The sequence below is a fragment of the Streptomyces wedmorensis genome (genome assembly GCF_000716445.1).
Classification (GTDB): Bacteria; Actinomycetota; Actinomycetes; order Streptomycetales; family Streptomycetaceae; genus Streptomyces; species Streptomyces wedmorensis.
Genome location: NZ_JNWK01000005.1, coordinates 173,015 through 230,191, shown reverse-complemented (window position 1 = coordinate 230,191; position 57,177 = coordinate 173,015). Strand labels below are relative to the sequence as shown.

General features: G+C 73.0%; 50 protein-coding genes and 1 pseudogene (2 of these 51 only partly in view). 25 read left to right on the top strand and 26 right to left on the bottom strand.

From position 1 onward, the window contains the following. Positions 1 to 1,058: the 5' portion of an MFS transporter gene (locus OO54_RS05480; protein ID WP_033201710.1), read on the bottom strand. It extends 172 nt beyond the left edge of the window; only the first 1,058 of its 1,230 coding nucleotides appear in the window; its start codon is at positions 1,056 to 1,058; its stop codon lies beyond the left edge, outside the window. Between the two features lie 114 nt (positions 1,059 to 1,172). Here OO54_RS05480 and OO54_RS05475 point away from each other — a divergent pair, with 114 nt between their 5' ends. The 3 genes and pseudogenes from OO54_RS05475 to OO54_RS47150 all read left to right on the top strand — a co-directional run bounded on the left by OO54_RS05475 (position 1,173) and on the right by OO54_RS47150 (position 3,466). After that, positions 1,173 to 2,399, top strand: coding sequence for an ROK family protein (locus tag OO54_RS05475; RefSeq protein WP_017241296.1), 1,227 nt, complete (start codon positions 1,173 to 1,175; stop codon positions 2,397 to 2,399). An 82-nt stretch (positions 2,400 to 2,481) separates the two neighbouring features. After that, positions 2,482 to 2,835: pseudogene (locus OO54_RS47155) on the top strand (LLM class flavin-dependent oxidoreductase); the annotation flags it as partial. Positions 2,836 to 2,887: 52 nt separating this feature from the next. Next, positions 2,888 to 3,466, top strand: coding sequence for an LLM class flavin-dependent oxidoreductase (locus tag OO54_RS47150; RefSeq protein WP_234439360.1), 579 nt, complete (start codon positions 2,888 to 2,890; stop codon positions 3,464 to 3,466). Between the two features lie 77 nt (positions 3,467 to 3,543). Here the strand turns inward: OO54_RS47150 and OO54_RS05465 are convergent, their stop codons facing one another. Then, positions 3,544 to 4,017, bottom strand: a complete 474-nt coding sequence (locus OO54_RS05465) for an SRPBCC family protein (protein ID WP_033201709.1) — start codon at positions 4,015 to 4,017, stop codon at positions 3,544 to 3,546. A 160-nt stretch (positions 4,018 to 4,177) separates the two neighbouring features. Between OO54_RS05465 and OO54_RS05460 the strand changes: the two genes are divergently transcribed. Further along, complete coding sequence (locus tag OO54_RS05460; RefSeq protein WP_033201887.1) at positions 4,178 to 4,948, top strand: SAM-dependent methyltransferase; 771 nt, start codon at positions 4,178 to 4,180, stop codon at positions 4,946 to 4,948. 45 nt (positions 4,949 to 4,993) lie between these two features. Here OO54_RS05460 and OO54_RS05455 read toward each other — a convergent pair whose 3' ends face one another. Together OO54_RS05455 and OO54_RS05450 are read right to left on the bottom strand one after the other, a co-directional pair. Then, on the bottom strand, positions 4,994 to 5,578 hold the full coding sequence (locus OO54_RS05455; RefSeq protein ID WP_033201708.1) for a DUF4865 family protein: 585 nt from the start codon (positions 5,576 to 5,578) through the stop codon (positions 4,994 to 4,996). A gap of 70 nt (positions 5,579 to 5,648) precedes the next feature. Beyond that, complete coding sequence (locus OO54_RS05450) at positions 5,649 to 6,239, bottom strand: TetR/AcrR family transcriptional regulator (protein WP_033201707.1); 591 nt, start codon at positions 6,237 to 6,239, stop codon at positions 5,649 to 5,651. 188 nt (positions 6,240 to 6,427) lie between these two features. Here OO54_RS05450 and OO54_RS05445 point away from each other — a divergent pair, with 188 nt between their 5' ends. From OO54_RS05445 to OO54_RS05435, 3 genes are all read left to right on the top strand, one after another. Continuing rightward, positions 6,428 to 6,715 carry an SHOCT domain-containing protein gene (locus OO54_RS05445; RefSeq protein ID WP_033201706.1) on the top strand — a complete coding sequence of 96 codons (288 nt, stop codon included), beginning with the start codon at positions 6,428 to 6,430 and terminating at the stop codon, positions 6,713 to 6,715. 108 nt (positions 6,716 to 6,823) lie between these two features. Further along, complete coding sequence (locus tag OO54_RS05440) at positions 6,824 to 7,552, top strand: helix-turn-helix domain-containing protein (protein WP_078905061.1); 729 nt, start codon at positions 6,824 to 6,826, stop codon at positions 7,550 to 7,552. A gap of 45 nt (positions 7,553 to 7,597) precedes the next feature. After that, a complete protein-coding gene (locus tag OO54_RS05435; protein ID WP_033201705.1) occupies positions 7,598 to 8,152 on the top strand; it encodes a dihydrofolate reductase family protein in 555 nt (184 codons plus the stop codon). Positions 8,153 to 8,171: 19 nt separating this feature from the next. Here the strand turns inward: OO54_RS05435 and OO54_RS05430 are convergent, their stop codons facing one another. Further along, a complete protein-coding gene (locus tag OO54_RS05430) occupies positions 8,172 to 8,762 on the bottom strand; it encodes an ATP-binding protein (protein WP_078905060.1) in 591 nt (196 codons plus the stop codon). A gap of 188 nt (positions 8,763 to 8,950) precedes the next feature. Further along, positions 8,951 to 9,265: a hypothetical protein gene (locus OO54_RS05425; protein WP_017241286.1), complete on the bottom strand. Its 315-nt coding sequence runs from the start codon at positions 9,263 to 9,265 to the stop codon at positions 8,951 to 8,953. 174 nt (positions 9,266 to 9,439) lie between these two features. Here OO54_RS05425 and cds1 point away from each other — a divergent pair, with 174 nt between their 5' ends. After that, complete coding sequence (cds1, locus tag OO54_RS05420; RefSeq protein WP_033201703.1) at positions 9,440 to 10,582, top strand: L-cysteine desulfhydrase Cds1; 1,143 nt, start codon at positions 9,440 to 9,442, stop codon at positions 10,580 to 10,582. Here cds1 and OO54_RS05415 read toward each other — a convergent pair. The 3 genes from OO54_RS05415 to OO54_RS05405 form a co-directional block, all read right to left on the bottom strand. Beyond that, positions 10,542 to 11,042 carry an SRPBCC family protein gene (locus OO54_RS05415; RefSeq protein ID WP_078905059.1) on the bottom strand — a complete coding sequence of 167 codons (501 nt, stop codon included), beginning with the start codon at positions 11,040 to 11,042 and terminating at the stop codon, positions 10,542 to 10,544. The genes cds1 and OO54_RS05415 overlap by 41 nt on opposite strands. A gap of 87 nt (positions 11,043 to 11,129) precedes the next feature. Then, positions 11,130 to 11,567 carry an SRPBCC family protein gene (locus OO54_RS05410; RefSeq protein WP_033201701.1) on the bottom strand — a complete coding sequence of 146 codons (438 nt, stop codon included), beginning with the start codon at positions 11,565 to 11,567 and terminating at the stop codon, positions 11,130 to 11,132. Further along, positions 11,564 to 12,391: a DeoR/GlpR family DNA-binding transcription regulator gene (locus OO54_RS05405; protein WP_033201700.1), complete on the bottom strand. Its 828-nt coding sequence runs from the start codon at positions 12,389 to 12,391 to the stop codon at positions 11,564 to 11,566. Before OO54_RS05405 ends, OO54_RS05410 begins: the two co-directional genes overlap by 4 nt. 134 nt (positions 12,392 to 12,525) lie before the next feature. On the opposite strand from OO54_RS05405, the gene OO54_RS05400 reads away from it, so the two are divergent. Beyond that, the gene (locus OO54_RS05400; RefSeq protein ID WP_033201699.1) at positions 12,526 to 14,931 is read left to right on the top strand and encodes a hypothetical protein; all 2,406 of its coding nucleotides are present in this window, start codon (positions 12,526 to 12,528) and stop codon (positions 14,929 to 14,931) included. On the opposite strand, the gene OO54_RS05395 is transcribed toward OO54_RS05400, so the two are convergent. The 10 genes from OO54_RS05395 to OO54_RS05350 all read right to left on the bottom strand — a co-directional run bounded on the left by OO54_RS05395 (position 14,901) and on the right by OO54_RS05350 (position 26,474). Then, positions 14,901 to 17,306 (bottom strand): right-handed parallel beta-helix repeat-containing protein, encoded by a 2,406-nt coding sequence (locus tag OO54_RS05395; protein ID WP_033201698.1) that lies wholly within the window; start codon positions 17,304 to 17,306, stop codon positions 14,901 to 14,903. The two genes, OO54_RS05400 and OO54_RS05395, sit on opposite strands and share 31 nt — an antisense overlap. Positions 17,307 to 17,502: 196 nt before the next feature. Next, a complete protein-coding gene (locus OO54_RS05390) occupies positions 17,503 to 18,111 on the bottom strand; it encodes an Rv1733c family protein (protein ID WP_033201697.1) in 609 nt (202 codons plus the stop codon). Between the two features lie 79 nt (positions 18,112 to 18,190). After that, a complete protein-coding gene (locus OO54_RS05385; protein WP_033201696.1) occupies positions 18,191 to 19,015 on the bottom strand; it encodes an MOSC domain-containing protein in 825 nt (274 codons plus the stop codon). Positions 19,016 to 19,068: 53 nt separating this feature from the next. After that, positions 19,069 to 19,563 (bottom strand): DUF6643 family protein, encoded by a 495-nt coding sequence (locus tag OO54_RS05380; RefSeq protein WP_033201695.1) that lies wholly within the window; start codon positions 19,561 to 19,563, stop codon positions 19,069 to 19,071. Positions 19,564 to 20,118: 555 nt separating this feature from the next. Further along, positions 20,119 to 20,949 (bottom strand): aldo/keto reductase, encoded by an 831-nt coding sequence (locus OO54_RS05375; protein WP_033201694.1) that lies wholly within the window; start codon positions 20,947 to 20,949, stop codon positions 20,119 to 20,121. Between the two features lie 52 nt (positions 20,950 to 21,001). Next, positions 21,002 to 21,424 (bottom strand): GlcG/HbpS family heme-binding protein, encoded by a 423-nt coding sequence (locus tag OO54_RS05370; protein WP_033201693.1) that lies wholly within the window; start codon positions 21,422 to 21,424, stop codon positions 21,002 to 21,004. Positions 21,425 to 21,486: 62 nt separating this feature from the next. Further along, positions 21,487 to 22,698 (bottom strand): MFS transporter, encoded by a 1,212-nt coding sequence (locus tag OO54_RS05365; protein ID WP_033201692.1) that lies wholly within the window; start codon positions 22,696 to 22,698, stop codon positions 21,487 to 21,489. A gap of 248 nt (positions 22,699 to 22,946) precedes the next feature. Further along, the gene (locus OO54_RS05360) at positions 22,947 to 23,927 is read right to left on the bottom strand and encodes an ATP-grasp domain-containing protein (protein WP_033201691.1); all 981 of its coding nucleotides are present in this window, start codon (positions 23,925 to 23,927) and stop codon (positions 22,947 to 22,949) included. After that, complete coding sequence (locus tag OO54_RS05355) at positions 23,924 to 25,222, bottom strand: MFS transporter (RefSeq protein ID WP_063738251.1); 1,299 nt, start codon at positions 25,220 to 25,222, stop codon at positions 23,924 to 23,926. The genes OO54_RS05360 and OO54_RS05355 overlap by 4 nt, the downstream gene beginning before the upstream one ends. Positions 25,223 to 25,571: 349 nt before the next feature. After that, a complete protein-coding gene (locus OO54_RS05350; RefSeq protein ID WP_078905058.1) occupies positions 25,572 to 26,474 on the bottom strand; it encodes an MBL fold metallo-hydrolase in 903 nt (300 codons plus the stop codon). 798 nt (positions 26,475 to 27,272) lie between these two features. Between OO54_RS05350 and OO54_RS05345 the strand changes: the two genes are divergently transcribed. Together OO54_RS05345 and OO54_RS05340 are read left to right on the top strand one after the other, a co-directional pair. Further along, the gene (locus tag OO54_RS05345) at positions 27,273 to 28,169 is read left to right on the top strand and encodes an AfsR/SARP family transcriptional regulator (RefSeq protein WP_051786729.1); all 897 of its coding nucleotides are present in this window, start codon (positions 27,273 to 27,275) and stop codon (positions 28,167 to 28,169) included. Further along, positions 28,166 to 29,455 (top strand): MFS transporter, encoded by a 1,290-nt coding sequence (locus OO54_RS05340; protein ID WP_051786728.1) that lies wholly within the window; start codon positions 28,166 to 28,168, stop codon positions 29,453 to 29,455. Before OO54_RS05345 ends, OO54_RS05340 begins: the two co-directional genes overlap by 4 nt. Before the next feature lie 93 nt (positions 29,456 to 29,548). On the opposite strand, the gene cs1 is transcribed toward OO54_RS05340, so the two are convergent. The 5 genes from cs1 to OO54_RS05315 are packed head-to-tail and all read right to left on the bottom strand — an operon-like array spanning position 29,549 to position 36,007. After that, a complete protein-coding gene (cs1, locus tag OO54_RS05335; protein WP_033201690.1) occupies positions 29,549 to 30,526 on the bottom strand; it encodes a clavaminate synthase Cs1 in 978 nt (325 codons plus the stop codon). Between the two features lies 1 nt (position 30,527). Next, the gene (gene speB / locus OO54_RS05330; RefSeq protein WP_051786752.1) at positions 30,528 to 31,430 is read right to left on the bottom strand and encodes an agmatinase; all 903 of its coding nucleotides are present in this window, start codon (positions 31,428 to 31,430) and stop codon (positions 30,528 to 30,530) included. A 53-nt stretch (positions 31,431 to 31,483) separates the two neighbouring features. Further along, complete coding sequence (locus tag OO54_RS05325) at positions 31,484 to 32,764, bottom strand: ATP-grasp domain-containing protein (protein WP_033201688.1); 1,281 nt, start codon at positions 32,762 to 32,764, stop codon at positions 31,484 to 31,486. Continuing rightward, positions 32,761 to 34,284, bottom strand: coding sequence for an asparagine synthase-related protein (locus OO54_RS05320; RefSeq protein ID WP_033201687.1), 1,524 nt, complete (start codon positions 34,282 to 34,284; stop codon positions 32,761 to 32,763). Before OO54_RS05320 ends, OO54_RS05325 begins: the two co-directional genes overlap by 4 nt. A gap of 1 nt (position 34,285) precedes the next feature. After that, entirely contained in the window at positions 34,286 to 36,007 is a 1,722-nt protein-coding gene (locus OO54_RS05315; RefSeq protein WP_033201686.1) for a thiamine pyrophosphate-binding protein, read from the bottom strand. Between the two features lie 135 nt (positions 36,008 to 36,142). Between OO54_RS05315 and OO54_RS05310 the strand changes: the two genes are divergently transcribed. The 4 genes from OO54_RS05310 to OO54_RS05295 all read left to right on the top strand — a co-directional run bounded on the left by OO54_RS05310 (position 36,143) and on the right by OO54_RS05295 (position 41,614). Next, positions 36,143 to 37,225, top strand: coding sequence for a GNAT family N-acetyltransferase (locus OO54_RS05310; protein WP_157856431.1), 1,083 nt, complete (start codon positions 36,143 to 36,145; stop codon positions 37,223 to 37,225). Then, complete coding sequence (locus OO54_RS05305; protein WP_051786726.1) at positions 37,225 to 38,853, top strand: ABC transporter substrate-binding protein; 1,629 nt, start codon at positions 37,225 to 37,227, stop codon at positions 38,851 to 38,853. Before OO54_RS05310 ends, OO54_RS05305 begins: the two co-directional genes overlap by 1 nt. After that, positions 38,850 to 39,902, top strand: coding sequence for a GNAT family N-acetyltransferase (locus OO54_RS05300; protein ID WP_033201685.1), 1,053 nt, complete (start codon positions 38,850 to 38,852; stop codon positions 39,900 to 39,902). Before OO54_RS05305 ends, OO54_RS05300 begins: the two co-directional genes overlap by 4 nt. An 80-nt stretch (positions 39,903 to 39,982) precedes the next feature. After that, positions 39,983 to 41,614: an ABC transporter substrate-binding protein gene (locus tag OO54_RS05295; RefSeq protein ID WP_033201684.1), complete on the top strand. Its 1,632-nt coding sequence runs from the start codon at positions 39,983 to 39,985 to the stop codon at positions 41,612 to 41,614. A gap of 98 nt (positions 41,615 to 41,712) precedes the next feature. Here OO54_RS05295 and OO54_RS05290 read toward each other — a convergent pair whose 3' ends face one another. Further along, positions 41,713 to 43,014, bottom strand: a complete 1,302-nt coding sequence (locus OO54_RS05290; protein ID WP_033201879.1) for a glycosyltransferase — start codon at positions 43,012 to 43,014, stop codon at positions 41,713 to 41,715. A gap of 58 nt (positions 43,015 to 43,072) precedes the next feature. Here OO54_RS05290 and OO54_RS05285 point away from each other — a divergent pair, with 58 nt between their 5' ends. The 6 genes from OO54_RS05285 (at position 43,073) to OO54_RS05260 (ending at position 49,562) form a co-directional block, all read left to right on the top strand. Next, the gene (locus OO54_RS05285; protein WP_033201683.1) at positions 43,073 to 43,867 is read left to right on the top strand and encodes a glutamate racemase; all 795 of its coding nucleotides are present in this window, start codon (positions 43,073 to 43,075) and stop codon (positions 43,865 to 43,867) included. Positions 43,868 to 43,928: 61 nt separating this feature from the next. Further along, positions 43,929 to 44,495 (top strand): hypothetical protein, encoded by a 567-nt coding sequence (locus tag OO54_RS05280; protein ID WP_033201682.1) that lies wholly within the window; start codon positions 43,929 to 43,931, stop codon positions 44,493 to 44,495. A gap of 85 nt (positions 44,496 to 44,580) precedes the next feature. After that, the gene (gene lnt, locus OO54_RS05275; protein WP_033201681.1) at positions 44,581 to 46,179 is read left to right on the top strand and encodes an apolipoprotein N-acyltransferase; all 1,599 of its coding nucleotides are present in this window, start codon (positions 44,581 to 44,583) and stop codon (positions 46,177 to 46,179) included. Between the two features lie 57 nt (positions 46,180 to 46,236). Next, a complete protein-coding gene (locus tag OO54_RS05270; RefSeq protein WP_033201680.1) occupies positions 46,237 to 46,719 on the top strand; it encodes an NUDIX hydrolase in 483 nt (160 codons plus the stop codon). Between the two features lie 55 nt (positions 46,720 to 46,774). Next, positions 46,775 to 47,602 (top strand): 3-hydroxybutyrate dehydrogenase, encoded by an 828-nt coding sequence (locus tag OO54_RS05265; RefSeq protein WP_033201679.1) that lies wholly within the window; start codon positions 46,775 to 46,777, stop codon positions 47,600 to 47,602. Positions 47,603 to 47,669: 67 nt separating this feature from the next. Then, a complete protein-coding gene (locus tag OO54_RS05260) occupies positions 47,670 to 49,562 on the top strand; it encodes a helix-turn-helix domain-containing protein (RefSeq protein WP_078905053.1) in 1,893 nt (630 codons plus the stop codon). A 56-nt stretch (positions 49,563 to 49,618) separates the two neighbouring features. Here the strand turns inward: OO54_RS05260 and OO54_RS05255 are convergent, their stop codons facing one another. Further along, a complete protein-coding gene (locus OO54_RS05255) occupies positions 49,619 to 50,986 on the bottom strand; it encodes an MFS transporter (protein ID WP_033201677.1) in 1,368 nt (455 codons plus the stop codon). A 557-nt stretch (positions 50,987 to 51,543) separates the two neighbouring features. Between OO54_RS05255 and OO54_RS05250 the strand changes: the two genes are divergently transcribed. From OO54_RS05250 to OO54_RS05235, 4 genes are all read left to right on the top strand, one after another. After that, a complete protein-coding gene (locus tag OO54_RS05250) occupies positions 51,544 to 51,714 on the top strand; it encodes a plantaricin C family lantibiotic (protein ID WP_017237622.1) in 171 nt (56 codons plus the stop codon). Between the two features lie 102 nt (positions 51,715 to 51,816). Then, the gene (locus OO54_RS05245) at positions 51,817 to 54,756 is read left to right on the top strand and encodes a type 2 lanthipeptide synthetase LanM family protein (RefSeq protein WP_033201676.1); all 2,940 of its coding nucleotides are present in this window, start codon (positions 51,817 to 51,819) and stop codon (positions 54,754 to 54,756) included. Further along, complete coding sequence (locus tag OO54_RS05240) at positions 54,756 to 56,897, top strand: peptidase domain-containing ABC transporter (RefSeq protein WP_033201675.1); 2,142 nt, start codon at positions 54,756 to 54,758, stop codon at positions 56,895 to 56,897. Before OO54_RS05245 ends, OO54_RS05240 begins: the two co-directional genes overlap by 1 nt. A 55-nt stretch (positions 56,898 to 56,952) precedes the next feature. Further along, positions 56,953 to 57,177, top strand: partial view of an ABC transporter ATP-binding protein gene (locus tag OO54_RS05235; RefSeq protein WP_033201674.1) — the 5' portion only. It continues 690 nt past the right edge of the window; only the first 225 of its 915 coding nucleotides appear in the window; it begins with the start codon at positions 56,953 to 56,955; its stop codon lies off the right edge, out of view.

The window sequence follows — 57,177 nt, the reverse complement described above, 5'->3', positions numbered from 1 at the left end:
GCCACGCCGCCGGGGCCGGCGAGCGCGCCCGCGCGGGCCACGGCTACGGGGAAGATGTTGGCGAGGCCGAGACCCGTGATCGCGAAGCCGAGGAGGGTGGCCCAGACGGTCGGCGCGAGGGCGCCGACGAGCATGCCGACGGCGGCGGTCGCCCCGCCCGCCACGAGGGTGCGGGTCTGGCCGAGCCGTTCGAGCAGTGCGGTGCCGGAGAGCCGTCCGGCGGTCATGGTCAGCGCGAAGACGGAGTAGCCGGCGGCCGCGACTCCGGGGTGGGCGTGGAGGTCCTGTTCGAGGTGGAGGGCGCCCCAGTCGGCGAGCGCCCCCTCGCCGTACGCCGTGCAGAGCGCGATCACGCCGAAGACGACGACCGCGCGGCGGGACGCGCGCGTGCGCGGGCCGGTCGGCTCGCGGTCGGAGGACGCGATGGCCTCGGGCAGGGTGGGCGAGGGGTGGCGCAGGAGTACGGGTCCGGCGGCCGCCGTCAGGGCCAGGCCGACGACGGTGAGTCCCAGGAGGTGGGTGGCGGGGGAGAGGCTGCCGGCGAGCAGCCCGCCGATGCCGGCGCCGAGCATGCCGCCGAGGCTGAACGCGGCGTGGAAGCTCGGCATCACCGGGCGGCGCAGGGCGGTCACCAGGTCGACGGCCGCGCTGTTCATGGCGACGTTGATCCCGCCGTACGCGGCGCCGAAGACCAGCAGGACGAGGCCGAGCGCGAGCGGTGAGCGGGTGAGCGCCGGCAGGGCGACGGAGAGGGAGAGGAGGACGGCGGTGGCGACGGTGACCGGGTGGGAGCCGTGGCGCCGGCAGAGCCGGCCCGTCAGGGTCATCGTGATCACGGCGCCCGCGGAGACGCCGAGCAGGGCGAGGCCGAGGTCGCCGGCCGAGGCGCCGGTCTGCTGCTTGACGGCGGGGATGCGGACCACCCAGCCGGCGAACAGGAAGCCGTCGAGGGCGAAGAAGAGGGTCAGGGCGGAGCGGAGGCGGGACAGGGAGTGGGTGGCGGTGTCTCCGCCGGGGCCCCCCGATACGGCCGTCCGTACTTTGTTTAGTAGCGGCACAAACTCAGGATAGGGGGCGGCCGCCCGTGGAATCAACCGCGCCGACGGCGCAGGGGCCGGGGTGCCATGGGGTGCGGGGCCCCGAGGCGGCCCGATCATGGGAGACTCGCCCCCATGAACGGCAAGGCGACGACGATCCGGACACGGCTGGACAGGGGGCGCAACGCGCTCGGCCCCGCGCTGGAGCTGGTGCACACCGGCAGGGCGCCGACACGGGCCGTCCTCACCGCTGAACTCGGCGTCACCCGGGCCACCGCCGGCGCGGTCGCCGCCGAGCTGGAGGCCCTCGGCCTCATCCGGGTCGACTCCAACCCGGGCGCCGCCGCCGGCTCCCAGGGGCGCCCCTCGCACCGGCTCGCCGTCGACGAGAAGGGCCCCGTCGCCCTCGCCGCCCAGGTCCACGCCGACGGCTTCCGCGCCGCCCTCGTGGGGCTCGGCGGCACGATCGTCGCCACCGCCCCCGGCTGCGTCACGGTCTCCGCCGACCCCGCCCAGGTCCTCGGGGCCGTCGTCGACGCGGGAGCCGCCCTGCTCCGGGAGAGCGGCCGCCGGTGCGTCGGCGCCGGACTCGCGGCCCCCTCGGCCGTGGCCGAACCCGAGGGCACCGCGCTCAACCCGCTCCACCTCGCCTGGCCGGCCGGGGCGCCCGTCCGGGAGATCTTCGCCGAGCGGGTGCGCGCCGCCGGCATCGAAGGCCCCGCCTTCACCGGCAACGACGTGAACCTCGCCGCCCTCGCCGAGCACCGTCACGGCGCGGGGCGCGGCGCCCGCGACCTGCTCTGCGTGGCCACCGGCCACCGGGGCGTCGGCGGCGCGCTCGTCCTCGACGGCCGCCTGCACACCGGCAGCTCGGGCCTCGCCCTGGAGGTCGGCCACCTGACGGTCAACCCGGAGGGGCGGCCCTGTCACTGCGGCAGCCGGGGCTGCCTCGACGTCGAGACCGACCCGCTCGCGTTCCTCACGGTCGCCGGCCGTGCCCCGGGCCCCGAGGTCTCCCTGCTCCAGCAGGCCCGCGACCTGCTGAGGACGAGCCGCGACGACCCGGGCGTCCGGGTCGCCGTGGGGGAGCTGATCGACCGCCTCGGCCTCGGCCTCGCCGGTCTGGTGAACATCCTCAACCCGGACCGGATCATCCTCGGCGGTCTGCACCGCGAGCTCCTCGACGCCGACCCCGAGCGCCTGCGCGCGGTCGTCGCCGACCGCAGCCTCTGGGGCCGCAGCGGCGGTGTGCCGATCCTGCCCTGCACCCTCGACCACAACAGCCTCGTCGGAGCCGCCGAACTGGCCTGGCAGCCGGTGCTCGACGACCCGCTGGCCGCGCTGGGGCGCGAGTCGGTCTGACCCGTGGCGGCCGTGCGCCGCCGAGGCTCAGCCGTGGCCCGTCGCCCCGGTCCCCGCTTGCGGTTCGCACCACGAACTAATAATGTTCGTGGTGCGAACTTCGTATGCGGGTTCGGCGACTTCGCCGGCTTCACGGGGAAGGACGGGGGCAATGACCGGACGACAAGTGGTCTTCGGCTTCGGCGCGCACAGCGGGATCGACGACGGTCCCGAGCTGGTGCGCAGGGTCCAGCAGGCGGACGCCGACGGGCTGGACCTGTTCTCGCTCTCCGACCACCCGTACCTCGGCGGCCGCCTGGACGCGTACGCCACCCTCGGCTTCCTGCTCGGCGGAACGCGGCGGATCTCGGGCTTCGCCAACGTCACCAACCTGCCCACCCGGCCCGCCCCGATGCTGGCCCGCACGGTGACCACGCTCTCGGCGCTCACCGGCGGCCGCGTCGTGCTCGGCATGGGCGCCGGCGGGCTTGTGGGACCGGATCGCCGACATGGGCGTGCCGAAACTGTCCCCGGGCGAGGCCGTGGAGGCGTTCGAAGAGGCGATCGTCCTGATCAAGGAGCTGTCGGGCGGCGGGGCGCCGGTCACGTACCGGGGTCGCCACTACCAGGTGAACCGGATCGAGCCCTCGCCCGTGGCCGCGCCTCCCGTGTGGACCGGGTCCAACGGCCGCAAGTCCCTCGCCGCCACCGGCCGGGTGGCCGACGGCTGGATCCCCGGCCACGCGGCGGACTGGCTGAGCGAGCGCTACCGCACCTCGCGGCCGGTCATCGACGAGGCGGCGGCGGCCGTCGGCCGCGACCCCCGGGAGATCCGTACGATCTACAACCTCCCCGGGCGGATCACCGAGCAGCCCCTGTCCGCCACCCGCGACGAGGACGGCCGCTGGATCGGCGGCTCCGTGGACCAGTGGGTCGAGGAGCTGACCGGCGCCGTCCTCGGGCACGACGCGTCGGGCTTCGTCCTCTTCGCCGAGGGCCATGGCGCGCAGGACATCGACGCCCTCGCCCGCTGGGGCCGCGAGATCGTCCCCGCCGTCCGCGAGGCGATCGCGAAGGAGGGCGGCTGACCGCGGCACCCCGGCCGTGACGCCCCGCCGGGCCGGTGATCACTCCCGTGGACCGGGGCGCCCGGTGGGGCCGACGGTCACTTCCCGCGATCCGGGCGGCCCTCGGCCACCGCGGCGAGCCGGTCCAGCGCCATGCGCGTGCCGGTCTCGTTGTCGGCCGCGGGAACGGCGTCGGGCACCCCCTCGTGGACGAGCCGCACCTCGGTGCCCTCCCCGTCCGGGATCAGCGTCGTCGTGAGGGTCATCGCGCCCCGCATCCGGGGGTCCGCGGACTCGAACTCGATGATCTCGACGACCCGTTCGTCCGGCACCAGCTCCACGAAGCGACCGTGGTAGGTGTCCGTGCGCGCGCCCGACTTCCCGGTGCCTTCGATCGTGTCGTAGTGCAGCGAGACCCGGAACTCGCCCCCTTCGCGCACGTCGAAGGAGTGCACCTCGCAGGTCATCCCGTACGGCACCCGCCACCGCGCGACCGTGTCGGCGTCGAGCAGCGAGCGATAGACGGCCGACGGCGGGGCGTCGACGTGGCGGGACGCGCGTGAGGTGTACACCCCTCCAGGCTAGGACGCGTGGAGCCCGACGGCAGGTGGACCGCCCGCAGGGGGGGCGGGTCGCCGCCCCTCGCCGGAAGGGGGGGCCGGGGGAACGCGGTGACGGCTGCCGCCGGAAATGGGTTGGCGGGGGCGGGCGTACGCCGTACCGTTCGGCCTCATGATCACCAACGAATCCGACCTCCCGCCGCGTCTCGGCAGCCTCACCTTCCACGGGCCGCTCTCCGAGGCCCGCGCCACCCGCATGATCGAGCGCCTCGCCGCAGCGGAACCCGCGGACGTGCTCGACATCGGCTGCGGCTGGGGCGAGTTGCTGCTGCGCGTCCTGGAGGCCGCCCCGGCGGCCAAGGGCGCCGGCCTCGACATCAACGCCGAGGACCTGGCCCGCGGGCGCGCCCTCGCCGAGGAGCGCGGGCTCGCGGACCGCGTGGCGTTCGTCGAGGAGTCGGCGCTCGGCACCGACCGGGGTCCGGTCGACGCGATCCTGTGCCTCGGGTCGAGCCACGCGCTGTGCGACCCCGAGCTGCCGCACGACCCCGCCGTCGCCCTGCGGGAACTGCGCCGTCTCGTACGGCCGGGCGGACGGGTCGTGCTGGGCGAGGGCTTCTGGGAGCGCGTTCCCACCGAGGCCGACCTGGCCGGGATGTGGCCCGGCGCCCGGGTCGAGGACCACTTCACCCTCGGCGGGCTCGTCGACCTCGCGATCGAGGCGGGCTTCCGGCCCGCGTGGATCGAGACGGCGAGCGCCGAGGAATGGGAGGAGTTCGAGTCCGGCTACCGGTACGACACCGAGGTCTGGCTCGCCGCACACCCCGACCACCCGCTCGCCGCCGAGACCCTCGAGCGCGTGGACCGTCAGCGTTCGACCTGGGTGAACGGCTACCGGGGCATCCTCGGCATCACCTACCTCACGCTCGTCGCCGTCGCCTGACCGCCGCCCGCGGGGCCCCGCTCCGGGGACCGACGGGTGCCCGCCTCACCACCGCCGCCCGGCTCCCAGCTCCGCGCGGTCCGGCGCGGAGAGGTGCAGCACCCGGAAGCGCTCGCCCTCGCCGGCGGGCGCTTCCGCGTCCGCCCACAGGGTGAGGGAGAGCAGCTCCCAGTGGCGCGGATCGACGGCGAGCGCGGAGGCCACCACCCCGTCCCGCCGGGACTCCCGCGCGTGCCGGGCGACCGCCTCCGTCACCGCCTCGCCCGGCGCGACCGCCTCCCCGAGCGGGATCCGGTGGCGCGTGGCCGCGTTCGGCACCGCCCCGGACGCCGGCCCCTCCTCGTACGACAGACCCGTCCAGTGCTGCACGACCGGCCGGCCGAAGTCGTTCACGATGCCCTGAAAACCCGGGCCCCAGAGGAACGAGTTCATGCCCTCGGGGGTGCGCCACAGGTAGAAGGGCGCGTACTGGTTCACGGGCGATCCGGCCTCCCGCTCCCGGATCAGGTACGCCTTGAGGCCGAGCCCGGGGAAGGCGTCGAGCAGGTGGCCCCTGGTCGCCACCCGCTTGCGGATGATCTCCATGTCGTAGTCGGCGGGCAGGGTGATCTCGTACTGCATCGCGTGCAAGGGACGGACTCCGCTTCTCTCGTGGTGAAGGGTGCGGGTTACGGGGATCAGGCGGGCCGGAGGACGGGGGTCAGCCCTGGGCGGCCCGAGGGGCGAGGAGCGCGAGGAGGCCCCGTACCGCGCTGTCGAAGGGCGCGCGCGAATCCGTCGCGCGGGCCAGCACATAGCCGCCCTGGAGGGTGGCGACCACGGTCGCCGCGATCTCGGCCGGATCGAGGGGGCAGTTCAACTCGCCCTCGTCCAGGCCCTCCTGGACGACCGCGGCGAGCCTGGCGCGCAGCCGGCCGAGCACCTCCTCGACCGGGGCGCGCAGTTCCGGCCGGGCGATCACCTCCGGGTCCATCGTCAGGCGCCCCACCGGGCAGCCGCGCAGGACGTCCCGCTCGTGGAGCAGATAGGCCTCGATCCGGTCGTACGCCGACCCCTCGCCGCCGAGCAGCGCCTCGGCCGCCGCGCCCATCTCCTCGGCGGTGCGCCGGATCGCCGCGAGGGCCAGATCGGGCTTCCCCGCGAAGTGGTGGTACATGCTTCCCTGGCCCGCGCCCGCCGCCTGCTGGACGGCCTTGGGGCTGGTGCCCACGTAGCCGCGCTCCCACAGCAGCTCGCGGGTCGCCTCGATCAGCCGCTCGGAGGTGCTCATGCTCATGCCCGCACTGTACATACCTGTAGGTACAGAAGGGGAGGAGACGGTCGCGCCGGTGCCCGCCACCGCTCCGCGCCCGCGCCACGCCCGCCGTACTCCCGTCGTCGTACGCGCGAAGCCGCTGCCCGTACGACGACCCGGACCCCTGCACGGAGGGACCCTCGAACCACGGACAACACCGCAGCACACCGAGGAGCTGAACCGTCATGAACACACTCGCCTACGCGGGACCCGGCCCGTGGATCCTCTTCGTCCCCCTCGTCTGGGCCGCCGTCGTCATCGGCGTCGTGACCGTCGCCCGCCGCGCGGGCCTGGGCCGGGGACGCGGCTTCCGGCACGGCCATGACGGCGGGCCCGACGAGCGCTCGCCGATCGCCCTGCTCGGCCACCGGTTCGCCGCCGGCGAGATCGACGAGGACGAGTACTGGCGCCGGCTGACCGTCCTGGAGGAGCAGTTCGGCCGCGCCGCGACCGACAAGGGGCGTCGGACGTGACCGGCGGGGGACTCCGGGCGTGACCGGGGGACCCGGGCGTCCTCGACGGCCCCGGAACTCCGGTGCGCCCGTGCCACACTGGCCGCGCGGGTGTCATCGAACAGGGGGATGATCCGGTTGGGGCTCGAGATCGAGAGCCGGCCGTCGGAGCTGCCGCACATCGAGCGGGTCTGGCGCAGCCGCAGCGACGACGTGGGGCGGATGACGTCCGTCGCGACCTCGCACTGGGAGCTGGTCTTCTGGGAGCACGAGGGGCGGACGCAGGCGGCGGTCCTCGGCCCGGAGCCCCGGGCGAGCCAGGCGCCCGTCCCGGAGGACGCCACGTTCTTCGGCATCAGCTTCGCCCTGGGCACCTCCATGCCGCACGTGCCGGTCGACCGGCTCGTGGGCGGCAGCGCGGAGATCCCGGACGTGACGCGGCGGTCCTTCTGGCTCAAGGGCTCCGCCTGGCACGTGCCCGACTACGACAACGCCGAGGCGTTCGTACGGCGCATGGTGCGCGAGGGCATCGTGGACCGTGACCCGATCGTGCCCGCCGTGCTCGGCGGCGCCGCCCCCGACGTCTCCGCGCGCACCCTCCAGCGGCGCTTCGTCGCGGCGACGGGCCTCACCCAGGGCGCCGTCCGGCAGATCCGCCGGGCCCGCGAGGCAGCGGTCCTCATCCAGGAGGGCGTCCCGGCCCAGGACGTGGTGCACCGGCTCGGCTACTTCGACCAGCCGCACCTGGCGCGGTCCCTGACCCGGTACATCGGCCGGACCGCCACCCAGCTCGGCGATCCGGCACGGACGGGCGCGCTGTCGCTTCTGTACAAGCCCTCGCCCCCGTCGCCCGCATAGTGTTCCTGACGTAGCGACAAGCCCCGCACTCGGCACGGAGGAATCATGCGCAAGGTCGTATCCGGTCTGTTCGTCTCGCTCGACGGTGTCGCCCAGTCGCCGAACGAGTGGCAGTTCGACTTCGACGAGGAGATGGGCGCCGCGCTGGCGCAGACGCTGGAGACGGCCGACACGATCCTGCTGGGCCGGGTGACGTTCACCGAGTGGGCCGGCTACTGGCCGACGGTCACCAGCGGGGAGGACGCCGGCTTCGCCCGGTGGATCAACGAGTCGCCGAAGTACGTCGTCTCCTCCACGCTGGACAGCGTGGACGACTGGGCCAACAGCACCCTGATCGGCGGGGACCTGACGGCAGCCGTCGAGAAGCTCAAGGCGGGCGAGGGCAAGGACATCACCGTCGCGGGCAGCCCGACCCTGGTGCGCTCGCTCCTCGAGCGGGACCTGCTGGACGAACTGGTCCTGCTGATCCATCCGGTGGTGGCCGGCGAGGGCCGCAAGAAGCTGTTCGCCGACGACTCCGCCCTCAAGAAGCTGGAACTCGTCAGCGCCCGCCCGACCAGCAGCGGCGTGATCATCGCGACCTACCGTCCGGTGCGCTGACCCGCCGCGCCCGGCCCGCTCAGCCCACCAGGACCGAGCGGGCCGTGAGCGGTGTCAGGACCGGGGCGATCGGCGTGCTGAGCGGCGCCCCGACCGGGAAGCGTCCGTAACCGGCGAGGGGGCCCTCGGTGGTGGCGTCGTGCACCGCGTGCGCGCGCGCCTCGACCGGGGCGGCGCACGGCGGTGCCGTGAGGGTGAACCACACGACCTTGCCGTCGGCCCCGCAGGGGCGCACGCCCCAACTCTCGCTGACGGCACCGACGATGGCGAGACCGCGGCCGGAGGTCGCGAGCCGCTCGAACGTGTCGAGGCCGTCCACCCCGTCGAACGGTTCCGGGGCGGCGGCCTCCGGTATGCGGGGGTCGTGGTCCCGGACCGAGACCGTCAGCCGGTCGAGCAGCAGCTCGACCTCGACGGTGCACCGCTTGTCCGGCTGCGCGTGCCGGTGGACGTTGCTCAGGAGCTCGGTGACACCGAGCACGGCATGGTCGACCAGGGCGTCGAGATGCCAGTGGCGCAAATGGGCGGAGACGATCCTGCGGACCTGACCGATCCGCGACGGCAGGGCCTGGAGCTCCACCGCGTAATACCTGCTCGGCTCGCTGATCACGGCTGCGACTCCCCGAAGTAGTCCGGAAGAAGACGAAGATCCCGATTTCTCATGCGGTACAGCAGGGCGGCGACCGGAACACGACGTCACCGCCGATGACTCATGGTGAATCGGGTTCCAGCGTGAACCAGCGGTGAGCGGCCCGCAACTCGCGGCCACCCGGTCCAGGTCAGGGGTGTGCGCGCGCCTCAGCGGCGCCCGGCGGCCCGTTCGAGCGCCGCCAGGAAGCGCCCGGACTCGGCCGTCTCCCCGCCGTGGTCGCCGTCCCGGTGCAGCGTCAGCCGGTACCGGGTGCCGTTCACGGTGGCCACCGCCTCGTCGGACTTCGCGAACCACGGCCGCCCCGCCCGGACCGCCCCCACCGGGGCGCTGTCGATCTCGCTGCCGTAACTCGTGAGGAGGGCGAGCCGCCCGTCCTCGATCCGCACCTCGCCCGCGCGGGTCAGCGAGCGGGGCCAGCGTGCGATCCGCACGCCCCGCGCCGTGAACTCGGGTTCCGCCATGCCGATCCGCCCCTTTCACCCTGTTGCCGCTACCAGTGTGCCGGGCCGTCCGCGAGCGCACCAGTAGCCCTCCCGCAAGGCATCCCTATGGATCCCCAAAGGGAACGTTTGCCCAGGTGAGAGGGGTATCGTCGGCAGTGGGGCACCTCTGGAAGCGACTGAGGAGAGACACGGATGAGCACCACGGAGAACAGCGCGGGAAGCAGAGTCACCGCCGCGGAGGTGACCGTCGACGTCGACCGCAGCGACCCGGCGTACCGGACCTGGCTCAAGGAGGCCGTCCGCAAGGTCCAGGCCGATGCCAACCGCTCCGCCGACACCCACCTGCTGCGCTTCCCGCTCCCCGAGAAGTGGGGCATCGACCTCTACCTCAAGGACGAGTCCACCCACCCCACCGGCAGCCTCAAGCACCGGCTCGCGCGCTCCCTCTTCCTCTACGGCCTCTGCAACGGCTGGATCCGGCCCGGCAAGCCCGTCATCGAGGCCTCCAGCGGCTCGACCGCCGTCTCCGAGGCGTACTTCGCCAAGCTCATCGGCGTCCCCTTCATCGCCGTCATGCCCCGCACCACCAGCCCGGAGAAGTGCCGGCTCATCGAGTTCCACGGCGGCCGGTGCCACTTCGTCGACGACTCGCGCACGATGTACGAGGAGGCCGCGGCCCTCGCCGAGCGCACCGGCGGCCACTACATGGACCAGTTCACGTACGCGGAGCGGGCCACCGACTGGCGCGGCAACAACAACATCGCAGAATCGATTTACCAGCAGCTGAGGCTGGAGCGCTACCCGGAGCCCGCCTGGATCGTGGCCACCGCCGGGACGGGCGGCACCTCGGCGACCATCGCCCGCTACGTCCACTACATGCAGCACGACACCCGGATCTGCGTCGCCGACCCCGAGAACTCCTGTTTCTTCGACGGCTGGACGCACAACGACCCGGACGCCACCGCCGACTGCGGCTCCCGCATCGAGGGCATCGGCCGCCCCCGCATGGAGCCCAGCTTCGTGCCCGGCGCCGTCGACCGCATGATGAAGGTGCCCGACGCGGCGAGCGTCGCCGCCGTCCGCGCCCTGGAAGGCGCGATCGGCCGCAAGGCGGGCGGTTCCACCGGCACCGGCCTGTGGAGCGCCCTCAAGATCGTCGCCGAGATGGTCGCGCAGGAGCGCACCGGCAGCGTCGTCACCCTGATCTGCGACGGCGGCGAACGCTACCTCGACAAGTACTACTCCGACGACTGGCTGGCCGCCCAGGGCCTCGACATCACCCCGTACACCGGCGCTATCGAGCGCTTCCTGGCGACGGGGTCCTGGCCGGAGTGAGCCGCCGGTCGAGCCGGCGCGCCGCGTCCCGGAAGGACAGCCCGACGCCCGGCCCGGCGGCGCGCAGCGCCAGACGGAACGCGGCCGGGCCGTCGAGGGCCATGGTCCAGCGCAGCCGGGTGCCCTTCCCGGCGGGGGAGAGGGACCACTCCTCCGCCATGGCCGTCACTCCGGGCGCGTTCGTCTCGTCGATCCGGTAGGCGTAGCGGACGTCGGGCTCGGCGGCGAGGATCGTCTCCTCGAAGGCGATCCCGCCGCGCAGCCGGACCGTCCGGCCCGCCCCGTCGCCCGTGGGGACGGCGGAGGTGACGGCGGTGAACCAGGCCGGCATGCTCCCCACCTCCAGGGCCAACGAACGGTAGACGGCCGGGGGCGGGGCGGCGAGGGCCGCCGTGAAGACCAGGCGGACGGGCGCGGACGCGGTGAAGTCGAGCTCCACCGGCCTCAGTCGGCGTGCCATGGACCGGACCTCCCAGGACGGAAAACGGAAGAGCACCCTAGCTGACGGAATGTCAGCGGCAAAGGGGAAGGCGGTGTGGCCGACGCCTCAGGCAGTCCGCAGCAGGGCGTCCAGGGCCCGGCCGAACAACACCCGCCCGGCCCGGCCCAGTACCGGATCGAAGAACCGCGGCACTCCCCGCACCGCCAGCTCCTCCGTCCACACCACCCGGCACCCGGCGGGCGCCTCCGCGACCTCGACCAGCGCCCAACCCAGGACGACGCGACCGGACTTCGCCAGCCGGCACGCCCCGGGCACGCCCGGGGCCGGCGGCTCCCAGCGCACGACCTCCATCGGGTCGTCGAAGGACAGCCGGCCGACGCCCGTCCGCGCGGCGAACCGCGTCCCCAACCCGTTCGGCCCCGGCGTCAGCACCCTCGTCCGGGTCAGCGGCACCTGGCGGCCGTGCGCCGGCCAGTCCGTCAGCCGGCGCCACACCTCCTCCGGCGCGAGGGGCACCGTCCGCTCGATCCGGAACAGGCTCACGCAGGTTCCTCGCCGGCCACCACGACGCCCGGCAGATGCTCCGCCACCTCGGCGCGCACCTCGGCGGGCAGGCCCCGGTCCGTGACCCAGGTGTCGACCTCGCCGAGGTCGCCGAACGAACTGAGGCCGACCGTGCCCCACTTGGTGTGGTCGGCGACGAGGACGACCCGGCGCGCCGAACGCATCAGACAGCGGTTGGTCTCCGCCTCCGCCAGGTTCGGCGTCGACAGACCCGCCTCCACCGACACGCCGTGCACGCCGAGGAACAACAGGTCGAAGTGGAGCGACCGGACCGCCCGGTCGGCGACGGGACCCACGAGGGCGTCGGAGGGCGTGCGCACGCCACCGGTCAGGACCACCGTCGCGGCCCCGCGCCGCGACTCGCCGCCGGCACCCGCCGACTGCGCCTCGTGGAAGACGTCCGCCACCCGCACGGAGTTCGTCACCACCGTCAGGTCCGGCACGTCGAGCAGGTGCCGGGCCAGGGCGAAGGTGGTCGTGCCACCGGACAGCGCGATCGCCGTGCCCGGGGCGACCAGGGCCGCCGCCGCCCGCGCGATGTCGTCCTTGGCGCTCGGTTCGAGCACCGACTTGGCCGCGAACCCCGGCTCGTGGGTGCTCGCCTCGACGACCGGCACGGCCCCGCCGTGCACCTTCGCCACCATGCCCTGACGCGCCAGGGCGTCCAGGTCGCGACGGATCGTCATGTCCGAGACGTTCAGCCGCCGGGTCAGCTCGTTGACCCGGACACCGCCGCGCCGCCGGACCTCGTCGAGGATCAGGGCGCGCCGCTGCTCCGCGAGGAGGTTCTGGTTGTCAGTCACCGCCGGGGCCGGTCCTTCCGCAGAAGACAAGAGGATGGGTGTCGGATTCGGTGAGAGACGGTGCGCAGTCGCACGACCGTCCGCGATCCTGTTGCCGACGTCGCATCTTCCCACTCCGAGAGGAAGTCGCCTCAGTGTCCCCTGCCACACCCGCCCCGGAGAGCGGGGGCGCGGCGCTCGAACTCCTCGTCCACGGAGTCGGCGGAGCCACCCCCGAGGACATGCTCGACGACCCCAGGACCGTACGGATCACCGGGGACCGGACCGCCGCCGTGTACCGGCGCGGCGTGGACCTCGACGCCGAGGACCACCCGGAGCGGTACGCGGCCCGCCCCGTCCCGGAGGCGTACTGCTGGTCCAACCTGACCTCGGGCGACGGCGCCCGCGCGCTCTGGCTGCTGCTCCTGCCGTTCATGGTGGCCAACCTGGCGCACTGGATGCGCCCTCCGGCCCGGAACAGACCCGGGCTCGTCCGGCTCTACGGCGTCCTCGTCCGGCTCGTCGCCCTCACCCTCACCGTGCTGCTCACCGCCGCGGCCTGCGAGGTCGCGCTCGACCTCACGGCGTGGCAGTGCGCGGGGACCGCCACCTGCGCCGACGCGCACTCCTGGCTCGGCTTCCTGTCCGCCGGGCGCGGCGGCTGGTGGTCCGTGCCGGGCCGGCGCCTGGTCCTCGCGGCCCTGGTGCCCGTCGTCCTCGTCGGCCTCCTCTGGTACCTCTCCAACCGGACCTGGAGCGCCTACGAGGCCCAGCGCCCGCCCACCGGCTACGACGCGCCCGTGCCGGAACCGCGGGCCGACACCGAGACCGCCGACAGCGGCGAGGGCGCGGAGACCGCGCCGACACCGGTCGAGCTCAGGCCCGCTCTCGGCCGCCCCGGCTTCTGGTACGGCCGCCGGCTCGTCGCCCGCCTCAGGGCCGCCCACACCGCCGCCGGCTTCCTGACCGTCGCGGCCGCTCTCGCCTCGGCCACCGCCCGCCATGACGCGGGGGCGCCGGGACCGCGCCCGTTCCTCGGCTGGGTCCTCCGGGCCGCCGTCGCCGTGCTCGCCGTCCTCGTCGTCTGGGTCGTCTGCCGCCGGGGGCGCAGCGAGAGCCGGCTCGACCTGCGCGTCGAGCACGCCGTGGTCTCCTGGCTGCCGGGCGTCTCCCTGGTCCTGCTCGTGCTGGCGGCCCTGCACACCGGCTGGTCCCGGCCCGGCTGGGCCTCCACCGGGACCCTTCCGGGCGACGCCGTGTTCGGCGCCCTCACCCTCGTCCAAGGCGGCCTGGTCGTCGCCCTCGGCGTGGTCGCCCTGCTCCTCCAGCGCCCCCGCCGCGACCCCCGGACCGCCCTGCGCGGACTCGGCGGCCCCGCCGTCGCCATGCTCGCCTGCGCGCTCGCCGGAGTGATGTCCGGCGGGGTGGCGCAGCGCGTCGCCGACTGGCTCGACGGCCCGGCCACCCCCGGCATGGGCGAAGGGCCCCGGATCGGGCCGCCCGTGCTCCTCAGCTGGCAGGCGTCCGTCATCCCCCTCCTGCTCCTGCTGCTGCTCGTCCCGGCGGCCCTCCTCGCCGTACGGACCGTGCTCACCGCCCGGCGGCTGCGGCAGGCGGTCGAGGACGACTACGCGGCGGCCGCCGAGCGCGACCCGGTCCGCACCGGACAGATCGCGTCCGGCCGGGCCCGCGCGGGGCTCACCGACTCCGCACCGGTCCTCGTCGGCGTCGTCTCGGGCGCCACCCTGCTCCTCGGGGCCGCCTCCGTCGCCGGCGCCTGGGCCAGCGGCAACGTACCCGGCCGGGCCTTCGACGGGGCACATCCCGCGATCGCCTCCCTCGCCTCCGCGACCCAGGCACTCGGCTCCTGGATGATCGGCTTCGGCTTCCTGCTCTTCGTCACCTGGGGCCGGCGCGCCTACCGGGACGCCTCGGCGCGCCGCACGATCGGCATCCTCTGGGACGTCGGCACCTTCTGGCCGCGCGCGGCCCACCCGTTCGCGCCGCCCTGCTACGCCGAACGGGCCGTCCCCGACCTCACCTGGCGGATGAGCTCCTGGACCGGGAGCACCGGCGGCCGCCTCGTGATCTCGGGCCACTCACAGGGCAGCGTGCTCGCCGCGGCCGCCGTCTGGCAGCTGCCGCCCGCCACCCGGGGCCGGGTCGCGCTGCTCACGTACGGGTCACCCCTGGAGCGGCTCTACGGACGCTGGTTCCCCGCCTACTTCGGCCCCGAGGCGCTCCGCGCCCTGCACCGCACGGTGCACTGCTGGAGCAACCTCCACCGCGCCACCGACCCCATCGGCGGCCCCGTCCGGGTGCCCGCCGAGGACGGCCGCCCCGCCGTCGACGCGGCGGTCCTCCTCGACCCGGTCGCCTACGGCCGCACCCGCCGCCATCCCCTGCCGGAACCGATCCTGGGGCACTCCGACTACCAGGCCGACCCGGCGTTCGCCGAGCGGCGCGCGGCGCTCCTCGACCGGCTGCCGCCCGCCCTGCCCCATCAGCGCGGGACGAACGAGGCGTCGGATCAGGGGAGTTCGGGCAGGTCGTCCGGGTAGAGCAGCGTCAGGTCGTCCGTGCTCGCGTCGGCGAGCGCGGCGACCCGGCCCGCGTGCCGCTCCACCATCGACTCGAACGTCTGCCGCGCCGTGCGGCCGTTGCCGAACGCCGGCCCCTTGGGCAGCTTCGTGAAGTACGCGAGCAGCGCCTCGTCCGTGCCCTCGGCGAGCCGGTACTCGTGCTCGTCCGCCTGCTGGCCCACGATCCGCAGGAGCTCGTCCGGGTCGTAGTCGCCGAAGGTGATCGTCCGTGAGAAACGGGACGCCACACCCGGGTTGACGGTGAGGAACCGCTCCATCTCCGCCGTGTACCCGGCGACGATGACCACCACCGCGTCCCGGTGGTCCTCCATCAGCTTCACCAGGGTGTCGATCGCCTCCCGGCCGAAGTCCCGCCCCGAGTCCTCGGGCGACAGCGCGTACGCCTCGTCGACGAACAGCACGCCGCCGCGCGCCCGGTCGAAGGCCTCCTGCGTACGGATCGCGGTCGAGCCGATGTGCTCGCCGACCAGGTCCACCCGGGAGACCTCCACCAGATGCCCGCGCTCCAGGACACCGAGCGAGTGGAGGATCGCGCCGTACAAGCGGGCCACCGTCGTCTTGCCCGTGCCCGGGTTCCCGGTGAAGACCAGATGGCGGCGGACCGAGGCCGCCTTGAGCCCCGCCTCCTGGCGCCTGCGCCCCACCTCGATCATGTTGGTGAGGGTCCGCACCTCCAGCTTGACGCTGTCCAGACCCACCAGGGCGTCCAGCTCCCCCAGCACGTCCTGCGACGAGCGCGCCTCCGGCGCGGGCTCCGCGGGTGCCGCGGCCGGCGGCTGAGCGCGCGGCACGGGCACCGTCCCGAGCAGCCCCGGCGACTGCGTGGCCGTCAGGACCGTGCCGCCGTCCGGTACGGAGGAACGGACCGCGCTCTCGTCGCTGGTGCACTCCTCGGCGCTGGCACCCTCCTCCGGGAACTCGTAACCGCCGCGCGCGCACCTTTCCGTACGGCACTTGCGCAGCACGGTCCGGCAGCCGTCCGTGACGTGGAAGCCGTATCCGCCGCTGCCCGTCACCCGGCAGCCGTGGAAGGAGCCCCGGCCCTCCGCCGACACGTAGAAACCGGCCTCGGCGGGCGAGGTGACCGTGCACCGGTCGATCGTGGGGTCGGCGCCCTTGGTGACGATGACCCCGGTCTGCACGGCGTCGATCGTGCAGCCGCTGAGGGTCCCGCCGCTGCCGTGGTCCCGGAACCAGGCACCCGTGGAGGCCTCCCGGATCCGGCAGTCGTCGAGCTGGGCGGTCGCCCCGTCGCTCACCGACACCGCCGTGTTCCGCACCTGCGACAGGTCGCTGTCGACGACGTCCACCCGCGACCCGCGGTCGAGGACGAACAGGGCGTCCGGCACGTCGTGCACCCGGCAGGCGTCCAGGACCGCGGTCGCCCCGTCGCTCACCCACACCGCCGGGTAGTCGCCCGTGCTGTCGTGGATCTCGCACTGGTTGGCGTCCACCCGGGTCCCCGGATCCCACACCGACAGGCCGTTGCGGCCGAAGCGGCGGACGGTCGAGCGGGTCAGCGTGAGGACCGAGCGGGACCGCAGGTCCACCGCGTTCTCCGGGACGTCGTGGATGTCGCAGTCCGAGAGCGTGAGCACCGCGTCGGTGTCGAGCGTGATGCCGTCCCCCGACGTGCGGTGCACCGAGGAGTCCGTGAGGTGGGCCGCGGCGCGGGCCGCGATCTGGAGGCCGGCGCCCTTGATCTCGTACACCTCGCAGCCGACGCCCTCCAGGCCGCTGCCCTCGCCGGTGACGGCGATCCCGGCCCCCGAGGCGTGGTGGATCCGGCAGCGCTCCAGGCGCGGATGGGCCCCGCCGCGCACCGAGACGCCCGCCTGCCCGGCGGAGACCACCTCGCACTCCTCGAACACCCCGCCCGCCCCGTCGAGCACGGCGATGCCGACGCCGGCCGGGTTGTCGATCGTGCAGCGCCGTGCCGTCGGCCGGGAGGCGCCCCGCACCTCGATCCCGGCGGCCGAGCGGGTCATGATCCGCAGATCGAGCAGTTCGGGCGTGCCGTCCTCGATCAGCAGCGCGGGCGCGGCCACGTCCTGCCCCTCGATGTGCAGGTCCTGCACCGTGACGGAGGCGCGCAGCGTCAGCGGCACCCCGTCCGGCGGCGCGATCCGCACCGAACCGACCCCGCCCTCGGGGCCGCGCAGTGTGACGGCCCGCCGCACCACGAGGTTCTCCCGGTACGTGCCGGGCGCGACGGTGAGGACGTCGCCGTCGCCCGCGGCCTCCAGGGCGGCGGCGAGGGAGGGGTACTCACCCGTGCGGCGCCGCCACCGCGATGTGCCGGTGTGCGTCACCTGGACCGTGCCCTGTGCCATGGGTGTGTCCTGCCCCCGCCTCATGCCTCGCCGCTGATCCGATGCCCCACCGTAGCGCGCGCGGCGGCACGGGGCTGACGGGTCGTGGGGCCGGTCCGAGGTGGTCGGGCACGGTCGGCAGCGGTCCGGGACGGTCGGGGTCGGTCGGCCCGTTCGGAAACCGTTCGCCACCGCGCCCCCGCCGCCCGGCGGGGGTTCAGCTGCCGGTGCCCGTGCGACCCCAGTCGGGGCCGGCCGCCGCCCACGCGCGGTCGAGGCGGGCGTACCGGGTGAGCGTCAGGCGGCGCACCGCGAGGCGGCGGGCGGCCTCCACCAGGAGGCCGACGAGGAGCGCGGCCATCAGACCGGCGACCGCCGCGTGCGCGCGGGCCGTGCCCGCCCGCATGGGCGGCGCCACCTGGTGCCCGTCGCGGTCCGTCCAGAGCGGGAAGGTGTCGCCGGGCGCAGAGTGCCGCCGGGCCGTCGTCACCGTTCCCGTACGGGCCGAGCCGTCGGGGGCGGTCCAGCGGGCCACCACGGAGCGGCGCAGCCGGTCCTCCCCGGCCGCGTCGGCGGTCCGCGGACCGGTGGCGGGCCCGTCGGCCGGGCGCACCACCCGGGCGGTGGTCGGCACCCGCTGTTCCTGCTGGGTACGGACCGCGCGCTGGAGCGAACCGTACGCGGAGGAGCCGGCGGTCCAGCCGGTCAGCGGCACCGCGACGCAGAGCAGGACGACGGCGGCGAACGCCAGCCACGCCTCGACGAGGTCCGTGGTCCGCCGCAGGGGATTGTGCCGCCAGCGCCAGACTCCGGTGGCTGCGCGCACGTCGGAACCCCCTCGTTGTTCGCCGCTGCTCCAACGAGTGTGCCCCGGGGGAGGTTTCCCCGCCTGTCGGACGGCCGACTCAGTCGATGATCTTCACGGCGTCGCCGACCCGGACCGTGCCGGTGTGCTCGGGGACGAGGTTCTGGCCGAAGATCACCCGGCCGTCGTTCTTGCGGTGCCGGGCGAGGGTCCACAGGGGCTCCTTGCCCCGCGCGGCGGTGAGCTGGTTCGTCGTGGTGACGACGCAGCGGCCGCAGGGCCGGGCGACGCGGAAGGTGACCTCGCCGACCGCGAGCCGCGTCCAGCCGTCCTCCGCCCAGGGCGCGGTCCCCTCGATCACGAGGTTCGGCCGGAACCGGTTCATCGGCAGCGGACCCTCGTCGGCGTGGTCGCCCTGCGCGATGAGGGAGTTGAGCGCGTCGAGCGAGGACGCGGCGGCGACGAGCAGGGGATACCCGTCGGCGAAGCTCACCGTCTCGCCGGGCAGCGCGTACGCGGGATCGACCGGGCGCCGGTGTTCGGGCGCGTCCATGTGCACGAGGGTGGCCTCGCACTCCAGGTACGCCGACAGCCAGGCGGCGGCCGCGGCGCCGGCCGGCACCGCCTCCACGTACTTGTCGAAGATCTCCACCGTGACCGTGGCCGAGGGGTGCGGGACCTCGACCGTCAGCGGCGGGTGGCCGGGCGCGGACAGCGTGATCGCGCCATCGGGCGACAGCCCGGCGGTGGCCAGTGCCATCCGGGGGTGACGGCGCTGGGTCACGACCTTGCCCGTGGCGTCGACGACGGCCCAGCGGCGGTCCCCGGCCAGCCCCCAGGGTTGTACCTCGGCCTCCGTGAGCGCCAGCGCGCGCATGGCCTTCACCGGGTGGACGTGGACGGAGCGGAGAACAGGATTGGACATGACGTCATCCTGCCAGCCGCTCCGGCCCGACATCGGCCGGTGCCCGGAGCCGGTCAGTAACCCCCGCCCTGGTAGGGACGGTTGTACGGGTCGTCGTAGGGCGCGGGGGCCGGGACCGGCGCGGGCCGGGGTGCCGCCGGACGCATCGCCTCGTATCCCGCGGGGGCCTGGCGGGCCTGCTGCGGGTACGAGCCCGTCTGGTAGCCGCGCGGGGCCACCGGCTGCTGCGGGATGTACGGGGTCGGCGCGTGCTGCAGGGGTACGGGGGCCATCTGCGGCGAGGGCTGGGGGTAGCCGTAACCGCCGCCGTACGAGGGGGCGGGGTGCGGGCTGGGCGCCGCCGGCAGGGCGGGCAGGGCCGCGGGGAGCGCCGGCAGGTAAGAGCCGCCTCCGGAGAAGCTGCTGCCGGTGTCGTAGGCGGCGGGCACTCGGATCGGGGCGATCTGAGGCGTGCCCCGCTCCGCGACCAGGGAGTCGTAGATCGGGGTGTCCGGGAAGGACGGCGCGGTGTAGTAACCGCCTCCATAGGTGGAGCGGGGGGAGGTCATGGCACATAAGTTAAGCCCACGATGTGCTGGTTGGGGAGCCCCCTTCTTGCGGTCATCCGATTTACGCTGGTTTTGTCCGCCTGACCTGCCAAAACCTCGTTAAAGAACGCGTTAACATCGCGGTTTCCAGGGGGTTCGCCGGTCAACGAGAAGTGACGGACGCGCTACAAAGGGCGACACCTGCTCGGCATTCGCCGGAAACGGGACTCCGAGCGCCCGGCGACCCCGGACCGAACGAGGGCGGCGCCGCCGTTCACCGGTTCTCGGGACGACATCCACATCCTTCACACCGCCTTCTTCGAGGAGTAACAGAAAATCGTGTTTAGACGCAGGTGAATGCCCGCTCGGAAAATCGGCAATCCACTGCGCCGCCGCGTCCCGACCCCGTGTTCTGTCCCCCTGGCGCCCAACTCCCATTAGAGAGTGCCCGATCCCCGCTTCTCCGCTTTGCCCGTGCTTACCGGCTCGGCGGAAGGGGGCCGGGCGACGGGCACGGGGCCCCGCGCCGGGCGTTCTGCCCGGGGCGGAGCCCCGCGGGGTGGGGAGCGCGGTGGTTCAGTCGAGCTCGTCCGGGTGCGGGCCGGTGCGCATGCCGCGGTCGAGTGCGGACACGGTCCGCATCTCCTCGTCGGTCAGTGCGAAGTCGAAGACGTCGAAGTTCTCCCGGATGCGCGCCGGAGTGACCGACTTGGGGATGACGACGTTGCCGAGCTGGAGGTGCCAGCGCAGCACGACCTGGGCGGGGGACTTGCCGTGGCGGGCGGCCAGGTCGGCGATGGCGCGCTCGCCGAGGACGGCGCCCTGGGCGAGCGGGCTCCACGCCTCGGTGACGATCCCGCGCTCGGCGTGGAAGGCGCGCAGCTCGGCCTGCTGCAGACCGGGGTGCAGCTCGATCTGGTTGACGGCGGGGGTGAGCGTCGCGTCCTCCGTCAGGCGCCGCAGGTGGCCGGGCTGGAAGTTGGAGACACCGGCGGCGCGGACGCACCCTTCGCCGGCGAGGCGCTCCAGGGCCCGCCAGGACTCGCGGTACAGGTCGCGGGCGGGCGTCGGCCAGTGGATCAGGTACAGGTCGACGTGGTCGAGGCCGAGCTTGGCGAGGCCGGCGTCGAACGCGCGGAGCGTGGCGTCGTACCCCTGGTCCGCGTTCCACAGCTTGGTGGTGACGAAGAGTTCGTCGCGGGGCAGCCCGGACGCGGCCAGCGCGCGGCCGACGCCCGTCTCGTTGCCGTAGACGGCGGCGGTGTCGATGCTGCGGTAGCCGGTCTCGAGCGCGGCGGTGACGGCGGCGGCCGTCTCGTCGTCGGGGACCTGGAAGACGCCGAAGCCGAGCTGGGGGATCTCGACGCCGTTGTTCAGCGTGACGGTGGGGACGGTGGAGGGAGCCATGGTGCGGTGCTTCCTTGTGTGGTGCGCGGGGACTCGGTGCGAGGGGTGCGGGTCATCGGGACAGTTCCGCGAGCGCGGCGCGGGCGAAGGAGTCGTCCTGGTCGGGGGCGCCGCCGCCGACCCCGATGGCGCCCACGAGACGGCCGTCGCGGTGGACGGGGACGCCGCCGGCGATGAAGAGCAGCGGCCGGTCGAGGGCGGTGGTGAGGGTGTGGAAGGGGCCGTCGGGCTTGACCAGGTCGACCAGGTCGGTGGTCGGGGCGTCGAGCTGGAGCGCGGTGTACGCCTTGCGGGTGCTGGTCTCGCCCGATATCAGGACCGCCCGGTCGTCCCGGCGGAAGGCCAGCAGGTGCCCGCCGGCGTCGAGGACGGTGACGCTGACCGTCACTCCGGCGGCCTCGGCCGCGTTCCGCGCGGCGGAGATCAGCGTCTCGGCGTCGGCGGTGGTCAGCGGGGTGAGGGTGGTCGTGCTCATGGCGCTTCTCCTGGAAGTGGGGTGCGGGTGCGGGTCGGGGGGACGGGCCGGGGGAGGGGAGCTCAGTGGAGTACGGGGGTGCGGACGGCGGCGGCGTCCCCGTCGGCGGTGTCCGCGGTGGGAGCGGCGGGGGGACGGCGCTCCAGGGCCGCGGACCAGAACGCGAGGCCCAGGGCGGCGGCGGCGAGGGCGGCGCCGACCCAGTTCGGGGAGGTGTAGCCGAAGCCGGCGGCGATGACGAGTCCGCCCAGCCAGGCGGCCAGCGCGTTGCCGAGGTTGAAGGCGCCGATGTTGACGGCGGAGGCCAGCGTCGGCGCCCCGTGCGCCTGGTCCAGCACGCGCTTCTGCAGGGGCGGCACGGTGGCGAAGCCGAGCGCGCCGACCAGCAGGATGGCGACGGCCGCGAGGATCTTGTCGTGCGCGAGCACGGGGAACAGCGCCAGGACGACCGCGAGCCCGCCGAGGGTGGCGTACAGCAGGGGCATCAGGGCACGGTCGGCGTACCGCCCGCCGAGGAGGTTGCCGAGGAACATGCCGACCCCGAAGAGGACCAGCAGCCAGGTGACGGCGCCCTCGGAGTACCCGGTCACCTCGGTCATCATCGGCGCGATGTAGGTGATGGCGGCGAAGACCCCGCCGAAGCCGAGGACGGTCATCGCCATCGCGAGCAGCACCTGCGGGTTGCGGAACGCGGTCAGCTCCCCGCGCAGGCGGGCGCCCTCCGGGCGGGGCATGGCCGGCACGAGGCGGGCGATGCCGAGCAGGCCGACCACGCCGAGCGCGGCGACGACGGCGAAGGTGGTGCGCCAGCCGACCGCCTGCCCGATGAAGGTGCCGAGCGGCACGCCCACGATGTTGGCGATCGTCAGCCCGGTGAACATGGTGGCGATGGCGCCGGCCTTCTTGTCCGGCGCGACCAGGCCGGCGGCGACGACGGACCCGATGCCGAAGAACGAGCCGTGCGCGAGCGAGGCGACCACGCGCCCGGCCAGCATCACCCCGAAGGACGGGGCCAGGGCCGAGACCACGTTGCCGAGCACGAACAGGCCCATCAGCACCATGAGCATCCGCTTGCGGCTCACCTTGTTGCCGAGCACGGTCAGCACCGGCGCGCCGATGACGACGCCGAGCGCGTAACCGGTGACCAGCAGGCCCGCCGTGGGGATGGTGACGCCGTAGTCGGCGGCGATCTCGGGCAGCAGGCCCATGATCACGAATTCCGTGGTGCCGATCCCGAAGGCCCCGACGGCCAGGGCGATGAGTGCGAGAGGCATGAGCCCGACCCTTCCTTGGTTTGCTTGAGTGAGCTCCTAGCGAGCTCCCACAATAATTGCAGACGCGCGATAAGTGCAAACGCAGATAACTGGCGCGGTCGGGGTGCTGGTGATCCCGTGCGGGGGAGAGGGTCGCTCCGCCATGGAGCCGGCGCGGGCCCCGTGGGCGAAAAAGAGACCGACCCCGGCGCGATGCCGGGGTCGGTCGGTGCTGCGTGTGCTCGGAGCGTCGCTCCACGCGACGGGGGTCAGCGCGGGCGAGGCGCCCCCGCGTCGAGGCGGTGACGGATGTACCGCACGAGTGCGTCGGCGACGCGCCGGCGGTCCCGGTCGGGCAGGTCCTCGTAGGCGGCGGAGACGGTCATCCACTCGTTGAACACGTAGCCGTTCTCGGTGACCAGCCAGTCCACGCACAGGTAGTCGGATTCCAGGCTGCGGGCCAGCCGCTCGCTGAGCTCGACCACCTCGGCCGGCGGCTCGTAGCCGGAACCGCTTCCTCCCTGACTCACGTTGGCCAGGTAGGCCTCGTCGTCCGGCTCGCGCAGCAGGGCGGCGATGACCTTGCCTTCGTGCACGTACACCCGCACGTCGCCGTCGTTGGGCACGTGGGGCTGGATGAGGCAGCCGAGACCGCCGGGCGTCAGCAGGTCGATCGCCGAGGAGAGGTGCTGGGTCGTGTCGGCCTTGAGCACGCCGAAGCCCATGGCCATGGAGCGCGGCTTCACGACGTACGGTCCGTCCGGCAGCTCCGTGTGCACGGCGTCCAGGGCGCGCCGGGCGTAGCGCCCGAAGGGGACCGACACGGTCGGCAGCACGGGGGCTCCCAGCGCGGCCGCGTGGTGGTACATCGCCAGCTTGTCGAGGCCGAGGACCTCGGGGTCCAGGGTCCCGTCCGTGAGGAGGGGGCAGTCGGATGCCCGGATGGTCCGGGTGATGGCCTCGAGGTGCCGGGCGATGGCCGGGTCCCAGGACCAGGAGGTGACGAGGAATCCCGCGTACTCCGCGAGCAGGTCCTCCTTCTGCCAGAGGAGGCGCGGCGAACCGTTCCAGACGGGGACGATGTCGCAGGAGTGGGCGATGCGCACGTCGAAGCCCGCCGCGCGCAGCATGTCGACGCGCTCGGAGCCCTCGCGCCGCAGCCGCTCCTGCACCCGCGGGTCGTAGTTGTCGGGGGAGGTGATCCACACCAGTCTCGGCGGCGTGGAAGGGTCGGTGAAGTTGTCGTTCACAGCGCTTCCTTGGTGACGGACGACTCGGACGAGGGCTGCGCGAGCACGCGCATGCCGCGAAGGGGGGTACAGAGGAGCCAGAGCGAGGCGAGGGCCGTCCCGGCGGCTCCCGCCCAGACGGCGGACCGGGTGCCGTAGAACTCGGCGAGGACTCCGCCCAGGACCACGCCGAGGGGTCGCGCGCCCCAGGCGAAGAAGCGGACGGTCGCGTTGACGCGGCCCAACAGGTTTGTGGGCACCGTTCGTTGGCGGTAGCTCACCTGGGCGACGTTGTAGACGACCAGTCCCGCCGCGAAGGCGAACTGCGCACAGACCACGAACGCGAGCCGTGCTCCGGAGCCCGCGAATCCCGCCAGCAGGGTGCACGGAGCGGCCAGGGTCACGCTCAGGACGACGGCCCGGCCGTCACCGAGCCGATCGACGACGCGCCGGACGACCGCGGTCGCGCACAGGCCTCCCACGCCTCCCGCCGTGAACAGCAGCCCGAGGGTGACGGCCGGCACCCCCAGGTCCTGTGCCAGCAGGACCAGGAGCATGCCGTAGCCCATGCTCCAGAAGAAGGTCATGGTCGTGGAGCAGGCCAGCAGCCAGCGGAGCACCGGGTGACCCCACAGGTATCGGATGCCCTGCAGGATCGAACGCCCGAGGCGGTCGCGCGGCGTCCGGTCCACCGGTTCGGGGTGCGGGTCCTTGATGCGGGCCACGCAGAGGGCCGACCCCACGTAGGCGACCGCCGACACCAGCACGGCCGCGGGCGCCGTGACCGCCTGCACGATCAGACCGGCGATCCCCGGACCGGCCACGGCGGCCGTCTGGTCCACGACGACGAGGCGCGCGTTGGCCGTCACCAGCCCTTCGGAGCCGACCAGATGGGGCAGATAGCTCTGGTCGGCGACATCGAAGAACACGGTGGCGACACCGATCACGAACGCCACCGCGCACAGATGGGCGACGGTGAGCGCGTCCAGCGCCCACAGCACGGGTACCGCGCCGAGCGCCACCGCCCGGGCGAGGTCGGCCACGATCATGATCGGCCGTTTGCGCATCCGGTCGACCCACACGCCGACGGGCAGTCCGATCAGCAGGAAGGCGACGGTCTGCGAGGCGGCGACCAGGCTCACCTGAAAGGGAGTGGCGTGCAGGCTGGTCGCGGCGAGCAGCGGCATCGCGAGGTTGAGCACCACGAAACCGCCCTGGCTGAGCGACTGCGCCCACAACAACCGGCGAAGACCCGCGAATCGCCCGGGCGTTCCGGTCGTCCGGGTCACGCCGCCGCGGAACTTGCTGAGCTGCATGGCACCGCCGTGAAGTCGTCTGGGCGTCGGGCGTCGTGGAGCGGGAGGCCTCAGGACGTGCAGAAGCTATGCGCTCCGCACGTCCCCCGCAACGCTCCCGCGAGCCGGCCGCAGCGCCGCTCCAGACGTCCGTGCAGGTCACCGCCCTGGGCCGAGTGACGTGCCCCGCCTCGGCCCCGCCGAAGGGAGAGCAGGCGAAGAGCCCGGCAAGAGGCCGTTCGGAGCGCGTCGCGGCGGCGGGGGTGTGCCACGGCGCGGCTCCGCCGACCCGTCGGCGCGCTCGACGGGAGACCGCACGGGGAACCGTCTCGGTACGAGGCGTCGACTGTCACAGGGATCTGACGATGCGTCACTTCACTCTGTCGGGAGTGGTCAGCTCGAACGGTCGCAGCGGAGTGGGGTCGACGACCCTCGTTCCGTGCGCTCCGCGCTCCGCGGCCGCTTCCTCCAGCGCGAGCGCCGCGGCCGACCGCCCGGGGCTGCCGCCCGCGCGCCGCGCTTCGTCCGTCAGGAGGAGCGGGGAGACCATGTCGTCGTGGTGACTCGGCACCAGGACCGCCGGCTCGCCCAAGGCGCTCTGCAGTCGGTCCAGGTACCGGTGGACGGCGCTGTGCGAGGTCATGCCGACGAGGGCGACATCCGGTCGCGAGCCGGTGAGTTCCCGCTCGGCGAGATTGCTCGTGCCGGAGAGGTACACCGACGGTCCGTCGTCGAAGGAGACCACGTAGGCCAGGGTCAGGCCCTCGACCAGGTCCCCGATCGTCCGCGGTGCCCGAGGTCGGCGGACGAGTGTCCCGGGTGCGAAGTAGCCGTGGTCGGCGAACTGGCTGTGCAGACTGCGCAGCACCTCGACGGTGAAGCCGGGGAACCGGAGGTGCTCCCCGCCCCGGACCCGGATCACGTCGGCCAGCCGGGCGTCCGGGGTGCCCATGGCGGCGAGGAGGTGGTGGGACGTCTCGTCGCAGAGCGTGCGGATGCGGTGGCCGGACCATTCGCGACGGGCCAGCAGCTGCGGTACGTCCGCCACGTGGTCGAAGTGGCCGTGGCTGAGCAGGATCAGATCGGGAGGGCCCGAGAGGTGGCGATCGGCCACGGACGCGACGGCCTTCCGGTCCCACCGCAGGGGCAGGGACGGGTCGAGCGATCCGTCGGACGCCTGGAAGGGCATGCGGCTCAGGTAGGGATCGAAGAGCAACCCGGCATCCCCACAGCGGATTTCCCAGCCCGCGACCCCGAGCCACTGCAGGAACATGCACCCTCCATCGGTGACGTACGGCGACCAGGGAGGTACCCAGATTATGGGGCGCAGTCGTTCATTCCGGTCATATGGGCTGTACGGCGAGGCGGGGAGCCGCGCCCCCATGGGTCCGGTCGTGCCTCGACGCCATAGGTCGTCAGGTCGGGTGGCTCAAACGATGCTGCGCCTCACGCCGCCCGTTCCGGTGGGAAAGCGGAGCCGCGGAGGCGCGCGGTCGGCGGCCGCGAGGGCCGCCGTCGAGACGTTCGGCGTCTCTGCGGAGGGCGTACGGAGCAGGCCGCGCGTCTCCTCGAAGGTGCGACGTCGCCTTGCCGCCCGCGATGGCAGGCAATCCGGATTGGTGGCCTCCCCGCGCCCGCGAGCGTTCTCGGGAGCGAAGTGCACTATCTCCTGGCATATGCCGCTTGGCCGAGTCGCGTCTCGGACGCGGGTGACCGGCGCGTCCGACCGTCCAGCGGGGCGCAGCTCGGCGGGCGTTGCGCGATCACGCCGGCAACGCCGTGTTCGCCACGCGCTCGCGACGACGGCCCGGCCCGGCGCGTGGAGGGGGCCGCGCCCGCCGGCTTCGTGACGTCGGCAGGCACGGCCCGCTCCCGCGGCAGACCGTTCGCTCTCGTGTGTGCGGTGTCCGGCATCCGGAGTCCCGCGCGGGGGCTGATCGTCTCTGAACGAAATCAGCCAATCAATGCGCTGGTCCGGGCGTCCATTGACACGCCCCTCGCACCTTCCGTCTACTTCTCACGCACAGTTCGACCGGCAGTCGACGCGCGTCACGACGTGAAGGGTCTCAGGATGTTCACCGATGACAGAGACAGGACAGAAGTCAGGGATGTCGGGGACGGCACATCCCGGCCTGTTCGCATCGCCGTGTTGGGACCGCTCGAAGTCAGGGTCGGATCGGACCTCGTGACCGTGCCCGGCCACCGGCAGCGGGGGATCCTGGCCGCGCTGGCGCTTCAGGCGGGACGCGTCGTCGCCGCCGGCCATCTGATCAAGTCCGTGTGGTTCGACAAGCCCCCGAGAACCGTCATGGGGCAGGTGCAGACCGGCATCTGGATGCTCCGGACGACCCTCATCAACGCCGGAGCCCCGGCGGACGTCGTCCAGTCGTGTGCCACCGGATACCGGCTGAACGGCGACGTGTGCTCGGTCGACGTGGCGAGCTACCGGGCGAAGGTCGCCGAGGCCCGCGCCATGCACCGGCGCGGCCGGCTCGACGAAGCGGCCCGACTGGTGCGCTCCGCACACGAGTTGTGGCGCGGTCCCGCCCTCGCGGACCTCACCCATCAGGGCCTGCGCAGCTGGTCCACCCGCCTCGACGAGGAACACATCGTCGCGCTGCAGTACCGGGCATCCCTCGAACTGCAGCTGGGGCGGCACGAAGAGGTGATTCCCGAACTCTTCGAGCTGGTCGACAACTACCCGTTACGAGAGAGTCTCCACGCCGACCTCATGCTCGCGCTCTACCGCTCGGGCCGCCAGGCGGATGCCCTGGAGGTCTTCCACGGCGTGCGACAGACACTCGCGGACGAGCTGGGGATCGACCCAGGGCCCGGATTGCGCACACTGGCGCAGGCGATTCTCTGTCAGGACAGCAGGCTAACACCACGCCCGGCGGCAAGTCAGCCACCCTTGCACGCGGCGCTGTCCGCGCACGCGTCGTCGTTTTCCGGAGGAGATCCGCTGTGAGCACCGGGCGCAAGACCGACGACAGCGCACGGGTGCCCCCCTCGGGCACGGGGGAGGCGAAGCGCCCCCGATCGATCCCCCGGGGCGAAGGGGTCGGCTGGTTCGGCACCGCTGCCCTGGTCAACGCGATAGGCACCGGATTCTTCTACCCGTACCAGCTGTTGTTCTTCGTCGCCGTCACGGACCTCTCGCTCACCACCGTGGGCGCCGGCCTGACGGCCGCCACCCTGATCGCCCTGCCCGCCGTCTTCATGGTGGGGCGGCTGGTGCAGCGCTGGGGACCGAGGACCGTGCTGATCGTGGCCGCGCTCGTGCGGGCGGGCGTCTTCGTGGGATACCTCTTCATCCACCACATCGCGACCTTCATCGCCCTCGCGGTGGTCGCCGCGGTGGCGCAGCGCGCCGAACAGATCTCCATGCCGGTGCTCGCCGCCGGGACCGCCCCCGCGGAGGAGGTCGGCCTCTGGCTCGCCCTGACGCGGGTGTCGTTCAACCTCGGCATGGGCTTCGGCGGCCTGCTGGCGGGATTCGTGTTCGTGGGCGTCGACGACGGTTCGGGTTACACCGTGATGGGTCTGCTGAACGCGGCGAGCTTCGCCCTGGCGGCGTTGCTGTACCTGCCCCTCGCGGCGGTGCGGCCGGCGAGCTCCCAGAAGACCGGGAGAACCGGGGGCCCCTGGCGCGACGGGCTCTTCCTGCGGCTCGCCCTGGCGAACTTCGCGCTCATCACGGTCATCGTCGCCACCGAGGTGGGGCTTCCGGTCTATCTGATCGAGGAGTTGCGCGCACCCAGCTGGACGGTGGGGCTGGTCTTCGCCGTGAACACCGTGCTGATGGTGCTGTTCCAGCTCCCCATCACCGGGCGCGTCGAAGGACGGGCGCCGCTGCGCGTCATCGCGCTCGGCAGCGTGCTGCACGCCGCCCTGCTCGCGGTGCTCGGCCTGGCGGGCGTGCTCTCCTTCGCGGCACTGCTTCCGCTGCTGCTCCTGGGAGTGTCGATCTACACGCTGGGGGAGATCCTGGCCACGCAGGCGTTGTCGGTCCTGCTCGTGAAGCTCGCTCCCGAACGCGAGATCGGGGTCTACCAGGCCTTCAACCAGGTGCTCGTCGGCCTCTCGCTGGCCATCGTGCCGCTGCTGGTGGCCTTCCTCCTCACCCACACGGCCGCCGGTCTGTGGTGGCTGCTCACGGCCATGACGGTGGCGCTGTCCCTCGGAATGCTGAGCCTGCACCGGACGTCGGCCACGGCGATCGCCGGCGCGACGCCCGCACCCAGCGGCTCCTGACCGAGCCGCCGGAGCGAGGGGCCGGACTCACCCGGCGGAGTCCCGTCCGGGGCAGGCGCGGCCTGCCCCGGACGGGACGTCCTGCGTGCCGGACTACCGGCGCGGGGTGAAGGTGATGACGTCACCCGCGCGCTCGCCCCCGGTGGGGAGCTGCCCCTGGGAGTTGGTGCGGATGTACACCCGGTGCAGCCAGCGGTCCTTGCCGTCCCAGCGCGGCGAGAACGGCGTACGCGCGTGCGTGGTGCGGAAGTTGTCGATGATCAGGAGGTCTCCCGGCGTCAGGAAGACACCCTCGGTGACATCGTCGAGCGCCTGGGACAGCTTCGCCACGGCCTCGGCGTCCGCGCCTTCGTGGGGCTTGAGCAACTCGCGGTCGTAGCCCAGGAGCGGGTCGTCCTGGGGACCGTACAGCGGCTTCACCTTGGCGATGGCCCCCGGGTCCTCGATCCCGCCGCGGAACGCCACGTCGACCTCGCAGGGCTGCTTCGCGTCGTAGAGCCGGTCGATCGTCTCCTTGTCCAGGAGCCGGAGGGCCTTGCGTATCGAGCCCACCAGCGTCTGGGCCTTGCGCTCGTGGTCGGCCCTGGAGCACGCCAGCAGCACGTAGTTGGGCTGCAGCGTGTGGTAGGCCATCTCGGTGTGGAACTCCAAGAGGGTCTCGCTGGTCTCCGACGACAGGTGGTGCGCGCCCGGCGAGGGGTACACGTCGTGGTAGACCGTCCCCGAACGCAGTTCCGCGTACCCGGTGTGCAGGCCGAGGCGCCGGCCGATGATCGCGAGGAACGCCTCCATGTTGAGGCGGCCCCGCTCGACGGGCGCCGGGGTGCTCGTCGGCGTCGTGGGCAGCTCGTCCTCCGGCTCGACCGGAAGCCCGCGCAGCAGCAGGTAGCCGTCTTCGTTGCCGACCTGGTTGAAGGCGTCCAGCGTGTCGCTGACCTCGTACGGCAGCTCCTGTGCGAGCTTGTGCGCCGCGTCCAGGAAGCCGTACAGGTCCTGACGGGGCACGGCGGGAAGCCGCGACGTCAGCGACAGCAGAAGGTCCTGGTGCTCGGTCACGTCCAGAATGGCCATGCTAACTCTCCTCTTCCCTCTTCTTCGTCTGATGCGCGCGGGCGTACTGGAAGAGCAGCTCCGCACTGACTTCGGTGGCCAGCAGGCTGGTGATGCCGGCGTGGTCGTACACGGGCGACACCTCCATCACGTCGAATCCGACCGGGTTCAGCTCACCGACCGTGCGCAGCAGGGCGAGCACCTCCCGGCTGGTCGGGCCGCCCGGGGCCGGAGTGCCCGTGCCCGGGGCGAACGCGGGGTCGAAGACGTCGATGTCCACCGAGACGTACACCGGGCGGTCTCCGAGCCGTTCCTTGATCAGGTCCGCCGTGGCCTTCACGCCCAGCTCGGCGAACTCGTCCGCGGTGACGATGCGCACCCCGTGACCGCGTGCGTAGTCGAGGCTGTCGGGCTTGGGATTGTGCCCGCGGATGCCGAGCTGGATCATGGCGTCCGCCTGGATCAGCCCTTCGTCGATGCCGTGTCGGAACGGCGTCCCGTGGTGGAACTCCCCACCGATCATGGCGGGGTTGGTGTCCGAATGGGCGTCCAGGTGGAGCACGGCCACCGGTCCGTGGCGGCCGTGCACGGCGCGCAGCGCCGACAGCGTGAGCGAGTGGTCGCCGCCGAGCATGAGGAAGGCCGAGTTGTCCGCGAGCAGCGCGGACAGGCGCTCCTGCGCCGTCTGGATGGCGATGTGCTGGTTGAACGGCGTCAGGTCGATGTCACCGCCGTCGACCACCCTGATCAGGTCGAAGACGCCGGGGCCGCGGTCGATGCCGACGCCGTGGATGAGCCCGGATTCGGTGCGGATCTGCTGCGGGCCGAATCGCGCGCCGGGACGGTAGCTGGTGCCGCCGTCGTAGGGCGCTCCGATCACCACGACGTCGGCCCCCCGGGGCGCCGGATCGTGCGGAAGCCGCATGAACGTGGGGATCTGCGCGTACCGCGGCGAGACGCTCGAGTTGATCTGATCGCTCACGGTGCCGTCCTCCGGGTGTGGATGTGGATGCGTGCCGCCGCGCGCCGCGCCTTGTCGAGCGCGTCCTCGGCGGTGCTGCCGTGGGCGTACACGAAGCCGACGGAGGCCGAGTTGTCCAGCCTCTCGGCGACCAGGTCGCCCGGTTCGTGGTGGAGGCGGACCGACACACCGAGCCGTTCGGCCTCGTCGATGCCGTCGATGTGGGTGAACTCGCCGCTCTCCTCCGGGAACAGCACCACTACGGCGGCGCCCCCCGCCACCCCCTGACCCGGCTTTCCGTCCGGTACGTGCCCCAGACCGAGGGCCAGCAGCTTCGCGTCCAGATGGGGGTTGGTCCCGCAGACGTCGGTGACCATCGTGGAGATCATGTGGGCCGGCAGCCGCGGGTTCACCTCGACGACGCGCGGCCCGTCCTCGGTGAGCATCACCTCGGTGTGGGCCGGGCCCTGCCGGTAGTCGACGGCCCGCAGGGTCCGGTCCACGCAGGACCGGACCGCCTCCCAGACGTCGGGGTCGAGCGCGAGCGGGAAGGAGTGCGCCTCCTCCAGCATGGTCTGCTTGTGCAGGTACTTGGAGGTGGCCCCGAAGAAGTGCGTGACGCCGTCCACCGTCATCGACTCGACGCTGATCTCGGTGCCCCGCACGAACTCCTCGAGGAGCACGTAGCCGGGACGCGGCTGCCCCCTCAGGGACTGTCGGATGCCCGACAGCTCCCGCCACGCGTCGACCGCCTCCGCCCGGGTCTCGCACTTGCGGACCCCGTAGGAGATGGCCTCGGACGGCGGTTTCGCGATCAGCGGCAGCCCGACGTGGGCGATCGCCTCGTCCAGTTCATCGGCGCAGGTGACCAGCCGCCACCGCACATTGGCCGGGTCCTCGCCCAGCGCGGACCGCAGCAGGTGCTTGTGGTTCGCGGCGCGGACCGCCTCCAGCCCCTGGGAGGGCAGCCCCAGGGCCTCGGCCGCGCGGGCGGTCGCCTCCGTGTGGTAGTCGGAGAACGACAGCACCCCGTCCACCAGGGGCTTCCCGTCGTCGTCGGTGAGGACGTCGACCACGGCACGCCAGTCGTGCGTGTCGACGTGCAGCACGCGGTCGACCTTGCCCAGCGGATGCTCGGCCAACGGACCGCCGCCGGTGTACCACTCCTCGCCCTGCACCAGCAGCCACACCTCGCAGCCGAAGTCCCGCGCGCGGTGGATGCCGGAGTAGAACGCGTCGTGCAGCATCGACTCGACGACGGCGAGCCGCTTGCCCTGGAACCCCTCGTATGTGGTCATCGCCTGCCCTCGGCCACGATCTTCCCGATGATCTCCTCGACCACGATCTCGTCCGGGTCGACACCGCCCACCACGGTCAGGTCGAACAGTTCCTGGACGACCCGCGCCTTGACGGCGGCCACGTCGTCCTCCGCCGCGCCGGCCTGACGGATCAGCAGCGAGAAGGACGCGGTCGTCCCGGACCCCTCGTGCACACCCAGCTTGGGGCGGGCGACGGTCTCGGCGGGCAACAGGTCGGACATGGCGGCGCGCAGCACCCACTTGTCCCGCCCGTACCTGCGCTTCAGACCGGCCTCCAGGACGGTCAGCAGCTCCAGGACCTCGCGGTCCCAGTAGGGATGGGTGGACCAGTGGCCGGCCACCGTCGACAGCACCGGGCTCATCTCGTTCAGCCCGTCGAAGGTGTCCATGTCGAAGGCCACCACGGTGTCCAGGTTCGGCAGCCGGTCCTCCCGGTGCATGCCGCCCAGGGGGATGTCGGCCCCGTACCCGGTGAGGATGCGCCGCGGCGGACCGTCGATGCGGCGGTACAGCGCGGTGAGCGGCAGCAGGTACTCGATGACCGCGGGGTCGAGCGACTCGGCGGCGTACACGGTGTGCGGGAGCAGGGCCAGCAGATCCCGCGTGTCGACGGTGAACTCCCGATGCCGCGAGGCCAGGTGCTCCGCGACCACCCGGGCCTGCGGGAACTCGTCCGCGACGTCCGTGCCCATCGACAGGGTGTCCATCCCCGCGGTGGCCACGCTGGCGGACAGCGCGGCCACCGCGGAGGAGTCGATCCCGCCGGACAGGACCACGAGCGGCCTGCCACCGTCGGGAAGACGCCGGACCACGGCCCTCTCCAGCGCGGCGCGCACGTTGTTGAGGGCCTCGTTCTCCCCCGTCAGGAGCCGGTGCACGGGCGGCACCCAGGTGCGGTGCACCGTCGCGTCACCGGTGTCCACGCGGATGTCGAGCACCGCCCCGGCGGGAACCTGGTGGACCCCGGGAGTCCGCCGGACGCGGCGGGCCCCCGCGACCGGGGCGCCGCGGACCGCCGCCCCGGCCGCCGCCAGTCCCTTCACCTCGGTGGCGGCCAGGACGTGCCCCGGGTCGGGGCGTACGTACAGCGGGACCGAACCGGCGTGGTCCGTCGCCGCGAGTACGCGGGTGCCCGTCACCAGCAGGGCCGCGTACCGGCCGTTGATCAGCCGGAACGCGTGGAGGTCGTACTTCTCGAACAGACCGGAGACCCGCTCGGCGTCCGAGGCGTTCGCCGGTGAGTCCAGGGTGTCGTCGATCTCGTCACGGTTGTAGATCTCCCCGGCGAACAACACCAGGGTGTCCGCGTCGGAGGCGTGCGCACCGGACGGACCGGCATCGGGATGGACCAGGACTGCGTCCACGCTCAGCGTGCGCAGCCGCTCGGACAGCCGGGTGTGCCGGCCGCGCGTGGCGAACACCGCCGCGGGGATCGAGCCCCCGCCGGTGTGGGCGGAGGCCAGGAAGCCGAATGCTGCGGGAAGGTCGGTCTGCGTCATGTCAGATCTTCAGCGCTCCGAAGCCACCCGCGGTGAACTCGTAGTTCACCGGCACCTCGATCAGGTACGGGCGGCCCAGCTCGACACCCTTGCGCAGCGCGGCGAGCAGCTCCTCGCGCGTGGTCGCCCGGGCACCCTCGACGCCGTTGGCCGCGGCCAGCTGCACGAAGTCCACGCCGGTGAACTTGATCGCCGGGTCGTGGCTGCGGTGGTGACCGATGTTCTGGTACAGCTCGATCAGGCCGTTGGTGTCGTTGTTCACGACGACCGTGACGATCGGCAGGTTGAGCCGCGCGATGGTCTCCAGGTCGGCGCTGTTGGAGTGGAAACCGCCGTCGCCGGCGATCAGGAACGTCGGCTGGCCGGGGCGGGCCATCTGGGCGCCGATGGCGGCGGGGATGCCGTAGCCGAAGCTGGAGCAGCCGGCCGAGGTGAGGAAGCCGTACGGCTGGTCGGCGCGGGCGAAGAGCACACCGTAGTGACGGAAGAAGCCGATGTCCGAGACGATCGTGCCCTCGCCGTCCTCGGCGGTCTCGCCCATGACGGAGTTCATGCAGTCGATGACCTGGTGGACGCGCATGCCGTCGTCGTACGACTCGGGGTCGGACAGCAGCTCGGCGATCCGCTCCCGCACGGCCGAGATCTCGTGGCGGTCCTTCGCCTCGACGTCCGCGGTGCCGGCGTCCAGGTGGTTGACGAAGGCGAGCACGTCCGTGACGACGTCCACCGTCGGGCGGTAGATCCGCGGCACCGGGTTGGCGGTCGGGGAGACGCGGACGGTCTTCTTCTCGCCGCCACGCTCCCACATCGAGGGGCGCAGGTCCTCGGCGTAGTCGTAGCCCAGGGTGAGGATGACGTCGGCCGGGCCGAAGAGGGACTCCAGGGCCGGGAACGACAGGATGCCGTCCATGTAGCCGGTGACGGCGCCGTAGTTCAGCTCGTGCTTGTGCGGCAGGACGCCCTTGGCGATGTACGTCGTGATCACGGGGATGTTCAGGCGCTCGGCGAGCGCGCGGATCGCGGGGACCGCTCCGGCGCGGATCGCGGCGGCACCGACGACGAACACGGGGTTGGCGGCCTCGCGGACGAGGGCGACGGCCTGGTCCGCGCGCAGCTCCCAGCCGGGCTGGATCGCCGTGATCGGCTTCTCGGGGGTGAGCGCCGGACCGTGGTCCTTGTCGAGGTCGATGCCCTCGGAGGAACCCAGCAGGTCGACCGGGAGGCTGATGAAGGACGGGCCGACCGGCTCCGTCATCGCGGCCGAGACGGCCGAGTCGACGAGGTCGGTGATCTCGTGCGGGCGCTCCAGCTCGACGGCGTACTTCGAGATCGGCTCGGCGATCTTGACCAGGTCGAGGCACTGGTGCGTGTCGTTCGGGAAGATGTCGTGCGACTCCGACTGGGCCGCCATCGCGATGACCGGCGAGCGGTCGAGGGCGCTGGTCGCCATGCCGGTGGCCAGGTTGGTCATGCCGGGGCCCAGCGTGGCCCAGCACGCCTGCGGGCGGCCGGTGATGCGGGCCAGCACGTCGGCGGCGACGCCGGCGGTGAACTCGTGGCGGGTCAGGACGAACTCGATGCCGTCCTGCTCGTCGAACAGGATCGAGGCGGCTTCGCGGCCGACGACGCCGAACACCTTCTCTACTCCGTGCTCGCGCAGGCGCTTGAGCAGGGCGTGCGCGGTGGTCGGCTGCTCACTGGGGCCGGTGGATACACGGGACATGGAACGGTTCTCCTGTTCACGGGATGACGGGATCAGGACACACCCTGCGGCGGCGCTCTCTCGTGGTTCTCTCAAGCCGCTATCAGGGAGTGGGTCGAGAGCGGGCAGAGACCGACTCGACAGAGGATCGGCCCCGTGACCAGTCGAGTGGTGATCAACCAATGGCAGACGCCCGAGGACGCGCGTGAGGCCGGCTGGAACGCGCTCGTGGGGGCGGAGGACTTCTTCCTCAGCCCCGACTGGATGCGCGTCCTGCAGGATTCCGCCGGAGCGTGGATGGGCTATCTCACCGCCCGGACGGACGACGGGTTGCAGGCGGCCCTGCCGATGGTGCGGGCCACCCTCGACTCCCCGTGGTCGCTGGGCCGCACCGACCTGCTGGTCCGGCACTGCGCCGACGAAGGCATGGACGGCGCCGCGGAGGTCCTCGCCGGGTTCGGCGACATGGAGCGCCTCATGCCGTCGATGATGGGCGGCGGCCGGCACCTGGGCCGCACCCGCCTCATGCTGAGCCCCGGCGCCGGACCGGAGACGGCGCACCGGATCCTGGAGGAGGCCGAGCGCGTCGCGGCCGCCGAGGGGTGCCGATCGGTCTGCCTCCCGTACGTGGACGCGACCGACGGCGTCCAGCGCGCCGTGCTCCATGAGCGCGGCTACCTCGCCCACGAGTCCGGCCAGTTCGCCTCCCTCACCCTGCCCGGCGAGGGCTTCATGGACTACGCCCTGGCGCTCCCCGCCCGGCGCTCACGCCGCGTCCGCTCCGAGCGGCGCCACATCGAGGCCTCGGACGTACGGATCACCCTCGCCCCCCTCGACCCCGCCGACATCCCGCGGCTCGGCGCCCTGGAGACCCGGCTGTTCGCCAAGTACGGCATGACGAGCTGGGACCCCAAGCGCTCCGAGGCCGTCCTGACGGCCGCCGCCGAACGCCTCGGCGACCGCGCGCTCGTGGCGAAGGCCGTGCTCGACGGAAGCATCGTGGGCTTCGGCCTGGTCCTCGCCCACGGCGACAGCTGGTTCGCCCACCGCGCCGGCTTCGACTACGAGGCCGTGGGCAAGCTGCCGCTGTACTACGAGCTGCTCTATTACACGCTCGCCGACCACGCCCCGCGACACGGCGTCAAGACGGTCCACTACGGCATCGGTTCCACGGACGCCAAGGTGTCCCGCGGGTGCTCCCTGTCCGCGCAATACCTGTACGTGAAGGAGATCGGCTGATGTCCGGCTGGAACGGAGCAGTCAAGAGCGTGGCGAACCCCGGCGGCTCGCCCGGGGGGACGCTGGCCATGGTGGCCTCGGCCGACGTCGACTCGCTCGACCCGGCCCGTACGTACTACGTGTGGTCGTGGCTGCTGCAGCGGACCATGCACCGCACGCTCATGGCCTTCGGCACCGACCCGGCCACCCCCACGGTGGTGCCGGACCTGGCGACCGGTCCCGGCGAGGTCTCGGACTCCGGCCTGACGTGGACGTACCGGATACGCGACGGCGTCAGGTTCGAGACCGGCGAGGTGATCCGCGCCCAGGACGTCGCCCACGCCGTGGAACGGATCTTCGCGCAGGACGTCCTCCCCGGCGGTCCCACCTACCTGCTCGACCTGCTCGACCACGGCGACTACCGGGGTCCCTACGGCGGGCAGCGCTGCCGGGCCGTCGAATGCCCCGACGACCACACCCTCCGCTTCCGCCTCAAGCGGCCCTTCGCGGACTTCGACTTCCTGATGGCGCAGCCCAACACGGCCCCCGTCGCCGCCCACCACGACACCCGCGAGGACTACGAGAAGGCACCGGTGTGCTCCGGGCCGTACCGCATCGGCAGCTACCGCGCGGGACACTCCCTCCACCTCGTCCGCAACCCGATGTGGGACCGCGCCACCGACCCCCTCCGCTCCGCCCTGCCGGACGACATGACCGTCACCTTCGGCGTGGACGTCAACGAGCTGGACCGCCGCCTCATGGCCGGCGAGTTCCACATCGACGTCGAGGGCCGCGGCATCCAGCACTCGGCGCGCGACGTGATCCTCGCCGACCCCGCCCTGCGGGCCCGGTCCGACAACCCCGCCACCGGCTTCCTGCAGTACATCACCGTGCAGACGTGCGTGCCCCCCTTCGACAACGTCCACGCGCGACGCGCCGTGTTCTACGCGGCGGACAAGGCCGCGCTCCTGGAGGCACGGGGCGGTGACGGAGTCGGTGGATCGCTCGCCACCAGCCTGATCCCGCCCACCCTGCCGTCCCACACCGGCCATGACCGCTATCCCTCCGGCGCGGACCTCACCGGCGACCTGAAGGCCGCCCGCGCCGAACTGGAGGCCGCGGGTCTGCCCGACGGCTTCGAGACCAGGATCGCCACCCAGCCGGGCAAGTTCGAGCTGGTCGCGCGGACCCTCGCGGACGCCGTCGCCCGGGTCGGCATCCGCGTGCACGTCGAAGTCCTGGACACCGCCTCGTACTACCGTTCCGGCCTGGGTCACCCCGACACGGTGCGGGCGCTCGGCCTCGGCCTCGGAGTGTCCGACTGGGGAGCCGACTACCCCACCGAGTACGGCTTCCTGGCCCCGCTGGTCGACGGACGGCAGATCAAGCCCGGCGGCGGCAACTTCAACTTCGCGGAGCTCGACGACCCCGTCGTCCGGCGCCTCGTCGACGAGGCCCAGGCCCTCGACGACCCCGAGGCCCGGCAGCGGCTCTGGCAGCGGGTCGAGGAGACGGTCATGGAACGGGCCGTCATCCTCCCGATCGCCCACGACCGCACGCTGCACTACCGGCACCCCGACGTCACCGACGTGTACGTGCACCCCGCGTTCGGACTGTACGACATCCAGGCGATGGGGCTGGCTCGGTGACGGTCTTCCTCACCGCCGTCGACCCCGGCGACCGGGACGTCGTCGGTGACGTGTACGACCTGCGCCTGGCCGGCCACGCCGCCGACGTCCCCCACCTGCCCCGGCCCTGCCCCGCCGACCTGGAGGGCTCCCTCACCGTCGCACCTCCGGCCACCGAGATCGAGGAGTGGGCGGCCTACAGCGCGGGCGGGCGGTGCGTCGCCTCCGTGCGCCTGGAGTTCCCGCTGGAGGAGAACTCCGACGCCGTCACCGCGAGCGTCCTCCTCGTGCATCCCGCCTTCCGCCGGCAGGGGGTGGGGAAGCGGATCACGGAATTCTCCCGGGACCGCGCCGCCCGCCGCCGCCGCTCACGCGTCCTGCTGGTCGCGGACGCCGGACCGGGAGACCCCGCGGCGACCCCCGGGCACCGCTTCGCCGCCCGGCTGAGGGCCCGAGCCCTGGTGCGCTACGAACACCTCCGGCTCCATGCGGACGACGCGCCCCGCCCCACCCCGCCCCCGGAATCCCTGCGACTGCGCTTCTGGGGATCGACGGTTCCCGAGGAACTGGTCACGCAGGCCGCCCGGCTGGAGGCCACCCTCTCCGCCGACGCCCCCGCCGGACAGGCCTCCTGGGAACCCCAGCCGAACGCGGTGTCCCGGATCCGTGACTTCGAGCGCATGCGCATCGCCCGCGGCCGGCGCGCCTACCAGTGCGGCGTCGTCGACGTCCGCACGGGGCGGATGGCCGCCTGGACGGCGCTGTCCATGACGCGGGCCAACCCGGACAACGCCCTCCAGGCCGTCACCGTGGTCGACCCCGCCTACCGGGGGCAGGGTCTGGGACTGCTGGTGAAGGCGCACAACCTGGCCGCGTGCCGGGCCGCCGAGCCGCGGCTCACCGTCGTGGACACCTGGAACGCGTCGGACAACACGCACATGATCCGCATCAACACCGGCTTCGGGTTCACCCGCGCCGGCACCCGCAGCATGTGGGAACTGAGCGCCCGCCGTTCGCCGGCGCGCACGGGGAGCGACCTGCCGCGTCCCCTGACATCCGGCCTGTCCTGACGCGCGGTCACCGACCGATGTCGCCGGACGCACGAGCCGTCCGCACCATCCGCACAACGAGAGAGGCGCTGGGAACACCCGTGGCACTGAACGCTGAAGCACGCGGCACCGTGAACCCGTCCGACCACCGGGGCGGGACGCTCCGGTACGTCCGCACCGACGACTTCGACTCCCTCGACCCCGCCGACACGTACTACGCGTACACCTGGAACTTCATCCGGCTCATCGGGCGGCCGCTCGTCGGCTACACGACCGACGCGGAGGGCGCCCCGAGCCTCGTACCGGACCTGGCGGAGGCACTCGGCCAGGCATCCGAGGACTCGCGCACCTGGACCTACCGGCTGCGCGAGGGAGTCCGGTTCGAGGACGGCACGCCCGTCACGTCCCGGGACGTGAAGTACGCGGTGCTGCGGGCCGCGTACCCCGAAGAGGTCTACGACGCGGCGGTCACCCGCGGCGGCCCCGCGTACTTCCGCCAGTACCTCACGGGCCCGGAGGGCATCGAGACCCCGGACGACCGCACCCTCGTCTTCCGCCTGCGCCGGCCCTTCGCGGCCTTCGACTACCTCGCCGCGCTGCCCACCACCATCCCGGTGCCGCGCGACCACGACACCTTCCCCGAGTACCACCGCCGCCCGCTGTCCTCGGGCCCGTACCGCATCGACACCTACGCGCCGGGCGCCGAACTCACGCTCGACCGCAACCCGCACTGGGCGGCCGAGACCGATCCCGTACGGACGGCCCGGCCGGACCGGATCACGGTCCGGCTCGGCGTGAGCGGTCCGGAGGTCGACCGCATCCTGGTCGCCGGCGAGGCGGACATCGACCTCGCCGGCGTCGGGGTGCAGCCCGAGACCCAGGAGCGGCTGCTGGCCGATCCGGAACTCCGGCAGCACGTGGACAATCCGCGCACGGGATTCGTCTGGCTCTACTGCCTCAACCAGAACGTCGGCCCGTTGACGAGCCTGCACGCCCGGCGCGCCGTGCAGTACGCCACCGACAAGGCGGCGATGCTCGCCGCCTACGGGGGCGACCCCGCCGGCGAGATCGCCACCACCCTGCTGCCCGCGTCCGTGGTGGGGTACGACCCCTTCGACCGCTACCCGGTCGGCCCGGAGGGCACCGGCGACCTGGAGGCGGCCCGCCGCGAGCTCGCCCTGGCCGGCCTCCCGGACGGCTTCACCACCAGGATCGCCGCCCGGGAGGACCGCAGGAAGGAGTGGAACGCCGCGCTCGCCCTCTCCCGCGGACTGGCGCGCGTCGGCATCCAGGCCGAGGTGGTTCCGTTCACCTCCGGTGACTACTTCACCAAGGCGGCAGGCGTTCCCGCGTACGTGCGGGAGCACGGGATCGGGATCGTGATGTTCGGCTGGGCCGCCGACTTCCCCGACGGCTACGGCTTCCTCCAGCAGATCGCCGACTCGCGGGCGATCAAGGAGACGGGGAACCAGAACCTCGGAGAGCTGGCCTCACCGCAGATCGACGCCCTCCTCGACACCGGGGCGGCGACGCGCGACGACAAGGAGCGCGCCCGGATCTGGGCCGCAGTGGACCGCGCCGCCATGGACGAGGCCGTCATGTGCCCCTACATGTACGTGAAGTCGGTCGTGTTCAGGGGCCCGCGGGCGGCCAACGTCACGATGTCCCCGGCCTACGGGATGTACGACTACGCGGTGCTGTCGGTCGCCGACGAGGACCCCAGCGCCGGCTGAGGACCCACGCGAACGCCCCACGGACACGCGCGGTCGCGGTCCGTGGGGCGGGGCGGCGGTCCGCCCGACGAGTGCGCTCCCCCCGCTCTCCCCCCCCGCTACCCCTCTTGCCGGGAGACGTGGTCGGCGCTGTACGTGCGCCCCTTCCACGCCGCGCCCCGGCCCCGGTAGTGCTGCACGGCGGAGTCCACGGTCATCAGCAGGTAGAGGACGGCGGTGAAGGGCAGGAGCGGGGCGAGCCATGGCGGCTGCCGGTAGTAGCGGAGCATCGGGAGGTACGTCCCCGCCATCACCGCCCACGCCGTGCCGCCGGCCCAGGCGGCCGCGCCGTCCCCGGCCGCCGCCCCCGCGAGCAGGGCCACCGGCGGCACCACGTAGACCACGACGAGCCCCGCCACCGTGCCCGCGAGGAGCAGCGGACTGTTCCGCAGCTGCGTGTACGCGCTCCGCGACACCATCCGCCACAGCTCGCCCAGCCCGGGGTACGGACGGACGCTGTCGACGTGGTCCGCGAGGCCCAGCCAGATCCTGCCGCCCGTGCGCCGTACCGCGCGCGCCAGCGACACGTCGTCGATCACCGCCCGCCGGATCGAATCCGGAACGGCCGCCGCGACCGCGGTCTCCGTCCGCAGCAGCACGCAGCCGCCCGCGGCCGCCGTCGCCAGCGGCCGGGCGCGGTTGATCCAGCGGAAGGGGTAGAGCTGGGCGAAGAAGTACACGAACGCCGGCACGACGAGGCGCTCCCACACGCTCACGACCTGGAGCCGGGCCATCTGCGACACCAGGTCCAGATCGTGCTCCACCGCCGCGGACACGAGCAGCCGCAGACTCCGCGGATCATGGGCGATGTCCGCGTCCGTCAGGAGCAGGAACTCCGGCGCGGGCTCACGCGCGCGTGCCAGGGCCATGCCGTGCCGCAGCGCCCACAGCTTCCCGGTCCACCCGGGCTCCGGCTCCCCGGGGGAGACGACCGTGAGGGGAAGCCCGCCGAGCCGGCCGGCCAGCTCGCCCGCGAGACGCCCCGTGCCGTCCGTACTCCCGTCGTCGACGAGGAAGACCTCGGCCCGGCCCGGATAGTCCTGCGCGAGCAGCGACGGCAGGCTCAGCGGCAGCACCGCCGCCTCGTCCCGCGCCGGGACCACGACCGCCACCCGCGGCCACCGCTCCGGCGGCCCGGCGCCGGGGGAGTCGTCCGCGTCCCGGCGCCGGGCGGACGCAGGCTCCCGTCCGCCCGCCGCCGGAAGCGGCGGAGCCGTCGGGGGAAGCCGCCCGCCCGTCGCCGCAAGCCGCGCGGCCGCGGGGGGAAGCCGTTGGTCCGTGCGCCAGAAGAAGCCCTGGCCCAGCAGCAGCCAGACCCAGACGGCGAGGGAGCCGATCGCGAACCAGGCGAGGGTGCTCATTCGCGGCAGTCTGCCCCAGATCGAGGGGTGGAAGGTGCTCATCGGCTAGGGTGACCGGGTGAAGATCGCGCTCATGGACTCCGGAATCGGCCTGCTCCCGGCGGCGACCGCGGTACGCAGACTCCGGCCGGACGCGGATCTGCTCCTCTCCAACGACCCCGACGGCATGCCGTGGGGCCCGCGTACGCCCGAGGACCTCACGGAGCGCGCGCTCGCCGTCGCCCTCGCCGCCGCCGAGCACCGGCCGCAGGCGCTGATCGTGGCCTGCAACACCGCCACCGTGCACGCCCTGCCCGCCCTGCGTGCCGCCCTCGAACCCCACATCCCGGTCATCGGCACCGTCCCCGCGATCAAGCCCGCGGCCACCGGCGGCGGCAAGGTCGCCATCTGGGCCACCCCGGCCACCACCGGCAGCGCCTACCAGCGCGGACTGATCCGAGACTTCGCCGACGGCGCCGACGTCACCGAGGTGCCCTGCCCCGGCCTCGCCGACGCCGTGGAGCACGCCGACCAGGACGCCGTGGACCGCGCCGTCGCCGCCGCCGCCGACCTCACCCCCACCGACGTCCGCGCCGTCGTCCTCGGCTGCACCCACTACGAACTGGTCGAGGAGCACGTCCTCGCCGCCCTGGCGGCCCGCCGCCTGCCCGGACTGCCGCCGCTCGTCTTCCACGGCTCCGCCGACGCCGTCGCCGCCCAGGCGCTGCGCCGCATCGGCGCCGAGCCCGCACCCGACGCGGACCCCACCGGCACCCTCTCCGTCCTGCTCAGCGGCCGGCCCGGACAGCTCCCCGCCACCGCCCTCACCTACGCCGAGGGCCGACTCCTCGCCGCGACCGCCCCCGCTCACTGAGCGTGAGCGGACGACCCCGCTCCGACGCGCTGTGTCCGGCGAAGCTGGGTACTCTCCCTGTATGAGGGAGCACCACCGGCCCCGGCAGGCCGACGACGGGTCGCCCGTCGTCTGGACCGGCCGCGCCACCAACCGACTCCAGTGGCTCGCGGCCGCGGGCGGCGCCGCCTGCATGGCCCTCGGCATCACCCTGGCCGTCGAATCGCCCTGGACCTCCGGCGTCGCGCCGCTCCTCATGGCGGTGATCGGCTGCGTCGCGGCCGGGCTGCTCGTCCTCTTCGGCACCCTCGCCTTCGTCCACGTGGCCGTGAAGGTCGACGACCTCGCCATGGAGGTCCGCTGCGGGCACATCGGCCTGCCGCGCCGGCGCATCCCCCTGTCCCACATCGTCGGCGCCGACTTCGCCCCGAGCGTCACCCCGCGCCAGTGGGGCGGCTGGGGCTACCGCTGGCGCCCCGAGAAGGGCACGGCCGTCGTCGTCCGACGCGGCGAGGGCCTGGTCGTGCGCCTCGGCGACGGACGCACCTTCACCGTCACCGTCGACGACGCCGAATCCGCGGTCCGTGTCATCCGCGGCCACCTCCACCAGCCGACCCCGCCGACCCCGCCCGCCCCCACCGGCGTCTGAGGCCCCGCGCGGGACCGGGCGACCGACTCCGCCGCAGGTCGGACCAGGCGCCTGACGGACAGGGACGACCCGTAGACTCCGCAAGGTGAGCACCACCATCACCCCCGTCGACGCGTCCGGAGCCGACACCGCACCCACGCCGGGATCCCGGCTGCGGCGGTTCGCGCGACCCGGAGCGGCCCTGCTGTCCGGGCTGCTGCTCTTCCTGAGCTTCCCGCCGCGCCCCCTGTGGTGGCTCGCGCTGCCCGCCTTCGCCCTGCTCGGCTGGGCCCTGCGCGGCCGCAGGCCGCGCGCCGGCTTCGGCCTCGGGTACCTCGCGGGCCTCGGCTTCCTGCTTCCGCTCCTCGTCTGGACCGGCGAGGAGGTGGGCCCCGGCCCGTGGCTCGCGCTCGCCGCCGTCGAGGCGCTCTTCGTGGCCGCCGCGGGGCTCGGCATCGCGGTCGTCTCCCGGCTTCCCTGGTGGCCGTTCTTCGCCGCCGGGGTGTGGATCCTCGCGGAGGGGGCACGCGCGCGCGTGCCGTTCGGCGGCTTCCCCTGGGGGAAGATCGCCTTCGGGCAGGCGGACGGCGTCTTCCTGCCGCTCGCCGCCGTCGGCGGCACACCGGTGCTCGGCTTCGCCGTCGCCCTCTGCGGCTTCGGCCTGTACGAGGCGTTCCGCCGGGTCCGCGCCTACCGTGCCACCGGAACCGTCCCGCGGGGCCCGCTCGCCGCCGCCGCGCTCTCCGTGCTCCTGCCGGTCACCGGCGCGCTCGCCGCCCTGCCGCTCGTCGACGACTCCGCCGAGGACGGCACCGCCACCGTCGCCGCGGTCCAGGGCAACGTGCCCCGGCTCGGCCTCGACTTCAACGCGCAGCGCCGCGCCGTCCTCGACAACCACGTCGCCCGCACCCGCGAGCTCGCCGAGGACGTGAAGGCGGGCCGCGAGCCCCAGCCCGACTTCGTGCTGTGGCCGGAGAACTCCTCCGACATCGACCCGTACGCGAACGCCGACGCGGCCGACGTCATCGACGGCGCCGTCCGGGCCATCGGCGTGCCCACCGTGATCGGCGCCGTCGTCGCGCCCGAGACCGGAAAGCTCCGCAACACCCTCATCGAGTGGGACCCCGACCGCGGACCGGTCGCGACGTACGACAAGCGGCACGTCCAGCCGTTCGGCGAGTACATCCCGATGCGGTCGATCGTCCGGATCTTCAACAGCAACGTCGACCGGGTGAGCCGCGACTTCGGCCCCGGCACGAAGGTCGGCGTCTTCGACCTCGCCGGCACCAGGGTCGGCCTCGCCACCTGCTACGAGGCCGCCTTCGACTGGGCGGTGCGCGACACCGTCACCCACGGCGCACAGCTCATCTCCGTGCCCAGCAACAACGCCACCTTCGGCCGCAGCGAGATGACCTACCAGCAGCTCGCGATGTCCAGGGTGCGGGCCGTCGAGCACAGCCGGTCGGTGGTCGTGCCCGTCACCAGCGGGGTCAGCGCGGTCATCCGCCCCGACGGCGAGATCGTCGCGCAGACGAAGATGTTCACCCCGGACGTCCTGGTCGAGAAGGTGCCGCTGCGCTCCTCGCTCACCCCGGCGACCCGGATGGGCACCCTGCCCGAGGCCCTGCTCGCGGCCCTGGCGGCCGCCGGTCTCGGCTGGTCGGCGTTCCGCTCGGTGCGGGCCCGGCGCACCCCGGCGGAGTGACCCGGGGCGGGGGCCGGGTCCGCCGGCCCCCGGCCGTAGATGATCTAGGGTCGGTCCATGGCTACCCCTGACTTCATCCGTGCCCTGCGCGAGACCGCCGGTCACCAGCTCCTCTTCCTGCCCGGGGTGAGCGCCGTCGTGTTCGACGACCGGGGCCGGGTGCTGCTCGGCCGGCGGGCCGACAGCGGCCTCTGGGCGATCATCGGAGGCATCGTCGACCCGGGTGAGCAGCCCGCCGACTGCGCGGTCCGCGAGGTGTACGAGGAGACGGCGGTGCGCTGCGAGGTCGAGCGGATCGTGCTGGTCGAGACCCTCCGCAAGCCGGTCGTGTACCCGAACGGCGACGTGTGTCAGTTCATGGACGTCTCCTTCCGCTGCCGGGCCGTCGGCGGCGAGGCACGGGTCAACGACGACGAGTCCACCGAGGTCGGCTGGTTCGAGGTGGACGACCTGCCGGAGATGAAGCGCTTCTCCTACCTCCGGATCGAGAAGGCGCTCGCCGACGAGCCCACATGGTTCCGCACCACAGCGTCCGGCTGAACTATGGGCTCGACGCACATCGGTGGGGGAGTGGGCCCTTCGTAGGGTGCGGAGCATGAGCGCACCCCTCACTGCCCTCGGTCCCGACTCCGCCGAGCCGCTGCCCCGCGCGGCCGGGCTCGCCCTCGACCTCACCGGCCGCACCGCGCTCGTCACCGGCGCGGCCGGCGGCATCGGGCGCGCCTGCGCCCTGCGACTCGCCGCCGCCGGCGCCCGGGTCAGGGCCGTCGACCGGGCCGCCGAAGGCCTGGAGACCCTGGCAGGCGAGGCCGCCGCGCTCCGGGGAGACCTCGAACCCCGGCTGCTCGACCTCACCGACCTGGACGCCGCCGAGGCGTCCGCCGCCGGCGCCGACATCCTCGTGAACAACGCGGGACTGCAGTTCGTCCGCCCCATCGAGGAGTTCCCGCCGGACGTCTTCCACACGGTGCTCACGGTGATGCTCGAAGCGCCGTTCCGGCTCATCAGGGGCGCGCTGCCGCACATGTACGGCCAGGGCTGGGGCCGCGTCGTCAACATCTCCTCGGTCCACGGGCTGCGCGCCTCCGCCTTCAAGTCCGCCTACGTGGCCGCCAAGCACGGCCTGGAGGGCCTCTCCAAGACCGCCGCGCTCGAAGGCGCGCCGCACGGGGTCACCTCCAACTGCGTCAGCCCCGGCTACGTCCGCACCCCGCTCGTCGAACGGCAGATCGCCGACCAGGCCGCCGCCCACGGCATCCCGCCCGAGCGGGTGCTCTCCGAGGTCCTGCTCAAGGACGCCGCCCTCAAGCGCCTCATCGAACCGGACGAGGTCGCCGAGGCCGTCCTCTACCTCTGCACCCCGCAGGCCTCGTTCATCACCGGCACCTCCCTCACCCTCGACGGCGGATGGACCGCCCACTGAGCGCGGCCCCGTGAAGGTCGTCCACAGGGGTGGTGCGACCACAGGTACGGCAGGTATCCCTGTGTCCATGTCCCACGAACACGTCTCCTACCTGGAACTCCTCGCCCGAGGAGCCGCGACGGAGGCCTACGACCGGCCGGTGCTGCTCGCCCGCGCGAGCGGCGCGGGCCCCGAGGCGCTGGCCGGACTCGAAGAGGCCAAACAGCTCGCCCTGCGCGTCCGGGCCGAGCTGGAGGGGCGGCGGCGGCGCGAGGCGGAACTGTCCGCGCTCTTCGCCACCGCCCACGACCTCGCGGGACTCCGCGACCTCGACGCGGTGCTGCGCGCCATCGTGCAGCGCGCCCGCTCGCTCCTCGGCACCGAGGTCGCCTACCTGAGCCTCAACGACCCGGCCGCCGGCGACACGTACATGAGGGTCACCGAGGGCTCGGTCTCCGCCCGGTTCCAGCAGGTCCGGCTCGGCATGGGCGAGGGGCTCGGCGGCCTCGTCGCCCAGACCGCCCGCCCGTACGTCACCGACGACTACTTCCGGGACCCGCGCTTCCAGCACACCCGCACCATCGACGCGGCGGTGCGCGACGAGGGCCTCGTCGCCATCCTCGGCGTCCCGCTCAGCCTCGGCAGCCAGGTCATCGGCGTCCTGTTCGCCGCCGACCGCAGGGCCAGGGTCTTCGAACGCGAACAGGTCGCGCTGCTCGCCTCGTTCGCCGCGCACGCCGCCGTCGCCATCGACACGGCCAACCTCCTCGCCGAGACCCGCACCGCGCTCGCGGAGCTGGAACGGGCCAACGACATCATCCGGGAGCACAGCGCCGTCATAGAACGGGCCTCCGAGGTGCACGACCGCCTCTCCGAACTGGTCCTCCACGGCGGCGGCGTCCACGACGTGGCCGACGCCGTCTCCGAGGTCCTCGGCGGCACCGTGGAGTTCACCGAGACGCACGCCGGCTCGGCCCGCCGCGCCGACGGCCACGCCGTCCGCGACGGCGACGACTGGGTGGCCGCCGTCTCCGCCGGAGGCGAGACCCTGGGCGCCCTCGTCCTCCACGGGCAGCCCGAGCTCGACCCGGTCGACCAGCGCACCCTGGAGCGCGCCGCCCTGGTCACCTCCCTGCTGCTGCTCGCCCGCCGCTCGGCCGGCGAGGCCGAGCAGCGGGTACGCGGCGAACTCCTCGACGACCTCCTCGACGCCCCCGACCGCGACCGCCGCCTCCTGCGCGAGCGCGCCGCCCGGCTCCGTACCGACGGCGAGGCGCCGCACGTCGTGCTCGCCGCGCGCATCGACCGGGCCGGAGGCGACCCCGACGGCGACGGAGGCCGTCGCGAGAGCGCCGACCGCCAGCGCCTGTGGTCGGCCGCCTCGCACCTGGCCGCCACCCGCCACGGACTCGCCTCCGCACGCGACGGCGGTACGGTCCTGCTGCTGCCGCTCGGTCCCGGCGAGAGCGCCGCCGACCTGGCCCGGCAGACCGCGAGGAACCTCGGCGGCACCCTGCGCGAGCCGGTCACCGTCGGCGCCTCCGCCCCGGTGCGCGCGTTCCTCGACCGACCCGACCGGGTGGCCGTGGCGTACCAGGAGGCCCGGCGCTGCCTCGACGCGCTGGTCCTGCTCCACCGCTCGGGCCAGGGCGCGGCCGCCGAGGACCTCGGCTTCCTGGGCCTCCTGCTCGCCGACAGCCGTGACATCGACGGCTTCGTCGACCGGACCGTCGGCCAGGTCGTCGCGTACGACCTGCGCCGCGGGACCGACCTGGTCCGCACCCTCGAGGCGTACTTCGCCAGCGGCATGAGCCCCGCCCGCACCAAGGACGAGCTGCACGTGCACGTCAACACGGTGGCCCAGCGCCTGGAGCGGGTGGGCCGGCTCCTCGGCCCGGACTGGCAGTCCCCGGCCCGCGCCCTGGAGATCCAGCTTGCGCTGCGCCTGCACGCGATGTCGGCCGCGGTCGCCGGAAGGTGACGAGGACGTCCCCGTGCCCCGCTCCTCGTGAGCGGGGCACGGGGACGCGGTGGACGTCAGGCGTCGGCGCGGACGCGGGAGTGCGGCACGGCGTCCTCGGCGATCTCGCCGAGGTCCCGGTCCCGGGTCTCGCGGGCGCAGGCGACGGCGACGACGGTGAGCAGCGCGGCGGCGATCACGTACAGGGCGATCGGCGTCGAACCGCCGTAGTCGGCGAGGAGCGCGGTCGCGATGAGCGGGGCGGGGGCGCCGGCGGCCACGGAGGAGAACTGGGCTCCGATGGAGGCGCCGGAGTAGCGCATCCGGGTCGCGAACATCTCCGAGAAGAAGGCCGCCTGCGGCGCGTACATCGCCCCGTGCAGGACCAGGCCGACCGTGACGGCGAGCAGCAGCGAGCCGAAGCCGCCCCGGTCGATCAGGGCGAAGAACGGGAACATCCAGGCACCGACGCCGACCGCGCCGATCAGGTACACGGGCCGGCGGCCGATCCGGTCCGACAGCGCGCCCCAGGCGGGGATCACGGCGAAGTGGACGGCCGAGGCGACGAGGACGGCGTTCAGGGCGGTCTGCTTGGTCAGGCCGACCTCGGTGGTCGCGTACACGAGGATGAACGCGGTGATCACGTAGTACGAGATGTTCTCCGCCATCCGCGCGCCCATCGCGATCAGCACGTCCCGCCAGTGGTGCTTCAGGACGGCGACCAGCGGCATCTTCTCGACCTGCCCGGCGGTCGCCTTGCGCTCCTCGGCGGCGGCGAGCGCCGCCTTGAACACCGGCGACTCGTCGACCGAGAGGCGGATCCACAGGCCGACGATCACCAGGACGCCGGAGAGGAGGAACGGCACGCGCCAGCCCCACGAGGTGAACGCGGCGTCCGACAGGAGCGCGGTCAGCGCGGACAGCACGCCGGTCGCGAGCAACTGCCCCGCCGGCGCCCCGGTCTGCGGCCAGGAGGCCCAGAACCCGCGCCGCTTCGCGTCCCCGTGCTCGGACACCAGGAGGACGGCGCCGCCCCACTCGCCGCCGAGCGCGAACCCCTGGACGAGGCGCAGCACCGTGAGGAGGACCGGAGCCGCGGAGCCGACCGTGGCGTGCGTCGGCAGCAGGCCGATGGCGAAGGTCGCCCCGCCCATCAGGAGCAGGCTGAGCACCAGGAGCTTCTTGCGGCCGAGCCGGTCGCCGTAGTGGCCGAAGACGAGCGCTCCGAGCGGGCGGGCGGCGAAGCCGACGGCGTACGTCAGGAAGGACAGCAGCGTTCCGACCAGCGGATCGGACTCGGGGAAGAACAGCTTGTTGAACACCAGCGCGGCGGCCGACCCGTACAGGAAGAAGTCGTACCACTCGATGGTGGTCCCGATCAGGCTCGCGGCGACGATGCGCTTGAGGGAACCGGGCGGCGTGGGAGCGGTTGTTGCGGCGGCCATGAGCACCACTTCCGGGCGGGTTGCGGGGACGTTTGGGTGTCGCCACACCGTAGGAACGCGCTGGTCACCGGCGTATGTGGTGGGACCCCATAGTTCGGGGCCGTCGAGTGCGGCCGGCAGCCATGGCTGCCGGATCGCTTCCTGCCGGGCGCGGACCGGCCGGCCGTGTCACGGGGATGATCTACGGCCGCGGAAGTGTCGCGAGCGGAAATTGGCCGATCGCATTCGGCCCCCTATTCGCCGCGCATATCCAGTGCATCCGGTCGCGCATACGGCCGTGCACGAATCCGTGGGGAAATGAACTGCACCAAGTTGCCAGCACCCTGGCAGGATTCGGCCACATGGCATCGAAGCCGCAGGTCAACGGCGTCACCGATGGCTCGCGCAGCATCACCGGAAACGTATTCCGGTGACCCGCCGGGCAATCGACGGGTTGTGGACTGGCTATCGACGCGCATAGCTTTCCCTCGTCGCTCAGCCGGGCGACGGGCCGTGGGTCAAATTTTTCCGCAGAATGGCCCATTGGTTATATGCGGTCGGATTGGATGTGAATTCACATGAACAACTTCGACGGTGACATCTCGCTCATCGAGGAGATCGCGGAGCAGGACTTCGACGGCGTCGCCTACGGCGCGTGCTCGACCAACACGTTCTCGCTGTCCGACTTCCTCGGCAACCAGGGCGGCTGGTGCACGCTGACCAAGGAGTGCCAGCCCAACTGCAACTGAGCCCGAAGGGCTTGGCAGTGACCGGGGGCGGGGAGCGGCTCATGCTCCCCGCCCCCGGCGCAACGTGGCAATCTATCACCTTCCGCGCAGGGAGCCGGAGCATTGATCTCGCCCGCGAATCTTTACCCAGAACTCGACAGCGTCGAAATCCGCGAAACCATCGAGCCCCTCGGAGTTTTCGCGCCCGCCGTCCACGTCAAGCTCTCGGCTCCGTCCGACGTCGCTCCAGAGGTCCCCTCGCCGGCCGCGCTCGCCTGGTCGCTGGAGCCGGAGGAGTATCCGTTCCAGCGCGTGATCCGGCAGCTGGCACTGCCGACCGCCGGCGGGCTCCTCCCCGAGGACCTCACGGAGGCCGTCGCCGACCTGGACGCCTTCACGCTCCAGGTGCTCGGCCGGGCCGAGGCCCGGCTCCGCGACGTGGCGACCCGTACCTTGGTCGCGGCGGTCAACAAGGCCTCCACCGACGGGCTGCTGCGGGGAGCGACCCCGCAGGAGCGCTACCAGGACTTCGTCACCCGGGTGTGGAGAGACGCCCTGGAGCCCTTCCCGGTGCTCCGCTCCGCGGCCGGCCATGTGGTGCGCAACGCCCGCGAGGCCGCGCGCGAACTGGTCCGGCGCCTCCACGCCGACCGGGACGAGGTGTTCCGGTTCTCCGGCATCGCCCCCGGCGACCCGCTGCTGTCCATCGGCGGGGCCGACGGCGACTCGCACGCCCACGGCAGGGCGGTGAGCATCCTGACGTTCGCCTCGGGGGCCCGCCTGGTCCACAAGCCCCGGGACGTCTCCTGCGAGGCGGCCTTCGAGACCGTCGTCGAGCGCGTCAACGCGGAGGCCGACTGCGCACTGCCCGCCGCCCGCACCCTGGTGCGCGACGGGTACGGGTACGTCGAGTACGTCGAACAGGAGGACATCGGCGGATTCAGCGTGCCGTTCATGCGGGCCTGCGGCCAGTTGGCCGCCGTGTTCTACCTGCTGGACGCGCGGGACATGCACTTCGAGAACATCCTGCCCACCCGCCGGGGCCCGGTGGCCATCGACCTCGAGACGCTGCTGCACCCCTCCCGGGTGCACACCGGCCCCACCCCGGAGGCCGAGGGCAACGCGTACGACGAGATCGGCCGCAGCGTCTACGGCATCGGGATCCTCCCGTTGGTCCTGGCCGGCAAGAACGAGGACTCCGGCTACGTCGACCTCGGTTTCCTCGGCGGCGACAACCAGGGCGTCTCCCCCTTCAAGACCATGGTCTTCGAGCACCCCTTCACCGACCGGATCCGGGTGCACCTCCAGGCCCGCCCGTCCGAGCAGCGCTCCACCGTGGTCCGGGAGAGCACCGAACAGGAGATCCACGGGCTCGCCGGACAGATGGCCGACGGGTTCCGGCAGGTCTGCGAGGCGGTGATGCGCCGGCCCTCCTGGTGGACCACCCTGCTGGAGGAGCTCGCTCCGGCCATGCGCCTCCGCTACATCCACAACCCGACGTCGCAGTACGCGCAGATCCTGCGGATGGCGGCCTCCGCCGCCGCGATGGCCGACCCGGCCCTCGCCCAGGCCCTGCTCCACAGGATCGCCATCCCCTCCCGGTTCTCCGACCGCAGGCTGGTCGGCTCGGAACTGCGGCAGATGGCCGAACGCGACGTCCCCTACTTCACCGTGCCCGCCACCGGCACCACCGTCCACGACTGCGACGGCGAGGACACCGGCGTCCGGCTCGACCGCACCCCGCTCTCCCGGGCGCTGGCCAAGGCCGCGGCGCTCGACGAGCAGGCGGTCAGGCGGCAGCTACGGCTGCTCCACTCGGCCTTCTGCTCCCGCTTCCCCGACAACCACCTCTCCGGCGGGACCGCCTGGAACGGCCGGACCTCCACCGGAGACCGCACCGGCCTGGAGCGGCTCGCCCGGTCGCTGGCCGACGCCCTGACCGCGGGCAGCCTCCCCGACCAGTACGGTCATCTCCCCGCCACCTGGATCGGCCCGCTGGCCTCCGCGCAGGCCGCCCGGCCCTGGCCCTCCGGCGTCCTGGGGTACGACCTGTACACCGGACGCACCGGCCCCGCGCTGGCCCTGGCCGCGGCCGCGGCCCACTTCGGCGACGAACGCTACGAGCGGGTGGCACGCCAGGTCTTCGAGCGCAGCGCCGGCATCCTCACCGACGGCGTCTACGAGCTGCGCAGCATCCGGCAGAGCGGCGCCGGCGCCTACACCGGAACCACCGGCCTGCTGTTCGCCCTGTGCGAGGCCGGGCGAATCCTGCGGGAGCCGGGCTGGGTCAAGGCGGCACAGGACGCCGTGCCGCTGGTCGTGGAACAGATCGGCCCCGAGAACACCCCGGAGGTGATCTCCGGGATCTCCGGCATCGCCACGATGATCGCCTCGATCGGCGGCGACCACAGCCTCGACGCCCTGGACGGGCTCACCGGCCGGCTGCTGGCCCATGTGGAGGAACCGTCGGGCTCCTGGTGGGAGCAGTCGGGCTTCGCGCACGGCGTCGCGGGAGTCCTGCACGCCCTCGCCACGCTGCCCGACCACCCCGGACACCGCGTCGACGCCGCCATCGGCGTCCTGACGGACCGTCTGGAGTCCTTCTACGTGCCCCGGGAGCGGAACTGGTCCACCAACTCCGCCTTCCCGGGCCGGTTCTCGACCGGCTGGTGTCACGGCGCCGCCGGCATCGCCATGGCGCTGTCCGCCGTGACCGCCCGGACAGCGGACGAACGGGCCGCCGAGCGCCTGGAGGCGGCCCTCGACAACACCTTCCGGCAGGGCTTCGGACGCAACCTCACCTGGTGCCACGGCGACCTCGGCAACATCGACGTGGTCCGCCGGATCGCCGGCGACGACCAGGAGCTGTCGGAGCGGGCCGCCGCCGTCGAGGCGCGCCGGCTGGGACCTGACGTGGTCGCGGAGAAGCTCGCCGACACCGGCTCCCGCTACGCGCACACCGACAGCGCCATGGTGGGCTCCTCGGGTGTGCTGCTGCACCTGCTCGGCCGCCTCGACGACGCGCGGCCCCGGGTGTCGCCGATCTGGCACGGAGCCCTCTGATGGGCCACCGGGTTCCCTCCGTCACCCAGGTCACCCAGACGGAGTGCGGGCTGTGCTGCTGCGTCGCGGTGCTCGGGTACCACGGCCGCACCGAGGACTTCCGGACCGTGCGGGAGGACCTGGAGGCCGGCCGGGACGGACTCGGTGCCAAGCAGCTCGTGGACTTCCTGCGCTCGAGGGGCATGGAGGTCAAGGCGTTCCGGGCCCGGAGCGTGGAGGCACTGCGGGGCTTCACCGAGCCGGTGATCCTCTTCTGGGAGGACTACCACTTCCTGGTCCTGGAGCGCTTCGACGGCACGACGGCCTGGGTGATGGACCCGGCCGTGGGCCGCAAGCGCCTCACCCGCGACGAGCTGGAGGCCGGCTTCTCCCAGGTGGTCATCGCGGCCTCCCCCGGCCCGGACTTCACCCGGCAGTCCCTCCCCGCTTTCCGGCACTGGCGGTCGCTGCCGCTGGTCCCGGCCCGGGCGGGCCGCCGGATCGCGCTGGTCGCCCTGCTGTCGCTGGGCTCCTACGCGGCGGTGCTGGGCATACCGGCGCTGACCAAATGGGCCGTCGACCGGGACGACGCCTGGAGCGACCTGTCCCAGACGGGGCTGATAGCGGGGGCGGTGGCGGCGGCCGCGATCGGCTACCTGCTGCTGTGGATGCTGCGCACCGCCGCGCTGGCGGGGCTGATCGCCGTGACGGGCCATCACCTGATGAGCCATGTCTTCAGGAGACTGCTCTCCCTGCCGTACAAGTTCTTCGCCACCCGGCAGCCCGGCGAGCTGCTGTTCCGCCTGAACACCGTCAACAGCGTCCGGGACCTGCTCTCCTCGCGGATCGCCCAGGGCGTCCTGGACGTGGGGACCCTGGCCTGCATCGGCGTCTACCTGTTCGTCACCGAGTGGCGCATCGGCCTACTGGCGCTCGCGCTGTTCCTGCTGAACGCCGGCTTCCTGTGGCTGAGCCGGCACCGGGTGAAAGAGGTGACGGACACCGAGCTCGCGCTGCTCTCCCGCTCCCAGTCCACGCAGCTCGACGCCATCGTGTCCGTCCCCACCATCAAGATGGGCGGCTACGCCGGCCGGTTCGCCGACGAATGGGAGGCGACCTACGGCGCCTCGCTGGACGCGATGCGCACCCGGATGCGGATCCAGCAGGGCTGGATCTCCGGAATCGCCGCCACCACGCAGATGTTCGGCCCGCTGGCGCTGCTGCTCGCCGGCCTGCACTTCGTGTCGCGGGGGACGGTGACCATCGGCTCGGCCATCGCCGTGCAGGCCGTGGCGGGCACCTTCTTCGCCCTGAGCACGTCCGTCTTCCAGATGCTGACGGAGATCACGGAGACCTCCCGCTACGTGAGCCGGCTGAGCGACATCACGGCGCACGAGAGCGAGCCGGAGGGCGGGCCCCTCACGGAACTCCACGACACCTCGATACGGCTGAGGGAGGTGTCGTTCCGCTACACCCGGCACAGCAGGCCGGTGCTGGAGGACGTGTCGCTGGAGATCCCGGCCGGTGCGAAGGTGGCGTTCGTCGGCGCGTCGGGTTCGGGCAAGTCCACCGTCGGGCGCGTCGTCTGCGGGCTCCACCAGCCGACCGGAGGGGCGGTGGAGTTCTGCGGCCACCCCATGAGCGCCTACCGGACCGACTTCCTGCGCGGGCAGATCGGGTACGTCCCGCAGGAGGTGCACCTGCACAACCGCACCATCCTCGAGAACCTGACCCTGGGCCAGGACATCGACGAGGCCACCGTCCGGGAGTACTGCGCGGCCGTGGGGATCCTCGACTTCGTCGAGGAACTGCCGATGGGGCTGCGGACCCTGGTGTCCGAGATGGGCTCCAACTTCTCCGGCGGGCAACGGCAGCGGCTGGCCATCGTGCGGACACTGCTGCAGCGGCCGCGGGTCATCGTCCTGGACGAGGCGACCGCCTCGCTGGACACCGCCAACGAGCGGCGGGTCTCCCGGATCATCGCGGAGACCGGCGCCACGCAGATCGTCATCGCGCACCGGCTGGCGACGATCCAGGACGCGGACCTGATCCACGTACTGGACCGCGGCCGGATCGTGGAGCGGGGGACGCACGAGGAGTTGCTGGCCCTGGGCGGGGTGTACGCGGGGCTGTACGCGGAGCCGGTGGCCGGGGCCGTATGAGGGCCGGTGGGCATGGCATGACGGTCACGACTGTTCATGGACGAGAGGTGCTGTGATGATCGAGGTCGAGAACCTCACCAAACGGTACGGCGCGAAGGTCGCCGTGGACGGTCTGTCGTTCTCCGTGACGCCGGGGAAGGTCACCGGATTCCTCGGCCCCAACGGCGCCGGCAAGTCCACCACCCTGCGCATGATCCTCGGTCTGGACGAGCCCACCGCGGGCCGGGCCACCGTCCTCGGCGTCCCCTACCGGAGCCTGGCGCGCCCGCTGACCCGGGTG

Excerpts from the sequence above, each read along its gene's own strand:
- OO54_RS05475 (WP_017241296.1), top strand. The coding sequence starts at position 1,173 with ATGAACGGCAAGGCGACGACGATCCGGACACGGCTGGACAGGGGGCGC.
- OO54_RS47150 (WP_234439360.1), top strand. The coding sequence starts at position 2,888 with ATGGGCGTGCCGAAACTGTCCCCGGGCGAGGCCGTGGAGGCGTTCGAA.
- OO54_RS05460 (WP_033201887.1), top strand. The coding sequence starts at position 4,178 with ATGATCACCAACGAATCCGACCTCCCGCCGCGTCTCGGCAGCCTCACC.
- OO54_RS05450 (WP_033201707.1), bottom strand. The coding sequence starts at position 6,239 with ATGTACAGTGCGGGCATGAGCATGAGCACCTCCGAGCGGCTGATCGAG.
- OO54_RS05445 (WP_033201706.1), top strand. The coding sequence starts at position 6,428 with ATGAACACACTCGCCTACGCGGGACCCGGCCCGTGGATCCTCTTCGTC.
- OO54_RS05440 (WP_078905061.1), top strand. The coding sequence starts at position 6,824 with ATGATCCGGTTGGGGCTCGAGATCGAGAGCCGGCCGTCGGAGCTGCCG.
- OO54_RS05435 (WP_033201705.1), top strand. The coding sequence starts at position 7,598 with ATGCGCAAGGTCGTATCCGGTCTGTTCGTCTCGCTCGACGGTGTCGCC.
- OO54_RS05425 (WP_017241286.1), bottom strand. The coding sequence starts at position 9,265 with ATGGCGGAACCCGAGTTCACGGCGCGGGGCGTGCGGATCGCACGCTGG.
- cds1 (WP_033201703.1), top strand. The coding sequence starts at position 9,440 with ATGAGCACCACGGAGAACAGCGCGGGAAGCAGAGTCACCGCCGCGGAG.
- OO54_RS05415 (WP_078905059.1), bottom strand. The coding sequence starts at position 11,042 with ATGGCACGCCGACTGAGGCCGGTGGAGCTCGACTTCACCGCGTCCGCG.
- OO54_RS05395 (WP_033201698.1), bottom strand. The coding sequence starts at position 17,306 with ATGGCACAGGGCACGGTCCAGGTGACGCACACCGGCACATCGCGGTGG.
- OO54_RS05385 (WP_033201696.1), bottom strand. The coding sequence starts at position 19,015 with ATGTCCAATCCTGTTCTCCGCTCCGTCCACGTCCACCCGGTGAAGGCC.
- OO54_RS05380 (WP_033201695.1), bottom strand. The coding sequence starts at position 19,563 with ATGACCTCCCCCCGCTCCACCTATGGAGGCGGTTACTACACCGCGCCG.
- OO54_RS05375 (WP_033201694.1), bottom strand. The coding sequence starts at position 20,949 with ATGGCTCCCTCCACCGTCCCCACCGTCACGCTGAACAACGGCGTCGAG.
- OO54_RS05370 (WP_033201693.1), bottom strand. The coding sequence starts at position 21,424 with ATGAGCACGACCACCCTCACCCCGCTGACCACCGCCGACGCCGAGACG.
- OO54_RS05365 (WP_033201692.1), bottom strand. The coding sequence starts at position 22,698 with ATGCCTCTCGCACTCATCGCCCTGGCCGTCGGGGCCTTCGGGATCGGC.
- OO54_RS05355 (WP_063738251.1), bottom strand. The coding sequence starts at position 25,222 with ATGCAGCTCAGCAAGTTCCGCGGCGGCGTGACCCGGACGACCGGAACG.
- OO54_RS05350 (WP_078905058.1), bottom strand. The coding sequence starts at position 26,474 with ATGTTCCTGCAGTGGCTCGGGGTCGCGGGCTGGGAAATCCGCTGTGGG.
- OO54_RS05345 (WP_051786729.1), top strand. The coding sequence starts at position 27,273 with ATGTTCACCGATGACAGAGACAGGACAGAAGTCAGGGATGTCGGGGAC.
- cs1 (WP_033201690.1), bottom strand. The coding sequence starts at position 30,526 with ATGGCCATTCTGGACGTGACCGAGCACCAGGACCTTCTGCTGTCGCTG.
- speB (WP_051786752.1), bottom strand. The coding sequence starts at position 31,430 with ATGCGGCTTCCGCACGATCCGGCGCCCCGGGGGGCCGACGTCGTGGTG.
- OO54_RS05325 (WP_033201688.1), bottom strand. The coding sequence starts at position 32,764 with ATGACCACATACGAGGGGTTCCAGGGCAAGCGGCTCGCCGTCGTCGAG.
- OO54_RS05320 (WP_033201687.1), bottom strand. The coding sequence starts at position 34,284 with ATGACGCAGACCGACCTTCCCGCAGCATTCGGCTTCCTGGCCTCCGCC.
- OO54_RS05315 (WP_033201686.1), bottom strand. The coding sequence starts at position 36,007 with ATGTCCCGTGTATCCACCGGCCCCAGTGAGCAGCCGACCACCGCGCAC.
- OO54_RS05305 (WP_051786726.1), top strand. The coding sequence starts at position 37,225 with ATGTCCGGCTGGAACGGAGCAGTCAAGAGCGTGGCGAACCCCGGCGGC.
- OO54_RS05290 (WP_033201879.1), bottom strand. The coding sequence starts at position 43,014 with ATGAGCACCCTCGCCTGGTTCGCGATCGGCTCCCTCGCCGTCTGGGTC.
- OO54_RS05280 (WP_033201682.1), top strand. The coding sequence starts at position 43,929 with ATGAGGGAGCACCACCGGCCCCGGCAGGCCGACGACGGGTCGCCCGTC.
- OO54_RS05270 (WP_033201680.1), top strand. The coding sequence starts at position 46,237 with ATGGCTACCCCTGACTTCATCCGTGCCCTGCGCGAGACCGCCGGTCAC.
- OO54_RS05265 (WP_033201679.1), top strand. The coding sequence starts at position 46,775 with ATGAGCGCACCCCTCACTGCCCTCGGTCCCGACTCCGCCGAGCCGCTG.
- OO54_RS05260 (WP_078905053.1), top strand. The coding sequence starts at position 47,670 with ATGTCCCACGAACACGTCTCCTACCTGGAACTCCTCGCCCGAGGAGCC.
- OO54_RS05255 (WP_033201677.1), bottom strand. The coding sequence starts at position 50,986 with ATGGCCGCCGCAACAACCGCTCCCACGCCGCCCGGTTCCCTCAAGCGC.
- OO54_RS05250 (WP_017237622.1), top strand. The coding sequence starts at position 51,544 with ATGAACAACTTCGACGGTGACATCTCGCTCATCGAGGAGATCGCGGAG.
- OO54_RS05240 (WP_033201675.1), top strand. The coding sequence starts at position 54,756 with ATGGGCCACCGGGTTCCCTCCGTCACCCAGGTCACCCAGACGGAGTGC.